Raw genomic sequence first — 57,671 nt, 5'->3', positions numbered from 1 at the left:
GAGCGCAACAGCTACACCATTCTGCCGCGCGAGCACGTGCTGTGCCTGGCCGACACCGAAGCCGACCTGCTGGCGCAGCTGGCAGCGGTGATGGCCGTGGGCTCCAGAGCGGTAGTGCCCGACAACGAGCTGGGCAAGGCCGCGCGCGGGCGTTTGCCCAAGGAAGTGCAGGCGCGCATCCAGTTGGTGCCGGAGTGGAACAAGGACGAGGTGCACTTCGATGCCGTACTGCATCACGGCGACTCCGACCAGCTGCGCGCGGTGTGCGAGCAGATCGCCAAGCGCAGCGGCGCCATCGTTGGTGTGCATGGCCTGTCGCAGGGTGAAACCGGGATCTGCCTCGAGCGCCTGGTGATCGAGCGCGCGTTGAGCGTGAACACCGCCGCCGCGGGTGGTAACGCGAGCTTGATGAGCATCGGCTAACGCCGTCACGAAGGAAAACGCCACCCCGGCCTGCGCCGCGGTGGCGTTTTTTTTGCCTCTGCATCAGGCGCATCGGTCGGTATTCAGGGCTGCACGAGGCTCAGATTCTGCTCGGCCATGGCCGCCAGCAGGCCCTGCAGTGTCCAGAACCTGCGTCCATGGACCTTGTCCCAACTGGGCCGCGACAACCAGTAGCGGCCCAGCGTCTTCTCGACGGGCGTGTGGTAGATGTTGCCGTCGCGACTCAGGTGCACCACCTGGCGCTTGCCTTCTACCTTCTGCAGGTAGAAGGAGCCGGGATGAATCAACCGCGGCGGCGCCGGTTGCAGACCGACGGGCGTGTGGGTCAGCAAGGCTTCCATCTCGGTGGCCAAAGCTAGCTGCGACGCAGTGAGCTCGCCAGTGCCAGCCGACGGACGCAGATGCTGGGTGGGTACTTCCAGCTCCAGCAGAAAGTCGGCTTTGACCATGCCCTGATTGAAATGGGTCTCGAAGCCCGGATCCGAACGCAGGCCAGGTCTGCCGCCGGCATCCGGCGTACTGACCCGTACCCCGATGGCCTTGTTGAGTTCGGCCAGGCCTGGCGTGCCCTTGAAGGTGTTGGCGTGGCTGTTGCCCACCAGCGCCACCCACTTGTGCTCGCCCGTGGCGTGCTGATGGTCGGCAATGACCCGGGTTGCCAGGTAGCTGAACATGCGCTGACGCGCCGTGCTGCGCGCATCCATCACGCCCTTGGCATACCAGCTGGCAGCGCAATCGAGGCTGACCACCTGCAGACCGGCGTCGTGGGCCTTGACCACCACCTGCTCGAAGGTGAAAGGCTGCCCCGCGTCCACTCTGTGGCCGGTGTCAAGCGACTGCAACCGGGCTTTCAACGCCGGCGTCATGACGCCGCTGCCATTGAAGGCTTTGAGGTCGTCGGCCAGGAAATCCATTGGCAGATGCTCGAAGTACAAGGTCTTCACGCCAGTGGCTGCAAGCGTCGCGAAGTTGTCGATCAGAAACCGCTTGGAGGCTGCCGAGGAATGGGCTTCCCCCACCACCAGGCCATTGGCGTTTTCATACACGGCGGCAATCAAGGCAGCAGGTTGAACGTCGCTGGCCAGCACCGGCAGCGGCACGCGCGGTTCGCGCGGTGTGTGCTCGAGGTAGGCATCGGCGTCCTGCAACAACTGCCGGCGCTGGGCGAAGAACCGACTGCGGGCTGCATCCCCCGGCATGGCCTGCAGCGACGCAGCCATTTCATCGAGGTTGTAGCGCCCCCCTCGGGCCAGTACCTGGCTCATGACCGGACGATCATCCGGTACGATTAGGTAGTCGCCCATGGCGCTGGGGCCGGCAGTGGCCCCGGTGCTGCTTCCTGCACGCGAGCGGCCGCCGGCGCGTAAACCGGTATCCAGATGAGTGACGAAGCGTCCATCGGGGCCTGGTCGAACCGGATGTTCGTGGTTGTTGGCTGCGGTTCGACGCAGGCGCAAAGTGAGTTCGCCGCGGCGACGAAACACTTCGTAGGCCTGGCCATCCTGCCAGAGATAGAGCTTGCCGCCCTGTTTCCAGGTACCGGCGTCGGGTCCGCGCTGGAGCCTGGCGCCGACCAGGCTGACCGACGTCTCGTGGCCTGCGAAACCGTCGAGCCGCGTTCGCTGCGAGCTTACCTGCAGCGCAGCCGGGCGCAGGCCCTGGCGCGGCTTCAAACTGCCGCGCGCGACTTTGGCAGCCGCCATCCCCGGCAGAAATGACAGCAGGGCGAAACCGAAGTTGAGTTCGGCCGATGCCAGGCGGCGCAAGCCCAGCGCGGGGTCACTGCCCGCAAAGGCCTGCACCGCCTGCCTGGCGTCATGCCAGCCGTCGCTGAGCTGCATCAGCGTACCGATACCCGGCAGGTAGGCAAGCCCGGACATCAATAACTGTTGACCACCCTCGCGCAGTTGCCGCGCGAAAGCCGCACGCACATCCTCGCGGCTGCGAGAGATGAGGCTGGCATCATCGAGCAGCTTCGATCGGTGATCGCGCAGCAGTTTGGTCGCCAGCGGCCAGACAGGATCGGCCAACGGGGAAAACTTGATGAAGCGGCCATAGCTGCGTTGATAAGCCTGCTCGATGTAGCTTTCGCGCGCGGCCGTGGGTTGGCCGACGCCCGCTTGCCCCGCCAACCACCGGCGCACCGATGCGCTGCGCAGGCGCAACAACAGGCTGTCGCGCAGGCCTTGAACACTGGTTGCCTGGATGAAGTGAGCGCCGTGCGGCACATCGGGCAGGTACAGGCAGTGAAGGTCTTGGGCGGGTGCCTGGATCAGCAGCAGGCCGCTGGGCAAGTCAGCCTGGCCGGGGCCAAGGCTCAGGGTGACCGCGCCGAGTGACACCCCCAGCGCCGCTTGCGCGGCGGCGGACCTGCACTGCGCCGCCCTTTCCAGCATCTGCCAGACCTGCTCGGTCAGCCAACCCTGACACCAGGCGCCAAACGCCTGCAGCCTGAATGCCGCGCTGTAGGGCAGCGCCATGATCTGCCCGTGCAGCGCGGGCCTGGCCGACGCACCCGCAGCGATGGTGAACAGCGCCTGGACGCTTTCCCGATAACGCCGGGCCACATCGAGTTCAAGCACCAACCTGCGCAAGTAGGGGATGTCCAGGCCGGCCATGCTCACCTCGGCACCGGTGTCTCGATGCACCCATTGCGCATACCCCAGGCGCAAGGTCATCTGCCGGTCGATATTGAGCAAGGCCAATTCGACGATGCTGATCGTGGAATGCGCAGCGCTGGGCACCTGAATCTGCGAGGGCACATTGGGCACCGCCTTGACCTCGACACTGTCGGGCAGCCTCAGCAGCAGTCGCTCGGGGTCGATGCTCTGCTTCAGGTCGGCCCTGAGCCGTGTTTCGAGCAGATCGGCCGCGAAGGCCCGGATCGTGGTCGGCCGACCTTGCAGATACGCCTCCTGGCCCGCCGCCAGCCGGTTGTAGTCATCGAGCAGGCCGGCATAGTGGTTTCGCTGGGTCTGCCCCGCTGTCGCCAGCCAGCGAGGCAACGCCTGCAACACGGCCTGCAGACGGCGCTGCTCAGCGATATGGCCGATGGCTGTTTCTCGTATGCCGTGCGCCGGTTGCCGCAATGCGCTCGCCAGCTCCTCTCGCAGACGCTGCCGGCCTTGGTCATCGGGCATCCGCGCTGCTGCCTGATCGTACCGATCGATGGTCGCGCGAAGGTGGCTGTCGATCCAGTCTCCTTCGACCGGCGTGGTCACCAGTGGCAGTTTTTCCAGCGCCAGCAGCGGTGCCAGGCGTTTCTGCGTATCAGCAGGGAAGCGCGCCCAGAGCGCGGTGAAGGTGGGGTCACGCAGACTGGCCGTGACGCACTGCAACAGTTGCTCGAGCGAAGCGAAGCGACGCACGCCACCGCTCTCTCCTGTCTGGAACAGCAGCGCAGGCACGACCTGTTCGGTGTTCACCCACACGCTGGCCGCAGCGATGATGTAGGCTCCAGGCAGCGTGCAGGCATAGGTCGCCTCGCCCACCGCCAATTCGGCGACCACCGTACCCTCCGCGCCCCGCAGGTGAGCGTCCGGCTGATTCATGACCTCCAGTATCCGCTCAAGGTCGGCCTGCGCAAGCGTGCCCTCGCAGACTTGCAGCCCGGCGTCATGGCGCAGGGCGTTGCTCAGTTCCAGCGCCAGCGAATGCTGGCGCGACAGGCCCTGCCCCCTGTCGTGGGCCCAGAATGCACGGGTAGGCCAGGACGCCTCTGTGGTCAGTGCCTCGAGCAGCTGTCGAGTCTTGCCTTGCGCCGCTTGCCAGGCACCGTGGAGCTGACGGTAATGCCTGTGTTCAGGGCTGTCCAGGGCATCACCTGCATACCCTTGGACACCTCCTTCGCAGGCATCCAGCTTCTGCTTGAGCAACGCCGTGGCGATATCCGGCGTGATGCCGCCAAAGGTCAGCAGCGCCCGCTGGCGCTCGCCATCCGCCCTGATGGCAGCAGCCACCACGGCACTGATGGCCTTGGGCAGAGGAAGCCAGAAGTGTGCCGATCGCTGCCCTGACTCACTGTATTCAGGCGGTGATCCAGCTTCGGCCTGGGCCACCACTTGGCTGGCGATACTGGTCCGCAAACCATGTTCGAGTACGCGCGCTGTGTGTGGAACGAAACGCACCCTGGCGCCCAGGCTTGTGGAAAGGCCCGATAGGCCGTTTGCCGAGAACTGCAAGGCCAGGCGCTGCCGCAGCACGTGGCCCTGGGCGGAAAACAGATACTCGATCAGGCCACGTCCAGCCTCGGTGGCGCAGCCGAACTCGAACAACTGCTGCTCCAGCCCAGGGCACACCAGCAAACAGCGTCCTCCACCCCGGCGCTCGATCAACTCGGCGCCGGGCAGCATGGCGTGTGTGCCGTCGCTGGCCAGCAGCGTTACCGTGCTGCACACCAGCAGTACGGCGTCCTCGCCTGGCTGCAGAGCGTCCAGCAACAGCCTGCGCCCGGCCTCGGTCACTTCGCCCAACGCTGCCAGCAGCTGAGCGCGATGCATCAGGTCTTCGGCGCGCAGCGCCTCTGCGTGTTGTAACCGCGATAACACGGTGCCAGGGGCCAGGTCACTCCAATAAAGGTCGGTGTCCGTTTGCAGCTGCGCCCGGGCTTGGTGATCGAGAGACTGGAGCAGCGGTGCCCCTGCCGCCAGGTTCTGCTGCGCGAGCGTTGTCTGGGCAACGGCATCGACCAGGCTCTGCAGGCGATTGAGCAAAGGGGTGCGCAGGTGGTCTTGCCCGATATGGGTATTGAGCAGGCTGTTCAGTTGTTCATCGAGTGAGGTGTCCATGGGTTCGCTCTTGCACATTGGGCGACCACTCTGGACAGCACGGCTCACAACAGCGCGCTACATAAGCGCTACCACCAGACGACGCTCTGTTGGTTGGTGGATACGAAGCCCGGCACTGCTTGCATGATTGGCCCAACTAGCAGGAGGCTTCCTTCTCTTGCCGATGAATCCTCCTACAGCGCAAACAGGCCGGTCCGAAAGAGGCTTCCCAAACATCCACGCGATACTTCCTACGCCGAAACAAAAACCTATGCACTCCCCTTGGAAAGGAGAAAGGGTGCTGATTCTTACAAACGCCCTCCTCCACATATGCAAGGCGCATCCGTAAGTCCTGTAGGACTTTTCCTGCCCGTAACACCACAGCATGGCTGCTGGTGGCCGTCTGCAACACCGCCGACGTGTGATGATTCCACGCAAGGCTTTGACAGTTATGCATTTACACAGGTTATTATCCCTTGGCACGCAGCCTGCATAAGCGACTGCCTTTTCACCTCGTTTTCAGAAACCGGAGTACCGCCCTTGGATGCCACCTTCATCAACAGCCTGTTCTTGATCGGCGCGTTGCTGGTAGGTGCGAGCATTCTGGTCAGCTCGCTTTCCTCCCGCCTGGGCATTCCCATTCTGGTGATCATCCTGGCCGTAGGCATGGCCGCCGGGGTGGACGGCGGCGGTATCATCTTCAATAACTACCCCACGGCCTATCTGGTCGGTAACCTGGCGCTGGCGGTAATCCTGCTCGATGGCGGCCTGCGCACGCGGGTATCGAGCTTTCGCGTGGCGTTGTGGCCTGCCCTGTCGCTGGCCACAGTGGGGGTGCTGATCACCACCGCGCTGACTGGCGCAGTCGCCGCCTGGCTGTTCGACCTGAGCATGATCCAGGGGCTGTTGATCGGAGCCATCGTCGGCTCCACCGATGCGGCGGCGGTGTTCTCGCTGCTGGGCGGCAAGGGCCTGAACGAACGGGTGACCGCCACGCTCGAGATCGAATCGGGCAGCAACGATCCCATGGCGGTGTTCCTCACCGTGACCCTGATCGACATGATCGCCAGCGGCCAGACCGGCCTGCATTGGGGCCTGCTGGGGCACCTGCTGCGCGAGTTCGGCATTGGCGGCGTCATTGGCCTGGGCGGCGGCTGGGTCATGCTGCAACTGGTCAACCGCATCAACCTGGCCGCCGGCCTGTATCCGATCCTGGTGGTAGCCGGTGGCCTGCTGGTGTTCGCTCTGACCAACGCGCTGCACGGCAGCGGCTTCCTGGCTGTCTACCTGTGCGGCCTGGTGATGGGCAACAAGCCGATCCGCAGCCGCCATGGCATTCTGCACATGCTCGATGGCATGGCCTGGCTGGCGCAGATCGGCATGTTCCTGGTGCTGGGGCTGCTGGTCACGCCCCACGACCTGCTGCCCATCGCCCTGCCCGCGCTCGCACTGGCCCTGTGGATGATCCTGGTCGCGCGGCCGCTGTCGGTGATGGTCGGCCTGCTGCCATTCAAGGCGTTCCATGGCCGCGAAAAAGCCTTCATTTCGTGGGTCGGCCTGCGCGGCGCGGTACCGATCATTCTTGCGGTGTTCCCGCTGATGGCCGGGCTGCCGGACGCGCAGCTGTTCTTCAACCTGGCGTTCTTCATCGTACTGGTGTCGCTACTGGTACAAGGCACCAGCCTGCCGTGGGTAGCCAAACTGCTCAAGGTCACCGTGCCGCCGGATCCCGCGCCGATCTCGCGTTCGGCCCTCGAGGTGCACATCACCAGCGAGTGGGAGCTGTTCGTGTATCGCCTGGGTGCGGAAAAGTGGTGCATCGGAGCAGCCCTGCGCGAGCTGAAAATGCCCGAAGGCACACGTATTGCCGCACTGTTCCGCGGCCAGCAATTGCTCCACCCATCCGGCAGTACGGTGCTGGAAGTGGACGACCTGCTGTGCGTGATCGGTCACGAGCACAACCTGCCGGCCTTGGGCAAACTGTTCAGCCAGGCACCGCAGCGCGGTCTGGACCTGCGTTTCTTCGGCGACTTCGTCCTCGAAGGCGACGCGCAATTGGGCGCAGTGTCGGCGCTCTACGGCCTCAAGCTCGATGGGCTCGACCCGCAGATGCCGCTCAGCCGCTTCATCATTCAGCGGGTTGGCGGCGCGCCGATCGTTGGCGACCACGTAGAATGGAACGGCACCGTCTGGACGGTCGCGGTCATGGACGGAAACCGGATCATGAAAGTGGGCGTCAGATTCCCCGAAGGAAGTCGTCCAGGGCCTGGGCTCTTCCTTTGAATTCCTGGCGAATGAATTCAAGCCCGCTGATGAATGAACGGTCTGCGTACTCAACAACGCTAATACGACCGTTCATCCTGTAAAAAAACATTCAGTTCCCCAACTTTGTACAGACTTTAACTACTGAAGCGGAATACCTTTTTTACTCAGCAAGTTGCGAACAGTGTGCAACATTGCAAAGCCCCTCCCCTTTGATTTCTGCCGTTTCCGCTGGCGCGACCATTACATTGACCCTGCTAGCCTGATTGTGTCTCAACTTCCATCAGGCCAAGCCCATGCTCCCGGATACCGTACTTTCTTTTCAAGACGCAGCGGTAAATGCGCGACTGTACAACGGCTCCCAGTCACAAAGTTTCCTGTTGACCGGGAACGCTGGTGAAGATCAATTCGTGCAAAACCGCTACACCCGTTACCGCTTGAGTTGCGAAGGCACCCGACTGTGGGCGCAGCCGGAAGAAGACGTTCGCACACAACGCTTCCGAATCAGGCGCTACTCGGATGACACCGTATCGATCCAGTCAGTACTGACAGGGTACGTGCTGACCTTCAATCATCAGACACCGACCATGGAGATCCTGGTGGCCGGCAACTTGAACCAGCGCTTCCGGCTGGTCACCCAGGGCGATGGCTCCATAGGCATCCGAAGGCACCGCTGGGCGACGTTCGAGGCCACCGTGGACCGTTTCGCGGCCGTGTATCGACTGGGTACGCGCTTTCCCCTGATGAACCGGCAACCAACAGGTTTCTACGCCCCCAAGAATAGCGCTTTCAAAGTGATCGTCGTACACACGGACACCCCGCCCATCGCGATGAACCTGTTCATTGGCGCCCCTTACGCCGACACGGACACGCAATACTCCCAGCAACGAACTTATCCCCTTCAACTTGGCACCAATACCATTACCGATCCTGGTGGAGGGGTCATCTACTTCCAACTGGCCAATGAAATAAACGCCGCCAATGTCATCATTCTGGGTGCACAGGAACTTCCCTACTTCGAGCACGGCAATACCTCAACAGCGGTCTATCACGCCATGCTCGATGCGCGGCCAACCCCGTACGTGGAGTTGTACAGTGCCCGGGTCGTTCTGACCGTCGATCGGGCGTCGGCGCAGGCTTACAAGAACAGTGACATACCGCTGCTGATGGCAACTTACGAGCGCATCATTGACGTGCAAGAGACGTTACTGGGTCTGGACAAGGCAGAAGAACTTCATGCACCGGCTCCGCTGAAATATCATCTTGTACTGGGTAACCACGGTGGCGCTGGATCGGCCCATGCCACCACCGGGTACACGGCATACAACATGGCGTATGCACGAGGGCTGCTTGAACCCGAGCGCCTCAAGGCGGAGTGGGCAGTGCCTCACGAAATAGGCCATCAGAACCAGATGCGCGCCTACCTGCCCAATGATTTCAGCGAAGTGACCAACAACCTTTCCGCCATGGCGACCCAGCGGGTATTCGGTGTGCGGTCGAATCTGACTCACCCCGGCGCGAACGGCAAGGACACCTGGGACAATGCGCTGGAAAAGCAGGCCGCGTCTGATCTGGACATAACCCAGCTATCTGCGTTCGAGCGTCTTGCAGCCCTGGAGCAACTACGCCTCGGGTTCGGCGACACTTTTTGGCCACGGTTGAACCGGATTGCCCGTGAGCATGGCCCTTGGAGCACAACGCCCTCGCGAGCCCAATCGTTCGATAACTTAGCACTGTTTGGGAGCATGGCCGCTTGGGCTGATCTGCGAGCCTTCGTGCGCGCCTGGGGGATGCCTCTTTCAACGGCAGCCGATCAGCAAATTGCCGAGATGCGCCTGCCTGCGCCGCCTGCAGATCTGCTGACGCTCAGGGAGCCTCGGGCTGGAGTGAGTGCGAGCTCCGGCCCTGAGAAAGAGCCGGAATGTGGCACCGAGCCGCCCGGCGACACGTCTCTGCTCAAAGGTACCTAGACTGGCTCGAAGGGCTCTGGCTCCAGCGATTTGGTCGGGGCCGCAGTCCGGGCCCGCCCAAGACTGTGCGACGGACCGAAGGGGCATGAACCGGACTGTTCACGTGACATAGCCTGGCCTGCGTCAGGCAATGCGGTCATGCACGGGAACCGGATCATGAAAGTGGGCGTCAAACTGCGCGAAGGAAGTGGTCCAGGGCCTGGACTCTTCCTTTAAACTGCCCATCTCTCTTCGAGCTGTACGACGTCTAACCTATGCGCAATTTTCTTTCCGCAGCCCTGCTGGGGCTGTGCATGGCTGTCGCCGGCGTTCAGGCTGCCGACCCCCTCAACCGTGAAACGGTGCAACAGAACCTCGACAAGATCGCCGAGCGCAAGCTGCCAGAAGCCGACCAGAAGGCGCTGCAGCAGGTGTTCGAGCAGACCCTGGGGCTGCTTGGCAACCAGGCCGACAATGAACGCAAGCTGGCCGAGCTCAAGCAGCAACTGGCCGATGCGCCGAAGCAGACCCTGGAGGCGCAGCGCGAGCTGAGCCGTCTCAAGGGCATGCCGATCATCCCTGTGAGCCAGCGCTATGCCACCTTGAGCGTGCCGCAGCTGGAGCAGATCTTCAGCGAGCGCACCACCGAGCAGGGCGAATTGCAAAAGGCCTTGTCCGATGCCAACAGCCTGATCATCACCGCGCAGACCCGCCCGGAACGCGCGCAGACCGAAATCAGCGCCAGCCAGAACCGTATCCAGCAGATCAGCGGCATTCTCAAGTTGGGCAAGAACGACGGCAAGGCGCTGACCCCCGACACGCGCAACCAGTTGGCGGCCGAACAGGCGTCGATCAATGCCTTGATCAACCTGCGCCGCCAGGAGCTGGCCGGCAACAGTACCCTGCAGGACCTGGGCAATGCCCGTCACGACCTGGTGCTGGAGAAGACCACCCGTTTGGAGCAGGAAATCCAGGACCTGCAGACGCTGATCAACCAGAAGCGCCTGGCGCAGTCCCAGGAAACCGTCACCAAGCAGTCGCTGGAAGCACAGAAAGCCGGCGGCAGCAGCGTGCTGGCCACGGAGAGTGCAACCAACGTCAAGCTGTCCGACTACCTGCTGCGCAGCACCGACCGGCTCAACGAGCTGACCCAGCAGAACCTCAAGACCCGCCAGCAGCTGGACAGCGTGACGCAGAGCGACCAGGCCCTGGACGAGCAGATCAGCGTGCTCAAGGGCAGCCTGCTGTTGTCCAAGATTCTCTACAAACAGAAGCAGGCGTTGCCGCACTTGAAGGTCGATCGCGACCTGGCCGATGAGATCGCCGACATCCGCCTGTATCAGTTCGAAGTCAACCAGCAGCGCGAAGCCATCGGCAACCCGGCGGCGTACGTGGACAACCTGATGGTCAATCAGCCACAGGACCAGAACGCGCCGCAATTGCGCAAAAGCCTGTTGGAGTTGGCGGTCACCCGCAGCGACCTGCTCGAACGCCTGAACCGGGAACTGAGCGCACTGCTCAACGAGTCGATCACCCTGCAGCTCAATCAGAAGCAACTGCTCAGCACCGCGCAAGGCCTGCGTGCCACGCTGGACGAGCAGATGTTCTGGATCCCCAGCAACAAACCGCTGGATGACGAGTGGTTCAAAGCCGTGCCACGACGCCTGGAAAACCAGGTCACCACCCTGCCCTGGGCATCGAGCGTAAGCGAACTGACCGATGGCCTGGTGCAGCGGCCGTTGCTGTTCCTGCCCCTGCTGCTGGTGATCGGCCTGCTGCAGTGGAAGCGCAAGTTTCTCTACCAGAAGCTCAATGCGGTGCATCAGGACATCGGTCACTTCAAGCGCGACCGGCAATGGCACACACCGGCGGCGATTCTGATCAACATTCTGCTGGCCATGCCCATGGCCCTGGGCCTGGCCCTGTGCGGCTACGCCCTGCTGATCGATGCTCGCGGGCAGAATGCCGGTCTTGGCGCGGCCATGTTGCAGATCGCCCAAGCCTGGCTGGTGTTCTACACCGCCTATCGCATCCTCGCCCCCGGCGGCGTGGCCGAGCTGCATTTTCGCTGGGAGCGTGCGCAGGTGGCCTTCCTCCAGGGCTGGGTGCGCCGGCTGGGCTTCGTCGTGCTGGCGCTGGTGTCGGTGGTGGCGGTGGCCGAACTGCAACCCTCGGCGCTGGCGGATGACGTACTCGGCATTGCCGTGGTGCTGACCTGCTACGCGTTGATGGCTTGGCTGCTGGGACGCTTGTTGGTCAGCAGCCCGACCCACAAGAGCGCTTCGCTGTTCCGCCGTACCATCGGCCTGCTGTTCACCGCGCTGCCGATCGCGCTGTTCGTGGCTGTGTGTTTTGGCTACTACTACACGGCGCTCAAGCTCACCGACCGGCTGATCGACACCCTGTATCTGCTGATGATCTGGCTGGTCATCGAAGCCGCATTCGTGCGTGGCCTGAGCGTCGCCGCCCGGCGCCTGGCCTACCAACGGGCACTGGCCAAGCGGCAGACGGCGAAGGACAGCGGCGAAGGCGAAGCAGTCGCCGAAGAGCCGACCCTGGACATCGAGCAGGTCAACCAGCAGTCCCTGCGCCTGGTGCGCCTGGCCTTGCTGGCCGGCTTCATCGGGGCGCTGTACTGGGTCTGGAGCGATTTGATCAGCGTGTTCGCCTATCTGGACAACATCACTCTGTACGAGTACACCAGCGGCACCGGCGCGGCCATGAGCATGGTGCCGATCAGCCTCAGCGACTTCATCGGTGCGGCGGTGATCATCGGTATCACCTTCGTGCTGGCCGGCAACCTGCCGGGGCTGCTGGAGGTGCTGGTGCTGTCCAAGCTCAACCTGGCCCAGGGCAGCGCCTACGCCACCACGACGCTGTTGTCGTACGTGATCGCCGGGGTGGGTTTCGTGTCCACGCTGTCGACCCTGGGGGTGAGCTGGGACAAGCTGCAGTGGCTGGTCGCGGCGCTCTCGGTAGGGCTGGGTTTCGGCATGCAGGAGATCTTCGCCAATTTCATTTCCGGCATCATGATTCTGTTCGAGCGCCCGGTGCGCATCGGCGACACCATCACCATCGGCAACCTGTCGGGAACGGTGAGCAAGATCCGCATTCGCGCCACCACCATCACCGACTTCGATCGCAAGGACATCATCGTCCCCAACAAGACCTTCATCACCGGGCAACTGATCAACTGGTCGCTGACCGACACCATCACCCGGGTGACGTTGAAGCTGGGCGTGGACTACGGCTCGGACCTGGACCTGGTGCGCACCCTGCTGCTCAAGGCTGCGCGGGACAACCCGCGGGTGCTCAAGGACCCGGAGCCACTGGTGTATTTCCTCAACTTCGGCGAAAGCACCCTAGACCACGAATTGCGCATGCACGTGCGTGACCTGGGTGACCGCAACCCGGTCCTGGACGAGATCAACCGCTTCATCAACAAGGAATTCAAGCGCCAGAACATCAACATTTCGTTCCGGCAAATGGAGATCTACCTGAAGAACACCACCGGCCGCGAGTACAAGCTGGTGCCCGCCGAGCCTGGAGAAAGTGCCGGCACCCTGCAGCCGGCGGCGACGCCTGCGCCGGCCGAGCCACCGAGCGCACCCCAGGCCGTGGAAGCACCCAAGCCACCGCCCTCGAAACTTGACTGAGCGCACCGCGCCAACGGAGAACGCACATGAAAGGCCTCGATGAACTGATCTTCGACAACCGCTTCGCCCGCCTGGGCGACGTTTTCTCCACCCACGTGCTGCCCGAGCCGATCGACAACCCACGGCTGGTAGTAGCCAGCGATGCGGCGATGAGCCTGCTGGACCTGGACCCGGCATGCGCCCGGACGCCACTGTTCGCCGAGCTGTTCAGCGGGCACAAACTGTGGAGCGAGACCGAACCACGGGCGATGATCTACTCGGGCCATCAGTTCGGCGGTTACACGCCACAGCTGGGCGATGGCCGCGGGGTGCTGCTGGGCGAGGTGTACAACGAGGCCGGCGAGCACTGGGACCTGCATCTCAAGGGTGCCGGGCAGACGCCCTACTCGCGGATGGGCGATGGCCGGGCGGTGCTGCGCTCCTCGATCCGCGAGTTCCTTGCTTCCGAAGCCTTGCATGCCTTGGGCATTCCCAGCAGTCGCGCACTGTGCGTGATTGCATCGGACACCCCGGTGTGGCGCGAGAAACAGGAACGCGCTGCCATGCTCCTGCGCCTTTCCCCCAGCCATGTGCGTTTCGGGCACTTCGAGTACTTCTACTACACCCGCCAACCTGAACTGCAGAAACAGCTGGTCGACCATGTGCTGGCAGCCCACTTCCCCGGCTGTGCAACCCAACCCGAACCCTACCTCGACATGTTCCGCGAAGTCGTCGAGCGCAACGCCGAACTGATCGCCCAGTGGCAGGCCTACGGGTTCTGTCATGGGGTGATGAACACCGACAACATGTCGATTCTGGGCATTACCTTCGACTTCGGGCCGTACGCCTTCCTCGACGATTTCGATGCGAATTTCATCTGCAACCACTCCGACCATCAAGGCCGCTACAGCTTCAGCAACCAGGTGCCCGTGGCGCACTGGAACCTCAGTGCCCTGGCTCAGTCGTTGACGCCGCTGATCAGCGTGGAGGCGCTGCAGGAAGCGTTAGCGTTGTTCTTGCCACTGTACGAGGCGGCCTGGCTGGACATCATGCGGCGGCGGCTGGGTTTCACCCTGGCCGAAGAGGGCGACAAGGTGTTGCTCGAACGTCTGCTGGGGCTGATGCAGAACAGCGGTGTGGACTACAACCTGTTCTTCCGCCGCCTGGGTGAGGATGGCTCGCTGGCCGTGCTGCGCGACGATTTCGTCGATATCCAGGGCTTCGATGCCTGGGCAGGCGATTACCAGGCGCGCATGGAGCGCGATGTGGTGGAAGGCCGCACGGAACGCATGAACCAGGTCAACCCGTTGTATATCCTGCGCAATTACCTGGCGCAAAAAGCCATCGATGCGGCCGAAGACGGTGACTATTCGGAGGTGCGCCGCCTGCACCAGGTGCTTTGCAATCCATTCGAAGCGCAGCCGGGCATGGAAGGTTACGCCGAACGGCCACCGGAGTGGGGCAAGCATCTGGAGATTAGTTGTTCGTCGTGAGCAACACTGGCCGCGAACGCTGCACCGCAGTGCATCAGGCAGACCGCATCCTGCCCTTCGCGGCCGATGACCGCTCCTACGGAGTAGGCTGTGGCGCTTGGGTTGATAACCGATCTTTCTGCCTCCAGATACGCACGGGCCATCTTTCAAATCGGAGCCGGACATGAGCGACTCACTGGTAATCCCCTGCCCGCAGTGCAACGGGCTCAATCGCATTCCTGCTTTGCGCCTGACCGACCAGCCCAAATGCGGGCGGTGCAAGGCGGCGGTGTTGCTCGATACACCCTTCGAGCTGACTCAAGGCGACTATGCCAGCCAGATCAAGGGCGATCTGCCGCTGCTGGTGGACGTCTGGGCCGACTGGTGCGGGCCATGCAAATCCTTTGCGCCGGTGTTTGAGCGGGCGGCGGGGCAACTGCAGGGGCGATGCCGACTGGCCAAGCTGGACAGCCAGGCCAACCCGCAGCTGTCCACGCAACTTGGCATCCGCTCGATACCGAGTTTGATCCTGTTCAAGAATGGTCGAGAAGTGGCGCGGCAGAGCGGCGCGATGCCGCTGCCGCAGTTGCTGGCCTGGCTTGCTGCCCAGGGTATCGCCAACCTGTAGCAACCTGATGCACCGCATCGAGGCCGGACGCGGCTTGCGCCGCTGCTACAGGGAATTGAGCAAGGCCCGCCATTGGGTTGATCGCGGTGCGTGCACCAGCGGCGCAAGCCGCGTCAGCGAACGGCGCAGCGGGTCAGGCGAATCACCGTGCCCGTAGCAGCGGCGCAAGCCGCGTCGGCGAACGCCTCGGTGGATCAGGCAGATCGCGATGTAGCAGCGGCGCAAGCCGCGTCGGCGAACGGCGCGGTGGATCAGGCAGATCGCGGTGCCTGATTCGCGGCCGCAGACCGTTCCCTCAGCGATCACAGGTTTGCGAGGTCAGGCTTGTTCGAGCAGGTCATGCAGCTCGACGAACTGCTGGGTCAGCTTGTGTCGCGGGTCCAGGTAGATCAGCGGGATATTCAGCTCATGGGACTCGCGCATCTTGACCGAGCTGTTCAAATACACCGGCAGCACGGGCAAGCCCTCGGCGATCAGTTCGTCGAGCATCTGCTGAGGCAGGCTGGCCCGAGGCTGGAACTGGTTGACGACGATACCTTCGACTTCAAGACCCTCGTTGTGGTCCTCTTTCAACTCTGCGATTTCGCTCAGCAGCCCATAGAGCGCATGCCGGGAAAAGCTGTCGCAATCGAAGGGAATCAGCACCCGATCCGCAGCGATCAGCGCCGACACCGCATAGAAATTCAACGCCGGCGGCGTGTCGATATAGATCCGATCATAATCTTCACTGAGCTCGTCGAGCAGTTTGCGCAGCTTGTTGATCTTGTGCTTGGCTTCCAGCTTGGGCTGCAGATCAGCCAACTCCGCCGAAGCCGTGACTACATGCAGGTTGTCATAGGGCGTTTGATGGATATCCACCTTGCCTTTCTTGCTGGCCGGACCCGACGACAGGATCTGCTTGAAGAAGTCCGCGATGCCCATCGGAATATCGTTACCCGTCAGCCCGGTGAGGTACTGGGTAGAGTTGGCCTGGGCATCGAGGTCGATCAATAACGTGCGAAAGCCCTCGTTGGCACTGACGGCCGCCAGGTTGCAGGCAATGCTGGATTTGCCTACGCCGCCCTTCTGATTGAACACCACGCGCCGCATCTATATCCCTCCATGACAGGCAAAGCCTCGAGTGTAGCGGCCAGAATATTACAGTTGCTAGCACGCCGGGACGTTCATTCTCGGATTTTTCCTACAATTTCCTGCAGTCTCGGTGCTAGTGTTGGCAGAAATCATTAGCCAGCTATATAGTTTTTCAACTCCTGCCGCCCCCCTCCCGAGGTCACCGTGAAAACTGCTGTCGCGCCTGCTGCGCAAGCTGTTGATACCTCCCATCAAAACGCCGCTCAGTTCAACGAGCAGTACATCGAAAAAGGCACCCCGCAGTTCCTGCGCACGGTACTCGCCCTGTTCAGCGGCGGCTTCGCCACCTTTGCCCTGCTGTATTGCGTGCAACCCATGATGCCGATCCTGTCCCACGAGTTCGGCATCAACGCCGCCCAGAGCAGCCTGGTGCTGTCGGTGGCTACCGGGATGCTGGCCATCGGATTGCTGATCACCGGGCCGATTTCCGACAGTGTAGGACGCAAGCCGGTGATGGTGGCAGCCTTGTTCAGCGCAGCGCTGTGCACCCTCGGCAGTGCCTTGATGCCCACCTGGGACGGCGTGCTGTTGCTGCGCGCCTTGACCGGATTGAGCCTGAGCGGCCTGGCTGCGGTAGCCATGACCTACCTGAGCGAGGAAATTCATCCGCAACACATCGGTCTGGCAATGGGTTTGTACATTGGCGGCAACGCCATCGGCGGCATGAGCGGACGCCTGATCACCGGCGTGCTGATCGACTTCGTCAGTTGGCACACTGCACTGTTGGTGGTCGGCGGCCTGGCCCTGGTCGCAGCGGCGGTGTTCGTCAGGATCCTCCCGGAATCGCGTAACTTCCGCCCCCGCAAGATGAACCCACGTGGCTTGCTGGAAGGCTTCACCATGCACTTCAAGGATGCCGGCCTGCCGTGGCTGTTTCTCGAAGCGTTCCTGCTGATGGGCAGCTTCGTGACGCTGTTCAACTACATTGGCTACCGCCTGTTGGCCGAGCCCTACCACATGAGCCAGGCGCTGGTGGGGCTGCTGTCGGTGGTGTACCTGGCCGGCATCTACAGCTCGGCGCAGGTGGGCTCGCTGGCCGACAAGCATGGCCGACGCAGGGTGTTCTGGATGAGCATCGTGCTGATGTTCGCAGGCCTGCTGGTGACCCTGTTCAATCCGGTACCAGTGATCCTGCTGGGGATGCTGATGTTCACCTTTGGCTTTTTCGGTGCGCACTCGGTGGCCAGCAGCTGGATCGGACGGCGTGCGTTGACGGCCAAGGGGCAGGCGTCTTCGTTGTACCTGTTCAGTTATTACGCGGGGTCAAGCGTGGCCGGGACGGCGGGAGGGATGGCCTGGCACTACGGTGGCTGGACGGGTGTGGGCGGGTTCATTGCGGGGCTGTTGACGGTGGCGTTGGTGGTGGCGGCGAGGCTGGCGAAGTTGCAGCCGGTGGGGTCGCCCAAGTAAACCGCATACACCGCCGACGCGGCTTGCGCCGCTGCTACAGGGGTGAGGTGTTTCTGTAGCAGCGGTGCAAGCCGCGTCAGGTTTCAGCGCGAGCGTCCAGATGTACCGCGTACGCCGCCGACGCGGCTTGCGCCGCTGCTACAGGGGTGGGTGTTTCTGTAGCAGCGGTGCAAGCCGCGTCAGGTTTCAACGCGAGCGTCCAGATGTACCGCGTACGCCGCCGACGCGGCTTGCGCCGCTGCTACAGGGGCGGGTGTTTCTGTAGCAGCGGTGCAAGCCGCGTCAAGATTCAACACGGCAGGATGTCAGCCGTGATATTGCCCTGAAAACTCATGCACGGCGTTGATGAACGCGCCGGCATGCTCGGGATCGACTTCCGGGGTGATGCCGTGGCCGAGGTTGAACACATGGCCTGTGCCCTGCCCGTAGCTGGCGAGGATCCGCGCCACTTCGGTGCGAATCGCTTCGGGCTTGGCGTACAGCACGGTAGGGTCCATGTTGCCCTGCAGGGCGACCTTGTGGCCAACGCGGCGACGGGCTTCGCCGATGTCGCAGGTCCAGTCCAGGCCCAGCGCGTCGGCGCCGGCGTCGGCGATGCTTTCCAGCCACAGGCCGCCGTTCTTGGTGAACAGGATCACCGGCACCTTGCGCCCTTCGTGTTCGCGGATCAGGCCGCTGACGATCTTGCGCATGTAGGCCAGGGAGAATTCCTGATACGCCGCGGCCGACAGGTTGCCGCCCCAGGTATCGAAGATCTGCACCGCCTGGGCCCCGGCCATGATCTGGCCATTAAGGTAGCTGGTGACCGACTGCGCCAGCTTGTCCAGCAGCAGGTGCATGGCCTGGGGCTGGTCGTAGAGCATGGCTTTGGTCTTGCGAAAATCCTTCGACGAACCGCCTTCGACCATATAGGTGGCCAGCGTCCAGGGGCTGCCGGAAAAGCCGATCAGCGGCACCCGGCCGTTGAGTTCGCGGCGGATGGTGCTGACCGCGTCCATGACGTAGCCCAGATCCTGATGCGCATCGGGGATCGGCAGCGCTTCGATGTCGGCCAGGGTACTGACGACCTTCTTGAAGCGCGGGCCTTCGCCGGTTTCGAAGTACAGGCCCTGGCCCATGGCATCGGGAATGGTGAGGATGTCGGAGAACAGGATGGCCGCATCCAGCGGGTAGCGTTCCAACGGCTGCATGGTGACTTCGCAGGCGAACGACGGGTTCTTGCACAGGCTCATGAAGTCACCGGCCTTGGCGCGGCTGGCGCGGTACTCGGGCAGGTAGCGTCCGGCCTGGCGCATCATCCACACCGGGGTGACGTCAACGGGCTGCTTGAGCAGGGCACGCAGGAAGCGGTCGTTCTTGAGGGGAGTCATGTCAACATCCGGCAGAAAAGTATGAGGATTTTCGCAGAGCAAAGAACAACAAGCCACCGGCGAGGGCTGGACGGTGGTCTGCGCAGCAGCACCACCCGGCCGCCTGGCTGAATCAGTCCTGCGTATCGCTGCAGCGACTCACCAGGGCGTCGATCCTGCTTTTGCACTGGTCCATGGCATGGGCGTGGCCCTGGCTCAGCTCGACCTGGCGCTGGCATAGATTCAGCGCGGCCAGCACCAGCAGGCGGTCGCCGATCAATGTCGGATGGCTGCGCTTGGTCTGCGCCAGCGTGCGCTCGAGCATGCCGAACGCCTGACGCAGCGCCTGCTGTTCGCCGGGCGGCGCTTTCACTGAATATTCGTTGCCCAGGATCGAGAAGACCTCGACCCCGTCGTCAAGGTTCATACCGCCGCCGCGGTAGCACGCTCGACCAGTGCTTGAATACGCGCGGTGGTCGCGCCCTGCTGCTCTTCCTGTTCCAGCAGACTGAGCTGCAGCGTGTCGTTGTCATCCTTGGCCTGGGCCAGCTCGCCGGCCAGCTGGGCATTGCGTTCGGCCAGTTCCCGGTTGTGCTTGACCAGGTCGTTTACCAGGCTTTCCAATTGATTCAGGGATGCTTCCAACATTTGCTATTTCCAACACTTTGTCAGGGGCGCGAACGATAAAGAAAAAACCTCGCCCGGGCCAGCTTTGATAGGACCCCGATGGACCCCCAAATCGCTGTTCGGTTCGTCCCGTTCATCGGTCTTCATCGCTTGAGCGTTCGCGATGACGCGCATCGCCTGCGGCAATTTGTCCCCTTCAGACTTTTTACATTCGACCGATAAGCCGTGCAGCCCTTTCTTGTGTCGCACGGACGCGCCCTACCTTTCGGTAACCTCACATGTCTTTACGCAACATGAACATCGCCCCGCGCGCGCTGCTCGGTTTCTCCCTCATCGGCGTGCTGATGATCGTGCTCGGGGTGTTTTCCCTGGTCCAGATGAGCCACATCCGCGCCGCCGGCCAGAACATCGAGAACAACACCGTACCCAGCATCACCAGCCTGGACGAGCTGACCCAGCTGACGCTGCGCCTGCGTGTGCTGTCGTACCGCTTGTTACTCAATCGCGAAGCCGACATCCAGCAGAAAACCGTGCAGCTGTTCGACCAGCGCAACGAGCAGATCAACCAGGCCCAGGCCCGTTACGAGAAAATGATCTCCAATGACGAAGAGCAGGCGGCCTACGATGACTACAAGCGTTTGCTGGGCCAGTATCGCCAGCTCGAAGCTCGCATGAAGAGCTTTTCGGCCAACGGCCAGGTGGAAGAGCTGCGGACCATGCTCAACAGCGACATGCTGAGCAATTCCGAGCAGGTCAATGCCGTGCTCGAGAAACTGGTCAAGATCAACAATGTGCAAACCCGCGAGATCAATCAGCAAGCCGAGGATGAATACCGCTCGGCGTTCACCTGGGTGGTGGGCATGCTGATCGTGGCGACCCTGCTGACGTTCCTGTTTGCCTGGCTGTTGACCCGCAGCATCGTCAGGCCGATCGACCAGGCACTGGTGGCGGCCGAGGCAATTGCCGAAGGCAACCTGACCCGGCCGATCCATGCCGAGGGGCGCGACGAAGCCGCGCGGTTGCTGCTGGCCATGCAGAAGATGCAGGGCAAGCTGCGCGATACCCTGCAGCGTATTTCCGGTTCGGCGACCCAATTGGCATCGGCTGCCGAGGAACTCAACAGCGTCACCGACGAAGGTGCTCGCGGCCTGACTCAGCAGAACAACGAGATCGAACAGGCCGCCACTGCGGTCAACGAGATGACCAGTGCGGTCGAAGAAGTGGCACGCAACGCCGTGAGCACCTCCGAGGCGTCCAAGGACGCGACCACGTCGGCCAGCGATGGCCGTGACCTGGTCATGGAAACCGTCAGCGCCATCGAACGCATGAGCGGCGACGTGCAGAGCACCGCCGAGCTGATTGGCAACCTGGCAACCGAGTCGCGTGACATCGGCAAGGTGCTGGACGTGATTCGTGGCCTGGCCGACCAGACCAACCTGCTGGCGCTCAACGCTGCCATCGAGGCGGCACGTGCCGGCGAGGCAGGCCGCGGGTTTGCCGTGGTGGCCGACGAGGTCCGCGCGCTGGCGCACCGTACCCAGCAGTCGACCAGCGAGATCGAACGCATGATCGGCAGCATCCAGGGCGGCACCGAGCAGGCCGTGGACTCGATGCGCAACAGCACCGAGCGCGCCGAGTCGACCCTCAACATAGCCAAAGGCGCCGGCATGGCGCTGGAGACGATCAATGGCGCGATCGTGCAGATCAACGAACGCAACCTGGTGATCGCCAGCGCCGCCGAAGAGCAGGCCCAGGTGGCACGCGAAGTGGACCGCAATCTGGTGAACATTCGCGACCTGTCGGTGCAGACCGCTGCAGGTTCGGCGCAGACCACGGCAGCCAGCGGCGAACTGGCGCGCCTGGCAGTGGATCTGAACGGGCTGGTGGCACGCTTCAAGGTGTAAGCACCGGGCGCCTTCACGCGTTCACTCATAGACACCGCGCGCACCGCCGACGCGGCTCGCGCCGCTGCTACAGAAACACCGCGTTCCCCAGTAGCAGCGGCGCAAGCCGCGTCCGGCTTCGACGCAGGCGTTCAGATGCACCGCAATGCCTTGTAGCAGCGGCGCAAGCCGCGTCCGGCCGCGACGCAGTCGTTCAGAAACACCGCGCCCCCCTGTAGCAGCGGCGCAAGCCGCGTCCGGCCGCGACGCAGTCGTTCAGAAACACCGCGCCCCCCTGTAGCAGCGGCGCAAGCCGCGTCCGGCTTCGATGCAGTCTTTCAGATGCACCGCAATACCTTGTAGCAGCGGCGCAAGCCGCGTCCGGCCTCGACGCAGTCGTTCAGATGCACCGCAATACCTCGTAGCAGCGGCGCAAGCCGCGTCCGGCTTCGACGCAGTCGTTCAGAAACACCGCGCCCCCCTGTAGCAGCGGCGCAAGCCGCGTCTGGCCTCGATGCAGTCGTCCGAAACCACGACTGACACCGCAATCGCACATCAGAACTCGATGCGCACATCTCCCTTCGGCACGCTGCAGCAGGACAGGATGTAGCCCTCGGCTTCGTCATCCTCGGTGATGCCGCCGTTGTGCTCCATCTCCACCTCGCCTCCCAGCTTGAGCACCTTGCAGGTGCCACAGATGCCCATGCCGCAGGCCTTGGGAATCATCATTCCCAGCTTGGAAGCCGCTGCATGCACGGTTTCGCCCGGCGCCACGCGGATGCTCTTGCCGCTGGCGGTGAACTCCACCAGGTGCAGTTCCGAGACGTCCACTTCCGGCGCATCGGCCGCCTGCTCGGCCTGTTCCACGGCGTCGGCGCGCGCCTCGGGCGGCGTGGCGCCGAACGATTCCTCGTGGTAACGGGTCATGTCGAAGCCGGCGGCTTCCAGCAGGCGCTTGACCGCAGTCATGTACGGGGTCGGCCCGCAGCAATACACCTCGCGCTCCATGAAGTCGGGCGCGATCAATTCCAGCAGCTTGTGGTTCAGGTAGCCACGGTAGCCCGACCACGGCTCACCCAGCCCATGCTTCTCGCAGATGATGTGCAGGCTGAAGTTGTCGACCCGCGAGGCCATGTGCTCCAGTTCGCGGTGGTAGATGATGTCCTTGGGCGAACGCGCACTGTGCACGAAAACCATGTCGACGTTGGCGTTGGTGTCGTAGAACCAGCGCGCCATCGACATCACCGGCGTGATACCGACCCCGCCGCTGAGATAGAGAATCTTCGGTGCCGGAAAGTCGATGGCATTGAACAGCCCGACCGGCCCGTGCACCGCCAGCTCCTGGCCTTCGTGGAGGGTGTCGTGCAACCAGTTCGAAACGCGCCCGCCCGGCACCCGCTTGATGGTGATGGAAAAGCTGTACGGCACCGACGGCGCGCTGGAGATGGTGTATGAGCGCATCACCGGCTGACCTTCGATTTCCAGCTCCAAAGTCACGAACTGGCCCGGCTTGAAGAAGAACAGAATGGGCTGGTCGGCCATGAAGCAGAAGGTGCGCACGTCCCAGGTTTCCTGGATCACCTTGACGCAACGAACGATGTGGCGCCCATTGGCCCAGGTCTGGGTATTGACGGGCATCAGGAAGGGGTTGGACATGCTGGTCTCCAAGGTCGACTGCCGACTGTGCGTGCAGCGATTCTGCGGGTGCACCGCTACCGCCACATTCCCATCCGCGACATCCACATGCTCATGGCGACCAGCCCCATGCCGCCTAGCCTGCAGCGTCGGGAATGGATTTGGCCATGTCGCCCATGGATAAGGTTCATGGCGCGCCGAGTCGCACACTCCACCGCATCTGAACGCAGTTTCAGCCGCCTTGCGTCGACAACCGTAACAGCCACTTTTTTCGCGGCCACACTGCCTGGCCATGAGGATGAACACGATGGATGCCACCACTACCCTGAGTCTGGGCGATCCGCTGGAACCCGCACGCAAGGCAACCGCCCAGATGCTGCAGGAACGCGAGCGTACCTTCTCGCTGCCGCAGCCGTTCTACAACGACGAACGCCTGTTCCAGATCGACATGCAGGAGATCTTCAACAAGGAATGGCTGATCGCCGGCATGACATGCGAGATCCCGGCCAAGGGCAACTACCTCACCCTGCAGATCGGCAGCAATCCGATCCTCGTGGTGCGCGGGGCCGAAGGAGTGGTGCATGCCTTTCACAACGTCTGCCGCCATCGCGGTTCGCGACTGTGCACCAAGGAAAAAGGCAAGGTGGCCAAGCTGGTCTGCCATTACCACCAATGGACCTACGAGCTGGATGGCCGCCTGCTGTTCGCCGGCACCGAGATGGGCGCCGACTTCGACATGAAGCAGTACGGCCTCAAGCTCGTGCATGTGAAAACGTCAGGCGGCTACATTTTCATCAGCCTGGCGGAGAACCCGCCTGCGATCGACAATTTCCTCAGTACGCTGAACCATTACATGGAACCGTACGACATGGAAAACACCAAGGTCGCGGTGCAGACCGATCTGCTGGAAAAGGCCAACTGGAAACTGGTGCTGGAGAACAACCGCGAGTGCTACCACTGCGGCGGCGCCCACCCCGAATTGCTCAAGACCCTGCTGGAATGGGACGACGTCACCGACCCCCGCGCCGACCAGGCCTTCAAGGACCATGTGGCCGCCTCGGCTGCCGCCTGGGATGCCGAGAAGATCCCCTACGCCCACGCCAGCCACGGCCTGCGCAACCGCATCGTGCGCATGCCGCTGCTCAAGGGCACGCTGTCGATGACGCTGGACGGCCAGGTCGGCTGCAAGAAACTGATGGGGCGCATCAAGAATCCGGACCTGGGTTCGATGCGCATCCTGCACCTGCCGCATTCCTGGAACCACTGCATGGGTGACCACATCATCGTGTTCACGGTGTGGCCGATCAGCGCGCAGGAAACGGTGGTCACCACCAAGTGGCTGGTGCACAAGGACGCCGTGGAAGGCGTGGACTACGACGTCGCGCGGATGCGCCAGGTGTGGGACGCGACCAACGACCAGGACCGCCGCCTGGCCGAGGAAAACCAGCGCGGCATCAACTCCACCGCCTACCAGCCGGGGCCGTACTCGAAGACCTACGAATTCGGCGTGGTGAACTTCATCGACTGGTACAGCGAGCGGCTGCTGAGCAACCTGGGGGCGGAGCCTGCGGCGTATCTCAAGGGCGTGGCAGTGCACGAGTAACAGGCGAGCTCGTCGGCGGCGAAGGCTTGGTGCGGTAAACCTGACAGTGCGCGGCGCGCGTTTCGCAGCCGCGGACCGCTTCTGCGGAGCTGTGAGCACCAGTCGCCCAGCTCGGGATACATCCTGAAAAGATGCAATCTGGCGTTTGCCTGCCCAGGCATCCTATGGTCGCTGCCCAACAATAAAAGGGCGGCACCATGTCCTCCACTCCCGGCTTGCCATACGTTGCGGGCATCGATGGCCTGCGCGCGATCGCGGTACTTGCAGTCATCGTTTTCCATGTCGATTTCCTGCGCTTTCTGCCAGGAGGCTTCACCGGCGTAGACATGTTCTTCGTCATTTCCGGCTACGTGATCAGCCGCTCCCTGGCGCAAACGAGTGGCCTGCCGCTGCGCGCCTTCCTGCTGGAGTTCTACCAACGACGCCTGCTGCGCATTCTTCCGGCGTTATTGCTTGTGCTCACCGCCAGTGTCCTGATGTCGGCGTTGATCATTCCCCCGGTATGGCTCAGCAGCCAGAACGAAGACACCGGCCTGGCCGCATTCGTGGGGCTGAGCAACCTGGTTCTGGCCTGGCAGACCGACACCTATTTCTCACCGAAAGCTGAGTTCAACCCGTACCTGCACACCTGGTCGCTGGGCGTGGAAGAACAGTTCTATCTGCTATTGCCCACGGTCATCCTGCTCTGGCTGCGCTACCGCGAAAACAGCGTGATCGCGCGCTGCCTGCTGCCTGCCTTGACCCTTGCCTCGCTGGCCTGGTGCGCGGTGCAGACCCACGCCGCACCCTTGTCGGCGTTCTATCTGCTGCCCAGCCGTTTCTGGGAACTGGCCGCTGGTGCATTGCTGTTCCAGGCCATTGGCCAAGGCCGCCTGACTCGCCTGCAACCGTGGCATAGACAGGCGATGCTGGTGGCCGGGCTGGCGTTGCTGGCGGCAGGCTTCATCCTGACGCCGGCTGCACGCTTCCCGTACCCATGGGCGCTGGTCCCGGTGCTGGGCACGGTGTTGCTGATCGCCGCCGTGGTGCTCGGCAGCGATCGACCCGCTGGCCCGTTGCTGACGGTCTTGCAATGGCCAGCCCTGACGTACGTGGGGCGCCTGTCATATTCGCTGTACCTGTGGCACTGGCCCGTGGCGGTATTCCTGCGCTGGACCATTGGCCTGGAAGCATTGTGGATCCAGCTGGCCTACCCGTTGCTGGTGTTCGGCCTGGCAGCGGCGTCCTACCACTGGGTTGAAATGCCAGTGCGCCGTGGCGGCACGCGGTGGCATCGCCGTGCGGGGCTGTCGATGTGCGGTGGGCTGACTGCCATGGGGCTGTGCGCCGGAATTGCGGCGTGGACAATCCACTCCACCGAGCGTTTATCGCTGAGTACCGTGGCCGATAGCTACACCTGGCATGCCTACAGACACTACCCTCGGGAGCCGATCGAAAAGATCGACCAGCCGGGCCTGCAAGGGCGCCAGCTTTTCGTGCTGGGCGACTCACACACCGCCGCCTACCGCACGATGCTCAACATCGTCTCGCTGCGACTGGGCATCGACGTGGTGGAATACGAACGCGGCGGCTGCGCGGTGGTCAGCCTGCTGGATGCCGATCCGTCCGCCTGCGCGACTTGGCAGAGCAGTGCGTTGGCCGATATTCAGGCACGCGCCAAGCCGGGCGATGTGGTGTTCCTGGCGTCCCTGCGCATGCCGGAGCTGGCGGGCCGCGATTGGCAGCAGGGCGAGGACTCAATCTTCGAACAAGCACGCGGCGAGCGCACTGTGCAACACGCCCAAGCGGCCCGCCAGGCCGCCGACGCCGTGCTCGAACCGCTGCAGGCGGCGGGCTTGACCGTACTGATCGACGCACCGTCGCCGGTCTTCAAGGCCCCGGCGAACCGTTGCTCGGATCCATTCAACCGAATGAATCCGATCTGCACGCCCGGACTGAGCGTGGAACACGACCGGATAGTGCAGCTACGTGCGCCGCAGATGCATCTGCTGACGATACTGACCCGCGAATACCCGGCGCTGAACGTCTGGGATCCGTTGCCGATCCTTTGCCCGGGCAACACCTGCTCGGCCTACGACTCGAACGAAACACCACTCTTCGCCGATGCCGACCACCTGAGCGGCCACGGCAACCGTGTGCTCGAACCCTCTTTCACAGCGCTTTTGATACACCTCTACGCACCCCTGCGAACGCGATGACGCACCCGGCACGGCAAGCCGAACGCGGCCTGCATCGCCGCTACAGTTGTGCGCAGCGTTGATACCGTGGGTGTTCATGGCTGGCTGCCGGTCGATCAGAGATAAAGAGGGAAATCTATCCGAGCAAGGCAGGACAGCATGTCGCCCCTTCGAAGCATCTCCGATCAACTCGCCATCCATGCCCGCACGCCGGCGCTGGTGGTGTCCGACCCCCGTGGCCTGGCCGTACGTACCATCGGTTATTACCGACGCGAAGCCGACGTCCCTGCCGAGCCCCGGGTCAGTGCCCAATGGCATGACCACGCAGGCCGTCCTGTCAGCCAGTGGGATCCGCGTCAGTTCGAGCATTTCCAGAGCGGTGTGAGCGAGACGCCGAATCAAGCAACGGTGTTCAGCTTCTCGGGTACACCGTTGTTGCAGCGCAATGCGGATTCTGGCTGGAAAGCGATGTTGCTCGACGCCCAAGGCTCCAACCGGGAAAGCTGGGACAGCAAAGGCATCCACACCACGCTGAATTATGACCGGCACGCCAGGTTGATATCGGTTGCCAAACGCGATGCCGAGGGCCGGCAACGCGTCACGCAGCGCGTCGATTACGCAGCGGTCGACAGCGAGCACGCTGCTCGCAATCTGTGCGGCACGAGCTATCGGCATGACGATGACGCGGGCAGCAGAATCGCCCATGGGTTTGACATCAATGGCGAAGCGATCAGCTATACGCAGCGTTTTCTGGACGCAGAGGTGCTACCCGACTGGCCCGTTTCCCTGGCGGAACGCGATGCCCTGCTGGAGCCTGGGCCGGGTTATCGCACCTCCTATACCCACGATGCCACCGGCATGCTTGTCACTCACAGAGACGCCTTGGGTAATGCGCAACATTTTGGCCATGACATCAGTGGTCTGGAGGCTACCAGCCGGCTGGTGACCGCCGAAGGGCTGAACTGTGAACTGCTGTCGGCGTTGACTCATGATGCAGGCGGGCGGATCGTTTCGCAAACGATAGGCAATGGCGTGACAAGCCGCGCCGAGTACGACCCCATCGACCAACAGCTACTCAGGGCAACGTCCGTAAGCGCCGACGCGGTCGTGCTTCAGGATTTGCACTACCTGTATGACCCAGTCGGCAACATCATCAAAGTCAGCGATCAATCTCAACCCACCAGGTACCACGCCAATCGTCGCATCGAAGCGGTCAACGAATATCGCTATGACTCGTTTTGCCAACTGATCGAATCTACCGGTCGCGAAGCCGCAAATGCGGGCGGCGAAGGCCCATCACTGCCGCCGTTGCTGGCAATGCCTCAGGATCCTTCCTTGCTGCTCAACTACAGGCAGAACATGGAGTATGACCGGGCGGGCAACCTGACAGAGCTTCGCCACGTCAATGGGCAACGAAACCGAACACTCAGAATGGCGGTGGCAAGTGCCAGCAACAGATCGCTGCCCGAGCGCAATGGGCAACTCCCCGATGAAAGCCAGTTGACCGATGGCTTCGATGCCAATGGAAACTCCCGCGAACTGCTGCCCGGGCAGGTAATGACATGGGATGAATACAACCAGCTGCAGCGCGTGGCACCGGTGCAGCGCGACGATGAAGAAGACGACTATGAGCGCTACATCTACGACGCTGCGGGAAGTCGTTTGCGCAAGATATCCCATGCCCAACAGCGCAGCGGTGCACGTCGATGTGAGGTCCGCTACCTGCCGGGGCTGGAAATTCGGACGGACAGCCGCAGCGGTGAGCGCTTGCATGTCATCGTTGCGCAAGCGGGTAAGAACGGCGTCCGTCTGCTGCATTGGGCACATGGCAAACCCGAGGGTTTGCCTAATGATCAACTGCGTTTCACGCTGAGCAACCATTTGCGCTCAGCCACATTGGAGTTGGGCAGCGACGGCCAGTTATTGAGCCGGGAAGAATACTATCCGTTCGGAGGCACCGCCTGCTGGGCTGGTCGCAGTGCACTGCAAGCCAAGTACAAAACCATCCGCTACTCCGGCAAGGAACGTGACGCCACCGGTCTTTACTATTACGGCTTGCGCTACTACGCACCCTGGCTGATGCGATGGATCAATCCGGATCCGGCGGGCGATATCGACGGTCTGAACCTTTATGCGATGGTAGGCAATAATCCGATCACCATGGTGGACGGTGATGGGCGCGCCAAAACAAAGCATGACACCCTTGAAAGCATGATTGAAGCGGGCCCTACAGACGAATACCTGGCGGGGCAGCCGTATTGGGGAGCCGGTTCCGAGAGCGAGCGACGCCGTAAATACGAGAACTGGAAAGGCCATTGCAAGACCTGGTTCAATCGCACCAGGCAGAGCCGCGCGCAGGTACTGCTTTCGGCCTACGAAATTTCTGTAACCAATAGCAAGGGTGTGATCCAGGCACTGAAAAATATGGAAAGCAATACCGAGCTGGCGAAGTCGGTCGGACTTCGAGGGGCGACCATCGTCGTTTCCAACTTGAGTTCTACAGCCACGGGAACAGCCATTGGCACAGCCGTCGGGGCGATGGCATTGGGCCCGGCGGGTGCTCTGGCCGGTGCTGGCATAGGCATGGTGCTCGGCAAGCTGGCCAGTGTCGCCTCGGAAAAGGCAATGGAGAAAGCCGGTAATACCGCCACTCTGCATCTGCGTACTGGAACTCTGAGTGCTTCATCAATCATTCATGACGCGAAGATTCGCAAGAACGGCCTGGTGGGTAAGCTCTACTACAAGTCTCGCACTTACGTACCCGACAATCCCAAGAATGCCCTGAACCTCGGCACTGAAGCCGCCAAAACCGCAGGCTCCAAAGCCGCGGGGCCAGCGGGCGTCGCCGTCAAGATCGGCGTCGATGCAATCAAGGCTGGCTATGAACTGTATAAAACCCAACAAGACAAAGACCCGGCGAAACTCGAACTTTTGGAAACCAGCGCGGACGGTGCGTTCGCCGAGCTTTATCGGCGGACGCTACAGATAGCAAAGATGTACAACGCGACCGAGGCCGACGATAAACTCACCGGGCTGACCAATAGCACGCTTACTGGAAAAAGCATGACGTTGGGCGGCCTGGCCGCGCAATTCAGTACGGCTGTTGACCATCTGCAAACGGCTGCCGGTGCCACCAGCGCATTCCGCCAGCGGCATCAAGTCGACGTACTTGCCTTGTAGCGACGCGCGCATCAGAGCCGCACCACCCCCTCCTCGATCAACGCCTTGAGCACCGCCTGAGCGCCCTCTTCGGCGCTCAGGCCCTTGAGCACCTGCCCTCCTCCGCCACTGGCCTTGGCCGTGGCGGCCTTCATGCGATCCGCGCCGCTCTTGGCCTTGATCACCTTCAGGCGTTTGGGCCGGGGCTTGGCCGGTTGCAGCTCGGCGCTGTCGAACAGTTCGTCGTTGATCACCTCCACCGCATCCACCGGCAGCCGTCCGCGCTGCGCCGGGCCGTAGGCGCTCTGCCGGGGCTTGGGCGCGGCGTTGTCGACGGTGGCCAGCAACGGCAGTCGCACCTTGAGGCGCCGTCTTTGGCCTCGGGGCAAGGCCTGCAGCACCTGAGCCACGCCGTTGTCGATGGACTCGACCTCGGCCAGGCCAACGATCAACGGCCAGCCGAGTTTTTCCGCCAGCAGAAAGGGCAACATGCCCGAGCCTTCGCCGGTTTCGGCCTGGGTACCGGTGAGCACCACGTGCGCACCGGCCGCTTGCAGGTAGTCGCACAGGGCCGGCAAGGCATCGGCGCCTTGTGGCTGTTCGAGCACGTGCAGCTGTTGCAGGCCCATGCCCAGGTACGCGCGCAACGCAGGCTCGGCGACATCGCCGGCGTGCAGTACCTGCAGGTCATCTCCGGCCAGTTGCAGCCCCAGCTCCACGGCGCGTGAATCCTGGTCTGCGCGCCGGGGGCGGCCGGACGTCGGGTGGGCGCCGATGGAAACGAGGGTGATGACCTTGGTGTTCATGGCTGTGTCTCTCTCATCGTGGCGCCCATCAGGCGGCATCGCGCTTGGCTTGGTTGCGATAGGCCTGGATGGCGTCGATCAAGGCGTGCATGATCGCCTGCCCGTCGCCGATCACCGACAGGTCGGCGCGCTTGACCATGTCGCAGTTGGCGTCGAGGTTGATGGCGATGACCTTGTCGCAACCACCAATGCCCTGCAAGTGCTGGATGGCACCGGAAATGCCCACCGCCACGTAGACCCGCGCGGTCACCCAGGTACCACTGGCGCCGACCTGACGATCGCGCAGCATGAAACCATCGTCCACCGCCACCCGCGAGGCACCTTCGGTCGCACCCAAGGCCTGGGCCGTACGGTGGAACAGTTCCCAGTCCTTGACCCCATTACCCCCCGAGAATATGAATTCCGATTCGGCCATGGGCACGGCCGCCGGGTCGACTGCTACCGCACCGAGGTCTTCGATGCGCGGCAGGCTGCGCGCCGTGGCTGTGGACAACGCCACCGGCAGCGCTTCGTGACGAGTCTCGTCAACCGGTTCGGCGCATTCGGCGGCCGCCAGGATCAAGCGCGGCAGCGGTCGGGCAATGTCCTGCTGGCCGGCACCGGCACGGCTGATGCACTGGCCGTCCTTGACCTGCCACACACGTGTGGCGGGACGTTCACCCTGGCAAGCGGCAAAACGCCGACCCAGCTCGCCACCGCCGGTACGGCTGTCGGGCAGCAGCCAATGGCGTGGGCTGAACTGATTATCCACCGCGCGCAGGCCGTGGATTCGCTGTTCCGGCGCATAACCTTCGAATTCGCCGCCCTGCAGAATCAACAGCCGGTCGACGCCTGCGCTATCGAAAGCGTTTTCCTTGTATTCGCCGAAGACGATAGCCAATACCGCGCCACCCCCTGCTGCCAGGCGATGGGCCAGGCCCAGCACGTCGCGGTCGTGGCTGCTCAGGCGGCCGCCGACCATGTCCGGTACCACGGCGATGTAAAATTGGGGCACCGCCACCTGGTGCAAGGGCAGCTTGACTTCCACGGCTGCCGAACGCTTGCTCGCGCCGCCCTGCTGGGCGCCGCTGCGGTCGATGCGCTTGATCCCGTTGGCGCCGATGAAACCGATGCCGTGGGGGTTCTTGCGCATGACGCCATTGGGCCCCATCCACGCACTGGCCTGAGGCTGCAGGGCACTGTGCAAGGGATGCAGGCGGTTGCGGGCGATCCACTCGGCCCGCGGATCACGACGGATGAGGTCACTCATCAATGCACCTCCTCGACAACTTCACGTTTGGCCGGTGCGGGCCTGGCGGGGGCAACACTGTCCTCGACCAGCGCCTCGGCGACCAGTTCGGCGATGTCCTTGACCAACGGCCGCGGTTCCACCACGCCTTCGAGCATGGCGGTGCACTGCGGGCAGCCCACGGCCACGACTTCGGCCTGGGTTTCGCGGATGTCTTCCATGCGCATGTCGGGAATGCGCTGCTTGCCGGGTATGTCGGTGATCGGCGCGCCGCCACCGCCACCGCAACAGCGGGAACGGAAACCCGAGCGCTGCATTTCCTTGACCTCGATACCCAGCGCCTTGAGCACATCGCGCGGGGCCTGGTACTCGCCGTTGTAGCGGCCCAGGTAGCACGGGTCGTGGTAGGTCACGCTGCCGCCCTTGTGCTGCCCCAGGTGGAGCTGGCCGGCGGAGACCAGTTCGCCCATGAAGGTGCTGTGATGCAGCACCTGATAGTTGCCGCCCAGCGCACCGTACTCGTTCTTCAACACATGGAAGCTGTGGGGGTCGCAGGTGACGATGCGCTTGAAACCGTACTTGGCGAGGGTGCCGATATTGCGCTTGGCCAGCAGTTGGAAGGTGGCCTCGTCGCCCAGTCGCCGCGCCACGTCTCCGCTGTCGCGCTCTTCCAGGCCGAGCACGGCGAAATCGACCTTGGCCGCTTTCAGCACTTTGACGAAGGCGCGCAAGGTGCGTTGGTTGCGCATGTCGAAGGCACCGTCACCGACCCAGAACAGCACGTCGGCAGTCTTCCGGTCACCGAACAGGTCGAGGTTGAGGTCGGCGGCCCAGTTCATCCGGCCACCGGGATTGAAACCGCCGGGGTTGTCGGTGGCGATCAGGTTGTCCAGCACTTCGGCGCCCTTGTTGGGCGTGGCACCTTTTTCCAGGGTCAGGTGGCGGCGCATGTCGACGATGGCATCGACGTGCTCGATCATCATCGGACACTCTTCCACGCAGGCGCGGCAGGTGGTGCACGACCACAGGGTGTCGGCATCGACCAGGCCATTGACGATAGGCTGGTGCGGGTTGCCGGCGTGTTCGCCAATGGCCTTGCCAGGATAGGGGCTGCCGGCGAAGTTCGCATCGGTGCCACCGGCCAGGCCTACGACCATGTCCTGAATGAGCTTCTTCGGGTTCAACGGTTGACCGGCGGCGAACGCCGGGCACGCGGCTTCACATTTGCCGCACTGCACGCAGGCATCGAAGCCCAGCAGCTGGTTCCAGGTGAAGTCCTTGGGTTTTTCCACGCCCAGCGGCGCAGTGGGGTCGTTCAGGTCCAACGGCTTCAGGCCGGTGGAGCGACCACCGCCAAAGCGTTCGGCGCGGCGGTGCCAGGCCAGGTGCAAGGCGCCAGCGAAAGCGTGCTTCATCGGCCCGCCCCAGGTCAGTCCGAGAAACAGTTCCGACACGCCCCACAGCACGCCGATGCCCAGCACCGCAGCCAGTACCCAACCGCCGAAATTCATCGGCAAGATACCGGCCACCGGCAAGGTGGCGATGAAGAAGGTGGCCGAGAACATCAGCAGGCTTTTCGGCAGGCGCATCCACGGGCCCTTGGACAGGCGCGCGGGCGGGTTGCGGCGGCGGGCATAGACGAAGCAGGCACCGACGAACATCAGCGCGGTGGCGAACAGCAGCGCATAGCCAAGCATGCGATCGTGCAGGCCGAAGCCATGGACCAGCACCGCCAGCACCGCCGCCAGCACAGCGCCACCGGCCGTGGCGACGTGGGTGTTGGCGATGTACTTGTCGCGCGCGACCACATGGTGCAGGTCGACCATGTAGCGCTTGGGCATGGCCAGCAGGCCGCCCAGCAGGTCGACCTGGGATGGCCGACCGCGGCGCCACATATTGACTCGCCGCACGGCGCCCAGAACAGCCAAGGCGAGGGCGGCGAACAGCAGGATGGGAAGCAGTGTATTGAGCATGGTGAAGCCTCTGTGGACCCTCGTAGGAGCGGTCATCGGCCGCGAAACGGTCACTGCGCTGTATCAGGTACACCGCAGTGATCCCTTCGCGGCCGATGACCGCTCCTACGGGAGCAGGGTCAAAAATCCTTGCACAGGCGCAGCGCGTCGTAGATCGCCGCGTGGGTGTTGCGCTGGGCCACGCAGTCGCCGATACGAAACAGCAGATAGTCGTCGCCCGAGGTACTCAACGACGGCTGCGGCTGGATCGCGAACAAGGCGTCGATGTCCATCTGGCCCTTGTTACGCGACCCCTGCTTGAGCGCGTAGTAGAGCTGTTCGTCGGGACGCACGCCGTTCTCTACCACCACCTGGTCGACCACGCGTTCTTCCTTGGCGCCGGTGTATTCGTTCTCCAGCACGGCCACCAGCTTGTCGCCCTCGCGGTAGACCTTGTCCAGCATCATGTCGCCGGTCATGATCACTTCCTTGGGGTACATGCTGCGGTAGTAGGTGGGGAACGACGTACCGCCGATGGCCACGCCCGGCTTGATGTCGTCGGTGACGATCTCCACCTGGCTGCCCTTGTCGGCGAGGAAGTCGGCCACCGACATGCCGGTGAACTCGCAGATGGTGTCGTACACCAGCACGTTCTTGCCCGGTGCGACCTTGCCGTCGAGCACGTCCCAGCTGCTGACCACCAGGCCCTCTTCGGCGCCCCAGTGCTCGTTCTGTTCCAGAAACGGGTGGCCACCCACCGCCAGCACGACGATGTCCGGGCGCAGGTCCATGATGGTATCGGCATCGGCGGCCGTGCCCAGGCGCAGGTCGACCTTCAGGCGCGCCAGTTCCAGCTGGAACCAGCGGGTGATGCCGGCGATCTGGTCACGCTGCGGCGCCTTGGACGCAGTGGTGATCTGCCCACCGATGAAGTCCTTCTTCTCGAACAATGTCACGTCGTGGCCACGCTCGGCCGCCACGCGCGCGGCCTCCATGCCGGCAGGCCCTGCGCCGACCACCACCACCTTGCGCTTCACGCCGGTGGACTTTTCGATGATGTGCGGCACGCCCATGTATTCGCGCGACGTGGCCGCGTTCTGAATGCATAGCACGTCCAGCCCCTGGTACTGCCGGTCGATGCAGTAGTTGGCGCCCACGCATTGCTTGATCTGGTCGATCTGGCCCATCTTGATCTTGGCGATCAGGTGCGGGTCGGCGATGTGCGCCCGGGTCATGCCGACCATGTCGACGTAGCCGCCTTCCAGAATACGCGTCGCCTGGTTCGGATCCTTGATGTTCTGCGCGTGCAGCACCGGAATGTTCACCACCTCCTTGATCCCGGCCGCCAGGTGCAGGAACGGCTCGGGCGGGTAGCTCATGTTGGGAATGACGTTGGCCAGGGTGTTGTGGGTGTCGCAACCCGAGCCCACCACGCCGAGGAAATCGAGCATGCCGGTGTCGCAGTAGTACTTGGCGATTTCCTTCATGTCCTCGTGGCTGAGGCCATCGGGATGGAATTCGTCGCCGCAGATGCGCAGCCCCACGCAGAAGTCGTCGCCGACTTCCTTGCGCACGGCCTTGATTACCTCCATGCCGAAGCGCATGCGGTTCTCGAAGCTGCCGCCCCACTCATCGGTGCGCTTGTTGACCCGCGGGCTCCAGAACTGGTCGATCATGTGCTGGTGCACCGCCGACAGCTCGACGCCGTCCAGGCCGCCGGCCTTGGCGCGGGCCGCAGCGCTGGCGTAGTTGCCGATCACGCGCCAGATCTCTTCAGGCTCGATGGTCTTGCAGGTGGCGCGGTGCACCGGCTCGCGGATACCCGAGGGCGACATCAGGGTCGGCCAGTGCTCGCCGTCCCACCGCGAGCGACGGCCCATGTGGGTGATCTGGATCATGATCTTGGCCCCATGCTTGTGCATGGCGTCGGCCAGGTTCTGGAAATGCGGAATGATCTTGTCGGTGGCCAGGTTGACCGATTTCCACCAGCCCTGGGGGCTGTCGATGGCCACGCTGGAGGAACCGCCGCAGATGGCCAGGCCTATTCCACCCTTGGCTTTCTCTTCGTAGTATTTCACGTAACGATCGGTGGTCATGCCGCCGTCGGTGGCGTAGACCTCGGCGTGCGCGGTGCTGAGCACGCGGTTGCGGATCGTCAGCTTGCCGATCTGGATCGGCTGGAACATCGCTTCGAAAGCCATGACGGTTGATTCCTCGACTTACAACGGTTTCACGGTGAAGAGGCCATCTTCGTGGCCTTCTTCGGAGCCGCCGTACACTTGCTCGGCGACGGTACGAATGCTGCTGCCGCGAGCGGCGAGAATCTGGTCCATGGCGCCGGCGAACCAGCCGGTGAACATGTAGTCGACCTTGCGTCCGACCTTGCCGTACACGTAGACGAAGGCGGAATGTTCCAGCTTGACGCTACAGGTGCCCTGGTCCAGGTCGATGTCCCGGATCTTGAACAGGCCCCAGCCGCGCTGCGACAGACGCTTCATGTAGTGCTCGAACACCGCGACGCCTTCCAGGCCATGGCACTCGGCTTCTTTCTCGCACCAATGCCAGGCGGATTTGTAGCCCGCCTTGTAGAGAATCTCGGCGTAGGCGTCGGCGCCCAGCACCTCTTCGATGCCCATGTGGTTGTTGACGAAGAAGTGACGCGGCACGTACAGCATGGGCAGGGCGTCGGAGGTCCAGATACCGGTTTCGCTGTCGACTTCGATGGGCAGTTGCGGGGCGATCTTGGCCATGGTGAGTGATCTCCGATAAACATGATTCGAGCAAGCAACGCACAATCGCTTTGCTCGTAGATAGACAGTTGTGTGAATGCCTTTGGAGCCGTAGCGAGCACGTCGAGAGCAAGGAAGGACCGGAGCGAAAGGCGAGACAGTACCGAGATACGGCGAGCTTTTCGCGAGGACCTGACGCAGCTATCGGCGAGCGCAGTAGGCTCCAGAGGTATTCACTCGCCCCAGACGTCCTTGAGGACATTGACCCAGTTCTCGCCCATGATCTTGCGCACCACGCGTTCGCTGTGGCCGCGCTTGAGCAGGGTTTCGGTCAGGTTGGGGAACTCGCCCACGGTGCGGATGCCCAGCGGATTGATGATCTTGCCGAAGCTGGTCAGGCGGCGGGCGTAGCCCTTGTCGTGGGTCAGGTATTCGAAGAAGTCCTGGCCGTGGCCCTGGGTGAAGTCGGTGCCGATGCCGATGGCGTCTTCACCGACGATGTTCATGGTGTATTCGATGGCTTCGGCGTAGTCGTCGATGGTCGAATCGATACCCTTGGCCAAGAAAGGCGCGAACATGGTCACGCCGACGAAGCCACCATGGTCGGCGATGAATTTCAGCTCTTCATCGGACTTGTTGCGCGGGTGCTCCTTGAGGCCCGACGGCAGGCAATGGGAGTAGCACACCGGCTTTTTCGACTCGAGGATGACTTCTTCGCTGGTCTTGGAGCCGACGTGGGACAGGTCGCACATCACGCCGACGCGGTTCATCTCGGCAACGATCTCGCGGCCGAATCCGGACAGGCCGCCGTCGCGCTCGTAGCAGCCGGTACCTACCAGGTTCTGGGTGTTGTAGCACATCTGCACGATGCCCACGCCCAGCTGCTTGAACACTTCCACGTAGCCGATCTGGTCTTCGTAGGCGTGGGCATTCTGGAAGCCGAAGAGGATGCCGGTCTTGCCGGTTTCCTTGGCCTTGCGGATGTCGGCGGTGCTGCGCACGGGCATCACCAGGTCGCTGTTCTCGCGCATCAGCTTCTGGCTCTTGCAGATGCTGTCGATGGTGGCCTGGAAACCTTCCCACACCGACACCGTGCAGTTGGCCATGGTCAGACCGCCCTTGCGCATGTCCTCGAACAGTTCGCGGTTCCATTTGGCAATGATCAGCCCGTCGATGACGATGCTGTCGGCGTGCAGTTCGGCTGGGCTCATCGGGCAGTCCCCATCAGGCAAGTCAGGCGCCGAATCGTATGTCGGCGCTTCATGGAGCCAGCATATGCCTGCGCGACAGGGCGACCGGATGCAAAAACGACAGGGGAATTGCCGAAAGCGTCAACGCACGATGCAAAAGATGACCACCCCCCTTGCAGGGGAGACCTGCTTGGTCGTGCCACTGCATGAAATAAACCGCCTGGCATCGCTGCGCCCCTATGCTTTCCAGCGCCCCTGAGACAGAATCAGCGGCAATTGTCCTGCTCAACGGGTTAGGTAGATCCTCATGAGACTCACGCTGCTGATGCTTGCCCTGCTGTCCTTCGCCGCCCAGGCAGAAGAGTCCGACGGCCCCACCCCGTGCGATAACGTCGAAACCGATCAGCAGAGCTACGATTGCTCGGCCTACAACCGCAAGACATCGGAAACCGAGATGAGCGAGTCGTACACCGACCTGCTCGACCGCATCAACTCCCAGTTCCCCAAAGGCTCGCCCGAACTCAAGGCGTTCACCGACAGGCTCAAGAGCGCCCAGGACCTGTGGGCCAAGTCGCGCGATGCCGATTGCGACGTGTACACGGTCAATGCCGGCAAAGGCACCAAGGCCTATGACATTGCCCAGAACGATTGTCGCGCGCAGAAAAGCGACGAGCGTTCCGAATTCCTGCAATCGGTGGGCCTGGAGTGAGCGTTAAAATAGTCGGGGTCGAGATCAAGGGCAGCGAAGCGATCTTTGCAGTGGTGGAATTCGACGGTGCCGACTTGGCGCATCTTCCCACTTCCCTCAAGAAGATCGCGCTGGAAGACGATGACATCGCGGCGAACGTGCGGCAGTTTCGCGAACAGGTGGCCGCTTTCGTCGGCGACAACGGGTTGAAGATGCTCGCCATCAAGAAGCGCGGCAAGAAAGGCGAGTTCGCCGGCGGGCCGACCACCTTCAAGATCGAAGGCGTGCTGCAGCTGCTCGAAGGCTGCGAGGCAGTGCTGGTGTCGCCGCAGACCATCAGCGCCCAGGCCAAGAAGCTGGTTGAGCTGCCAGGCAGCTTGAACAAATACCAGCACGAAGCCTACAAGGCTGCCTGCGCGGTATTGCTCAAGGCGCGCTGAAACGGTCAACAGTCGTCTTTCATTCCTCCTCGTTTACCCGGCAGTCCAGGCCGATGTCGGTCGGATTGCTGGGGTCCTGCGCCACGAACGCACGGGTCTTGTGCTCGGCATCCGCCAGGCTGTCGGCTTCTACCGGCAGATCCACCAGGGTGTTGTTCCAGGCGTCGTCGGCCTGGTTGTCGATGACCCGGCAGTCGTACCACGCCGCCGCTGCCGGCCCGGCCAATGCCAGAAGAGCCACTGCCAGAATTGGCGCACCCATGACTTGCTTGCTCATTTCGATGATTCCTTTATCGCTGAATGAGCGCGCAGGTTAGCGGCCGCCTGCCGTGCCAGAACGGTACATATGCATTGGCCCTACCGGCGCCTTCGCGGCCACAGACCGCTCCTACGACACGCACACATTCCATCCGCAGGAGCGGCCAGTGCCCCAGGCGGTAGAGGGATCACAGTCCTTCCGCAGGAGCGGCCAGTGGCCGCGAAGGCAGAGGGATAACAGTCTTCCGTAGGAGCGGCCAGTGGCCGCGAAGGCGTCGGTACAGCCGCTGCACGGGCAACGACCTACCCCGACTCGCGCCCGCGCCGATCTTCACGCGGGCAGCGGGCAAAGCGCGCCCGGTAGCTGCGGGTGAAATAAGACGGCGAGTCGAAACCGCAGGCAATGCTCACCTCCAGCACGCTCATCTGGGTCTGGCGCAGCAGCTGCCGGGCTTTTTCCAGGCGCAGGCGCAGGTAGAAGTTGCTCGGGGTGTCGTTCAGATGCAGGCGGAACAAGCGCTCCAGCTGGCGGCGAGTGACCTTGGCCAGTTCGGCCAGCTGCAAGGTGCTCAGCGGCGGCTCGGTGTGCTGTTCCATCTCGCCGATCACCTGCACCAGTTTTTTGTTGCTGAGGCCGTAGCGTGAAGCGATTTCCATGCGCTGGTGGTCCTTGCGCGGGCGAATGCGCCCCACCACGAACTGCTCGGACACCTGGATGGCCAGCGAGCTGCCATGGGCCTGGCCGATCAGATCGAGCATCAGATCGATGCAGGCAGTACCGCCGGCGCAGGTGATGCGCAGGCTGTCGGTCTCGAACAGCTCCTGGCTGGCGCTGAGCGCGGGGTAGGATTCGCGAAAAGCATCCAAGGCCTCCCAGTGCAGCGCCACGCGGTGGCGCTCGAGCAGGCCCGCCTCGGCCAGGACGAAACTGCCGGTGTCGATACCGCCCAGGGTCACGCCCTCGCGATCCAGCCGCCGCAGCCAATCGCGCAGCGTTGCATCAAAGGCTGCCAGCGGCTCGAAGCCCGCCACCACCAACAACGTCACGCCCTTGGTCAGCGGCCCGAGTCCCCCATCGGCATTCACCGACATGCCGTTGCTGGCCAGTACCGCGCCGCCGTCCAGGCTCAGCACCTGCCACCGGTACAGCTCGCCGCGAAAGCGGTTGGCCACGCGCAGAGGCTCGATCGCCGAGATGAAACCGATTGCGGAAAATCCGGGCAGCAACAGGAAATTGAAGTCTTGGGCCATGGTGTGCTCTGTGAGTTCTGCGGGCAGCGATCCCACAGCGCGATCCTGTGGAAGCGGGGCGGGCGGCGCGCCCTCTGCCCGCGAAGAGGGCCTCTGTGAAACACCACTAATACCCACCACGTCGCCACTGTGCAAGAGCCGGTCGCCGCAGTGCGTTTTTTCCGGCAATGGCCTGCGTACCTTATGCAAACGGCGCGCAGACGCCGCCCCCATAACAATTCGAACTGCCGCCTGAGGGAGCCATCATGAACAGATTGATCAGCTGCTGCCTGCTGATGCTTACCGGTACCGCGCTGTTGACCGGCACGGCCAGCGCCGCGGAACCGGCCAGTTGCAAGAACGTGCGCCTGGGCGTAGTCAACTGGACCGACGTGATCGCCACCAGCGCCATGACCCAGGTGCTGCTCGACGACCTGGGCTACAGCGTCAAACAGACCAGCGCGTCCCAGCAGATCATCTTCGCCGGTATCCGCGACCAGCGCCTGGACATGTTTCTGGGTTACTGGAACCCGTTGATGACCCAGACCATCACTCCCTTCGTGGAACAGAAGCAGGTCCGCGTGCTGGCCGAGCCCAGCTTGAAGGACGCCCGCGCCACGTTGGCCGTGCCGACCTACCTGGCCGACAAAGGCCTGAAAAGCTTCGCCGACATTGCCAAATTCAAGAAGGAACTGGGCGGCAAGATCTACGGTATCGAACCGGGGTCGGGCGCCAACACCCAGATCAAGGACATGATCGCCAAGAACCGCTTCGGCCTGGGCGACTTTCAACTGGTGGAGTCCAGTGAAGCCGGCATGCTCTCGGCGGTGACGCGCGCGGTGAAGCGCAACGAGGCCATCGTGTTCTTCGGGTGGGCACCGCACCCGATGAACGTCAATCAGGACATGACCTACCTGAGCGGCAGTGAAGATGCCCTGGGCCCGAACGAGGGCATGGCCACTGTGTGGACAGTGACCGCACCGGACTACGCCAGCCGCTGCCCGAACGTGGACAAGCTGCTAGGCAACCTGACTTTCACGGCCGCCGACGAAAGCCGAATGATGCAGCCGCTGCTGGAGCACAAGGACGCCTTCGACTCGGCACGGCAATGGCTCAAGGACCACCCTCAGGACCGCCAGCGCTGGCTGCAAGGCGTCACCACCTTCGACGGCAAACCCGCCGCTTGAACGCACCCCTGTAGCAGCGCCGCCTGTGGCATCAGGTTCTGTGGGAGCAGGTTTTGTGGCAGCAGGTTTTGTGGCAGCGGATTTTGTGGGAGCGGGTTCTACCCGCGAATGGTTCACCACGGTAGATGAACAAGACCGCGCTGCATCAGCCACACCGCAGATACCGCCAACGCGGCTCGCGCCGCTGCTACAGAACAGCGCGCCTGCCTTGTACGTCCGGGAACAACCGCGCTGCATCAGTTACACCGCAATACCGCCGACGCGGCTCGCGCCGCTGCTACAGAACACTGCGCCTGCCTTGTACGTGCGGGAACAACCGCGCTCTGCCGGACACACCGCGATCCCCTGTAGCAGCGGCGCAAGCCGCGTCCGGCGACAACCGCGTTACATCAGACACACTCCTCAAGGAACCCTGCAATGAACCACGACGTCATCATCACCTGCGCTTTGACCGGTGCTGGCGACACCACCGCGAAAAGCCCGCATGTTCCGGTCACGCCGAAACAGATCGCCGCCGCCGCCGTAGAGGCAGCCAAGGCGGGCGCCACGGTCGTGCACTGCCATGTCCGCGACCCACAGACCGGCCGCTTCAGCCGCGACGTGGCGCTGTACCGGGAAGTCATGGAGCGCATTCGCGAGGCCGACATCGACATCATCGTCAACCTCACCGCCGGCATGGGTGGCGACCTCGAGATCGGCCCTGGGGAAACGCCGATGGCGTTCGGCCCCGGCACCGACCTGATCGGCCCGCTGGCGCGCCTGGCTCACGTCGAAGCGTTGCTGCCGGAGATCTGCACCCTGGATTGCGGCACCCTCAATTTCGGCGACGGCAACAGCATCTACGTCTCCACCCCCGCACAATTGCGTGCCGGTGCCAAACGCATCACCGAGCTGGGCGTGAAGGCCGAGCTGGAAATCTTCGACACCGGCCACCTGTGGTTCGCCAAGCAGATGATCAAGGAAGGCTTGCTGCACGATCCGCTGTTCCAGTTGTGCCTGGGCATTCCATGGGGTGCGCCGGCCGATACCACCACCATGAAGGCCATGGTCGACAACTTGCCGGCAGACGCGGTGTGGGCCGGCTTCGGCATCGGTCGCATGCAGATGCCCATGGCCGCGCAGGCGGTGCTGCTGGGCGGCAACGTACGGGTCGGGCTGGAAGACAACATCTGGCTGGAGAAAGGCGTGCTGGCCACGAACGGTCAATTGGTCGAACGCGCCGGCGAGATCCTTACCCGGCTGGGCGCCCGGGTGCTGACACCGGCCGAAGGGCGGAAAAAGATGAACCTCGTCAGCCGCTGATTTTTTTGGTGCTCTCCAGGCCTCTTCGCGGGTAGCAGCTTCGCCGCCCGCCCCGCTCCCACAAAGATCCCATGTGGGAGCGGGCTCTGCCCGCGAAGAGGCCCGCATCCCCCACACACCTCTCCAGGAATGACCCATGACTTTCATCACCCACATAAAAACCTTCGCCGCCCTGGGCAGCGGTGTCATCGGCAGCGGCTGGGTCGCCCGCGCCCTGGCCCATGGCCTAGACGTAGTGGCCTGGGACCCTGCGCCCGGCGCCGAAGCCGCCTTGCGCCAACGCGTCGCCAACGCCTGGCCGGCCCTGGTCAAGCAAGGCCTGGCGGCGGGTGCAGCGCAGTCGCGGCTGCGCTTTGTCACCACCGTCGAGGACTGTGTGCGCGACGCCGACTTCATCCAGGAAAGCGCGCCAGAACGGCTGGAACTGAAACTGGACCTGCACGCCCGAATCAGCGCCGCCGCCAAGCCCGACGCCTTGATTGGTTCCAGCACGTCAGGGCTGCTGCCCAGCGAATTCTATGAAGGCGCCACACACCCGGAACGCTGCGTGGTCGGCCATCCGTTCAATCCGGTCTACCTGCTGCCGCTGGTGGAAGTGGTTGGCGGCCGGCACACCGCTCCCGAGGCGATCCAGGCGGCCATCGCCGTGTACGAGAGCCTGGGCATGCGCCCGTTGCACGTGCGCAAGGAGGTGCCCGGTTTCATCGCCGATCGCCTGCTTGAGGCGTTATGGCGCGAAGCCTTGCACCTAGTCAACGACGGCGTGGCCACCACGGGCGAGATCGACGACGCCATTCGCTTCGGCGCCGGTTTGCGCTGGTCGTTCATGGGCACGTTTCTGACCTACACCCTGGCGGGCGGCGACGCCGGCATGCGGCACTTCATGAACCAGTTCGGCCCGGCGCTGAAGCTGCCCTGGACCTACCTGCCGGCGCCGGAGCTGACCGACTCGCTGATCGACGAGGTGGTTGCGGGTACCTCGGCGCAGCTGGGCGAACACAGCATCGGCGCCCTGGAGCGCTATCGCGATGATTGCCTGCTGGCGGTGCTGGACGCGGTACGGGTGACCAAGGCCCGGCACGGCATGAGCTTCGCCGAATGATCACCTACCAGACGCCGGTGCTCGCGGAGTGGGTGGACTACAACGGGCATCTGCGCGATGCGTTCTATCTGCTGATCTTCAGCTACGCCACCGATGCGTTCATGCTGCGGATCGGAGTGGATCCGCAGCGTGACGGGCGCTCGCTGTTCACGCTGGAATGTCACCTCAACTATCTGCATGAAGTGAAACAAGGGGCGCAGGTTCAGGTGCGTACGCGGGTGCTGGCCCATGACCACAAACGGGTGCAGGTGTACCACACGCTGCACCTGCAAGGCGCGGACGAGGTGCTGGCCGCCAGCGAGCAGATGCTCTTGCATGTGGATCTGAAGGGGCCGAAGTCGGCGCTGTTCGGGGTGCCTTCATTGGCCGTGCTGGCCGAGGCTTTCGAGGCACAGCGACAACAGCCCGAGGCGGAGTACGCAGGGCGACGGATTGCGTTGCCTGGCTGAATACCACATCGCGCCCTTCGCGGCCACGGACCGCTCCTACGGGGTTTGAGGCGCCTCGTAGGAGCGGTCATCGGCCGCGAAAGCCGCACTGCGCTCTGCCTGATACATCGCATCGCGCCCTTCGCGGCCACGGACCGCTCCTACGGGGTTTGAGGCGCCTCGTAGGAGCGGTCATCGGCCGCGAAAGCCGCACTGCGCTCTGCCTGGCGCTCCACCGCCGCCGCAATCAGCGGCGCCATCTCGCGCAGCCCTTCCAGCCCGACTTTGCCCTCTTCGAACAAGCGCAACCATTGCCGCCGCACGCGCATCACCCGCTCGTCATCGCGCAGCGGCAGGTGCTTGAGGGTGTACTCGGCCCGCGCCCGCACCGCTTCGGGCACCTGGTCGGTCAACACCAGTTGCAGCGACGGCAGCAACACCTCGAACCAGCCCTCGCGCACCTCGAACGGATCGAGAAAATCCTCGGCTTTCTTGTTGCCCTTGGCGCTGTTCATCCAGGCGTCGACATAACGGTAGTTGCTCCACTCATAGGCCATGCCACGGTCCTGGTCACAGCTGATGAAATGTTCCACGGTGCCGCTGGGAATGTACATGGCGCCGAACGCGCAGCGGTTGGTGAAGCCCTCGCCCAGTTCCGGGCGAAACGGCGACCAGTAGTCGCGTGGCCTGGCAGCGTCGGGATTGTCCTGCAACCAGGCATTGCCGCGTTGGCGGCAGCGCTCGTCGAAGCCGTGAGGTTCGGGCAGCGGATTGACGAGCTCGATCATGCTCCTGCTCCAGCCTTGGTCACCACCCAGGCGGGCCAGAAATGGTCCCCTGGGGGCAGGCTACGCAGCAACTGCGACTCGATCGCCGCTTCACTGTCCAGCCCCTCGGGCAACCCCGATCGCTCGCCGCGCATCCAGACCTGAGCAGCATCGATCGCCGCTTCCGCTTCCACCGAGCGCGCCTGGCGCAGGCCAAAGCTCTCGGACACCAGCCAGTTCACGGCATCGCCCTGGGGCGCCCAGACTTGTCGGTGCAGCTGTACTTCACCGGCCTGCACGCCCAAGGTGAAGAGTGCATCGCGCGCTTCGACGAACTGCGTCTCCATGGAGGCCAGCACCAGCGGCGAGTGCGTGGCCACGATCATCTGCACCGCCAGGCGTTGACGGGTCAGCGCCCCGACCACGGCCATCAGCGCCGGGACGATACGGCGCTGCCACTGAGCGTGCAGATGGCATTCGACCTCATCCACCAGGAACACCAGTTCATCGCTCGGCCGCACACCGGCCAGGCGGCAGGCGCGGCGGTGGCCTTCCCAGGTCCAGACCAGCATGTAGGCCAGGGCCACCACGCGGCGGATGGCACTGGAGGTTTCGGGCAGGGGCACCTGCCCCTGGGGCCGCTGCAAGGTCGGGTACTGGGTTTCATCCAGCAGGCCGATGTGACACGGGCGACCGGGCAGCAACAGCTCCTCGCGCGAGGGCGACAGGGCATGCAGTACTTGCTTCAAGGCGGCGAACGCCTTGCAGCCATGATTGCGCTGCCAACGCACCCAGTCGCTGATCAAACCGTTGCACAAGCGACCCTGGCCAGCCATCGAGGCGCCCTGCCACAGCTGGGTTTCATCGAAGTGATAGGCTGCCAGCTCGCCCGCGTTGCGCAGCGGATCCCAGACGCTGAAGGTGCCGTTGGCGTGGGCATACACCACCAGCGAACGGCTCGGCGTGCTGTCGCCCAGCGCCGCCCAGCGGCCTTGCTGCCAGGCCCACTGCCCGGCGCTGCGGTCCGCACCCGTGAACCGATAGTCGATCACCGGCAATGCCGTCTGGTCGCGCGCCTTGATGGGTTTGCCCGCAGCCCAGGTACGGGTCAGCACCCACCAGGCGGCATCGAGCACGAAGCTCTTGCCCAGGCCGTTGTCACCGGTGATGAAGTTCAGCCGTGGCGCCAGCCCGATGGGCCCCAGCGCGGGAGAAGGGCCGACGCCCTTGAAGGAGAGAAAGTCGAGCATGTCCATTGCCGTCCATAGGAAGTGAACGGCAAGGGTATTCAGGGTTGCGTCGCACGGTGCCATACCCCGGTGCTACAAGGGCCGAACGCAGGCATGCGAAAAACGACCTGCCTGTGTGCAATCCGGCCATGGCGACCGTCGACGCTTGCCGAGCGCGTGCAGGGCTACCAGAATCGGCACACCGTCACGCCATTTGAAGAAGGATCAGCATCATGATGCATGCAGACTTGATTGATCAGGATGACCTGCTGGGCCAATTACGCGCATTGGGTTTCGACATGCCCGCAGGCGCCACGGCCGAGCAGGCCTGTGAATGCGCAGTGCGCGGCCTGGACAGCGGACGGGCCCAGGCCCTGCGCAAGATGGTGGAACAGATGCTGATGGGCAGCGCGACCATCCTGCCGGCAGTGCGCCAGGCGATCGACCGCACGCTGTTGCCAGCGTTGGCCCAGCATTCGAAACGGGCCTGAATTTCAGCGGCGGCCCTTTCGCGGCCGCTGACCGCTCCTACGGAAGGTCGCGATGCCTGAACTACCGTAGGAGCGGTCAGTGGCCGCGAAGGGTGCGCCGTAGTATCAGATCCTTACACTGGCAAAGGTCGATTCATTGCGTGCCTGGCTCAAAGCCGACAACGGACCTGCCAGCACCATGGCCTGCGGAATCGGCAGCATCGCCACCTGCTGGGTGGTATTGGAACCAACCCGCTCGTCGCGCGGCGGAATGCCGAAATACTCGCGGTAGCACTTGGAGAAATGCGGCGTGGAAACGAAGCCGCACACCGACGCCACTTCGATGATCGACATGGGCGTCTGCTTGAGCAGCTGCCTCGCCCGAATCAGGCGCAACTTGAGGTAATAGCGCGACGGCGAACAATGCAGGTACTTCTGGAACAACCTTTCCAGCTGGCGCCGTGACACCGCCACGTACACCGCCAGTTCGTCCAGATCGATCGGCTCTTCCAGGTTGGCTTCCATCAGCGCGACGATTTCCTGCAGCTTCGGCTGGTTGGTGCCCAGCATGTGCTTGAGCGGCACGCGCTGATGATCCTGCTCGTTGCGAATGCGCTCGTAGACGAACATCTCGGAGATCGCCGCCGACAGCTCGCGGCCATGATCGCGGCTGATCAGGTGCAGCATCATGTCCAGCGGCGCGGTACCGCCCGAACTGGTAAAGCGATTGCGGTCGAGGGTGAACAGCCGCGTGCTCATGGCCACCCGAGGAAAGGCTTCCTGCATCGCGGCCAGGCATTCCCAGTGCACGCTGCATTCGAAGCCGTCGAGCAGTCCGGCGCAGGCCAGTGCCCAGCTACCGGTACAGACCGCACCCAGGCGCTTGGACTGCCGCGCCTGGCTCTGCAACCAGCTGACATGGTCACGGCCCACGGCACGCTGGATACCAACACCGCCACAGACGATGACCGCGTCCAGCGGCGCAGCCTTGTGCATGGCCGCATCCGGGGTGATCTGCAGTCCGTCACTGGCCCATACCTGGCCACCGTCGGCGCTGAGGGTGGTCCACCGATACAGCTCGCGCCCGGACAACTGGTTGGCCATGCGCAGCGGTTCGACCGCCGAGGCCAGGGAGATGAGCGTGAAGTTGTCGAGCAGCAGGAAGCCGATGGACTGAGGGCTGCGAGTCTGCGGTTGAGCGCCGGGGGTGAAGGACGTCATTGCGGTATCTCCTTACGCGAAGCGGATGGTGGCCTCAGGCAGGCTCTTGTTATTGCCCTCTGTTTGACAGGGGCTTTACTTTGCTACGCAAACGCCATGCCGACAATTGGTCGGGAACTCCACGGCGCCTGAAAACGACGTCGCGCAGGGCTATGCAGAGCCGTGCGCCGGGCGTTCCCCTGCGGCGTGCGATTCTTGCCAAAAGCATAGCCGCCGTGGGGTCTGAGCACTTCGGTAGCAGCCGTTGGGGCATTGCGCCGCCAAGTGTCACCGCAAGCACGTTGCCCACCGTCGCCAGGCCCTGCGCGCGTGGATCGAAGGATCTCGGGAACAGCGCGCGAAAAAGAGGCGTGGCGCTCACGCCTGCACGCTCGTGTGGCAACCTCATAGAGGTGGATGTGCGTCGATGTCGCGGGTAAGGTCGCTGCTGCAAGCCTCATGAGCTGTAAGCGACGTCACCGACACTGGATACGACTCTGTCCGCACTGGATACGACGCACCCTGTAGGCGGTTGATTTGCGCTGGTACATGATCACTCACGGCTCATCGCTGGCACCGTGTCGGCGCACCCGCCGCATGCGCGGCGATCGAGCATCCAGACAAGCGTGGCGCGCCGTCAGGCCCACGCCGAGAAAAACCGGGAGCACACCATGAAAGGTCCATCATCGATTCTGCTGGCTACTCTGCTGGGCCTGCCTGCACTGGCTCAAGCAGCGGAACCGGCGCGATGCGCCACTGTGAATTTCTCCGATGTCGGCTGGACCGACATCACCGTTACCACCGCGGTTACCAGTGCGGTGCTGCAGTCACTGGGCTACAAGACCAAGACCACCATGATTTCCGTGCCGGTGACCTACAAGTCCCTGGCCGATGGCAAGAACATGGACGTCTTCCTCGGCAACTGGATGCCGACCATGGAAAACGACATCAAGCCCTACCGCGACGCCGGCACCGTGGAAACGGTACGGGCCAACCTGGAAAACGCCAAGTACACCCTGGCCGTGCCTCAGGGACTGTACGACAAGGGCCTCAAGGATTTCGCCGACATCGTCAAGTTCAAGAAGGAACTGGACGGCAAGATCTACGGCATCGAGCCGGGCAACGACGGCAATCGCCTGATCCAGAGCATGATCGACAAGAACGCGTTCGGCCTCAAGGACGCCGGCTTCAAGGTGGTCGAATCCAGCGAGGCCGGCATGCTGTCGCAGGTCGACCGTGCTCAGCGGCGCAACACCGACGTGGTGTTCCTGGGCTGGGAACCGCACCCGATGAACACCCGCTTCAAGGTGCAGTACCTGACCGGCGGCGATGACTTCTTCGGCCCCAACTTCGGCCAGGCCACCATCTACACCAACACCCGCAAGGGCTACACCCAAGAATGCAGCAACGTTGGCCAGTTGCTGAAAAACCTGCAGTTCAGCCTGGCCATGGAGAGCACGCTGATGGGCAATGTCCTGGACGACAAGCAGAAACCCGACGCGGCCGCACGGGCCTGGCTGAAAAACAACCCACAGGTGCTCGATACCTGGCTGGCTGGCGTCACCACCATTGATGGCAAGCCGGGTCTTGAAGCCGTCAAGGCCAAGCTCGCGCAATAACGCAGGCAAGCGGGCCGGCGGTTGCCGGCCTCACCGGCCGGCACTTTGTTCCCTCGCATGCGGACACTCACTACCATGCTGACAGACCACAAGATCCCCCTGGGCGAGTACATCGCGGCGTTCGTCGATTGGCTCACTCAACACGGGGCCTCGACGTTCGATGCCATCGCATCCACGCTCGAAGCGATCATTCATGGTTTCACCGCCGGCCTCACCTGGTTCAACCCCTACGTACTCACCGCACTGATCGCCGCGCTGGCGCACTTCATCCAGCGCAAATGGGGACTCACGCTGTTCGTGGCGCTGTCCTTCCTGCTGATCCTCAACCTGGGGTACTGGCAGGAAACCATGGAGACCCTGGCGCAGGTGCTGTTCGCCACCCTGGTCTGCGTGATCATCGGCGTGCCGCTGGGCATCGTGGCCGCGCACAAACCCATGTTCTACACGATGATGCGCCCGGTCCTCGACCTGATGCAGACGGTACCGACCTTCGTCTACCTGATTCCCACGCTCACCCTGTTCGGGCTGGGCGTCGTGCCAGGCCTGATTTCCACGGTGGTGTTCGCCATCGCCGCGCCGATTCGCCTCACCTACCTGGGCATCCGCGACGTGCCGCAAGAGCTGATGGACGCCGGCAAGGCCTTCGGCTGCTCGCGACGCCAACTGCTGTCGCGCATCGAACTGCCGCACGCCATGCCGAGCATCGCCGCCGGTATCACTCAATGCATCATGCTGTCGCTGTCGATGGTGGTGATCGCCGCCCTGGTAGGCGCCGATGGCCTGGGCAAGCCGGTGGTCAACGCGCTGAACACCGCCGACATCGCCCTGGGCTTCGAAGCCGGTCTGGCCATCGTGTTGCTGGCGATCATGCTGGACCGAATCTGCAAACAACCTGACGTGAAGATAGGGGGTGATGCATGAGCATTATTCGATTCGACAACGTCGATGTGATCTTCGCCAAGGATCCACGCGAAGCGCTGAAGCTGCTCGACCAGGGCCTGACCCGCAACGAGATCCTGAAAAAGACCGGGCAGATCGTGGGCGTGGAAAAAGCCAGCCTGGACGTCAACAAGGGCGAGATCTGCGTGTTGATGGGGCTGTCCGGGTCGGGCAAGTCAAGCCTGCTGCGCTGCATCAACGGGTTGAACACCGTGAGCCGCGGCAAGCTGTTCGTCGAGCATGAAGATCGCCAGATCGACATCGCCGCCTGCACACCTGCGGAACTGAAGATGATGCGCACCCAGCGCATCGCCATGGTGTTCCAGAAGTTCGCCCTGATGCCTTGGCTGACGGTGCGCGAGAACATCAGCTTTGGCCTGGAGATGCAGGGCCGTCCGGAAAAGGAACGGCGCAAGCTGGTCGACGAGAAGCTGGAGCTGGTGGGCCTGACCCAGTGGCGCAACAAGAAACCCGACGAGCTGTCCGGCGGCATGCAGCAGCGTGTGGGCCTGGCCCGGGCGCTGGCCATGGATGCCGACATCCTGCTGATGGACGAACCCTTTTCGGCGCTCGACCCGTTGATTCGCCAAGGCCTGCAGGACGAGCTGCTGGAGCTGCAACGCAAGCTGAACAAGACCATCGTGTTCGTCAGCCATGACCTGGACGAAGCGCTCAAACTGGGCAGCCGCATCGCCATCATGAAAGACGGGCGGATCATTCAGTACAGCGTGCCCGAGGACATCGTGCTCAACCCGGCCGACGACTACGTGCGAACCTTCGTGGCTCACACCAATCCACTCAATGTGCTGTGCGGGCGCAGCCTGATGCGCACGCTGGACAAGTGCACGCGCGTCAATGGTTCGGTGTGCCTGGACCCAGGCGTGGATTCATGGCTGAACCTGGGCGCCGGCAACTCGCTGACCAGCGCACGTCAGGGCGATGCCGTGCTCGACCTGCAAGGCTGGGCACCGGGGCAAGCCATGGAAGGCCTGGGGCGGCGCCCGACGTTGGTCCATGCCGACATCGGCATGCGCGACGCCTTGCAGATCCGCTACCAGACCGGGCACAAACTGGTGCTGCAGGACAGCGACAAGCAGGTGGTAGGCATTCTCGGGGACACCGAGCTGTACCACGCCCTGCTGGGCAAGAACCTGGGCTGAGCCTTCCCTCTGCTGGCCACACCCTGTGGGTGCCATCCCATGTAGGAGCGGTCAGCGGCCGCGAAGGCCTTGCCGCATTCCCCCTGATCCACCGCGCCGCCCTTTTCGCGGCCACGGACCGCTCCTACACGACTGTGCGATTCCCTGTAGGAGCGGTCAGCGGCTGCGAAGGCCTCGCCGCATTCCCCCTGATCCACCGCGCCGCCCTTTTCGCGGCCACGGACCGCTCCTACACGACTGTACGATTCCCTGTAGGAGCGGTCAGCGGCCGCGAAGGCCTTGCCGCATTCCCCCTGATCCACCGCGCCGCCCTTTTCGCGGCCACGGACCGCTCCTACACGACTGTGCGATTCCCTGTAGGAGCGGTCAGCGGCCGCGAATGCATCACCGCAACCTACCTGACACCCCCCTCTCGAAGCCCATTGCCTTCCCCTTCCCAATCCTCTAAAACCACGCGCACACTCACCTGTCCTTTTTTATTGATTGATCGTTCAATAAAAATAAACTAGACTGGCTTCAGTCGGCTGTCACTCACTGCCCGTACTGCAGGCCCAAGGAGATTTACCCAATGCCCAAGGTCGGTATGCAACCCATCCGCCGCCAACAGTTGATCGAAGCCACGCTCCAGGCGGTCGATCAGGTCGGCATGAGTGACGCCAGCATCGCTTTGATTGCCCGTCTGGCCGGTGTGTCGAACGGCATCATCAGTCACTACTTTCAGGACAAGAACGGCCTGATCGCGGCGACCATGCGCCACTTGATGAACGTTCTGATCGACAACGTCGCCACACGGCGACAAGCCTTGAACGACGACAGCGCCAGGGCGCACCTGCAGGTGATCATCGAAGGCAACTTCGACGCCAGCCAGGTCAACGCTCCGGCCATGAAGACTTGGCTGGCCTTCTGGGCCACCAGCATGCATCAGCCGTCTCTGCACAGGTTGCAGCGGATCAACGATCACCGCCTGTATTCCAACCTGTGCTGCCAGTTTCGCCGTGAATTGCCGGTGGAACAGGCACGCAACGCCGCACGCGGCCTGGCCGCCCTGATCGACGGTCTGTGGTTGCGCGGCGCGCTGTCGGGCGATGCCTTCGACACCGCCCAGGCTCACCGTATCGCCTGCGAATACATGGACATGCAACTGGCAAAACAGCAGCGCTGAAGCTTCGCGCCTCGCCTGCTGCCACCTTAACTGCACCGCGAGGATCTTATGGCCCGTTTCCCAACGCAAAAACTCTACATCGATGGCGGCTACGTGGACGCCAGCGGCAGCGGCACCTTCGATGCCGTCAACCCGGCCACCGGTGAGGTGCTGGCGCAGGTCCAGCGCGCCACTGCCCAGGACGTCGAGAAAGCCGTCGCCAGCGCCGAGAAAGGCCAGAAAGTCTGGGCCGCGATGACCGCCATGGAGCGCTCGCGAGTGCTGCGCAAAGCCGTCGACCTGCTGCGCGAACGCAACGACGAACTGGCCCTGCTGGAAACCCTGGACACCGGCAAGTCCTATTCGGAAACCCGCTACGTCGACATCGTGACCGGTGCCGACGTGCTGGAATACTACGCCGGCCTGGTGCCCGCCATCGAAGGCGAACAGATCCCGCTGCGCGACACTTCCTTCGTCTACACCCGCCGCGAGCCCCTGGGCGTGACCGCCGGCATCGGCGCCTGGAACTACCCGATCCAGATCGCTTTGTGGAAGTCCGCACCGGCGCTGGCCGCCGGTAACGCGATGATCTTCAAGCCCAGCGAAGTCACCTCGCTGACCACGCTCAAGCTGGCCGAGATCTACACCGAAGCCGGTCTGCCCGATGGCGTGTTCAACGTGCTCACCGGCAGCGGCAGCGAAGTCGGTGCGTGGCTCACCGAGCATCCGCGTATCGAGAAGATCTCGTTCACCGGCGGCGTCAGCACCGGCAAGAAGGTCATGGCCAGCGCCTCGAGCTCTTCGCTCAAGGAAGTGACCATGGAACTGGGCGGCAAGTCGCCGCTGATCATTTTCGACGATGCCGACCTCGACAAGGCCGCCGACATCGCCATGATGGCCAACTTCTACAGCTCCGGCCAGGTGTGCACCAACGGCACCCGAGTGTTCGTGCCCAACGCGCTGAAGGCCCAGCTGGAAGCGAAGATCCTGGAACGTGTGCAGCGTATCCGCATTGGCAACCCCGAGGACGAGAACACCAATTTCGGTCCGCTGGTGAGCTTTGCCCACATGGAAAACGTGCTGGGCCACATCGCCAAGGGCAAGGCCGAAGGCGCGCGCCTGCTGTGCGGCGGCGAGCGGCTGAGCGACGGTGAACTGGGCAAGGGTGCGTTCGTCGCCCCGACCGTGTTCACCGACTGCAGCGACGAGATGACCATCGTGCGTGAAGAAATCTTCGGCCCGGTGATGAGCATCCTCGGCTACGACAGCGAAGAGGAAGTAATCCGCCGCGCCAACGCCACCGAGATGGGCCTGGCTGCCGGTGTGGTCACCCGCGATCTGAACCGTGCGCACCGTGTGATCCATCAGCTCGAAGCAGGCATTTGCTGGATCAACGCCTGGGGCGAGTCCGACGCGAAGATGCCGGTGGGTGGCTACAAGCAATCCGGTGTGGGCCGCGAAAACGGCATCAGTTCGCTGGCGCAGTACACCCGGATCAAATCGGTACAGGTAGAACTGGGCGATTACGTTTCGGTGTTCTGACCCGGGACCGCAGCGCGCCGTTCGCGGCCGATGACCGCTCCTACAGGGTCATCAGCCCCACCGACCCATTTTTTCAAAGAGGGAACCTCCATGTCCCAGGAATTCGACTACATCATCATCGGCGCTGGTTCGGCCGGTAACACCCTGGCCACGCGCCTGACCGAAGACCCGGGCGTGACGGTTCTGCTGCTCGAAGCCGGCGGGCCGGACTACCGCCTGGACTTCCGTACACAGATGCCCGCCGCCCTCGCCTTTCCGCTGCAGGGCCGTCGCTACAACTGGGCCTACGAGACCGAGCCCGAGCCGCACATGGACAACCGTCGCATGGAATGTGGCCGCGGCAAGGGCCTGGGCGGCTCTTCGCTGATCAATGGCATGTGCTACATCCGCGGCAACGCCATGGACTACGACGGCTGGGCCAAGCTGCCGGGCCTGGAAGACTGGAGCTACCTGGATTGCCTGCCGTATTTCCGCAAGGCCGAAACCCGTGACATCGGCCCCAACGACTACCATGGCGGCGAAGGCCCGGTCAGCGTCACCACGCCCAAGGCCGGCAACAATCCACTGTTCGCCGCCATGGTCGAAGCCGGCGTGCAGGCAGGCTTCCCGCGCACCGACGACCTCAATGGCTACCAGCAGGAAGGCTTCGGTCCCATGGACCGCACCGTGACGCCCAAGGGCCGACGCGCCAGCACCGCACGCGGCTACCTGGACCAGGCCAAGCAACGCGACACCCTGACCATCGTCACCCACGCCCTGACCGACAAGATCGTCTTCGACGGCAAGCGCGCGGTCGGCGTCAGCTACCTGGTCGGTGACAGCGACGAGCGTATTCAGGCCCGCGCCCGCAAGGAAGTGCTGCTGTGCGGCGGCGCCATCGCCTCGCCACAGATTCTGCAGCGCTCCGGCGTCGGCCCGGCCGAGGTGCTCCAGCCCCTGGGCATCGACGTCGTGCATGACTTGCCAGGCGTGGGTCAGAACCTGCAGGACCACCTGGAAATGTACCTGCAATACAGCTGCACCCAGCCAGTCTCGCTGTACCCGTCGCTGAAGTGGTGGAACCAGCCGCAGATCGGCGCCGAATGGATGTTCCTGGGCACCGGCATCGGCGCCAGCAACCAGTTCGAGGCCGGTGGTTTCATCCGCTCGCGCCCTGAGTTCGAATGGCCGAACATCCAGTACCACTTCCTCCCGGTGGCGATCAATTACAACGGCACCAAGGGCGTTCAGGAACACGGCTTCCAGGCTCACGTGGGCTCGATGCGCTCGCCGAGTCGCGGCCGAGTCAATGTCAAGTCGAAGAACCCGCGCGACTACCCGAGCATCCTGTTCAACTACATGGCCAGCGAGCAGGACTGGCAGGAGTTCCGCGACGGCATCCGCCTGACCCGCGAGATCATGCAGCAGCCGGCGCTGGACCAGTACCGCGGGCGTGAAATCAGCCCAGGCATCGAAGTGCAGACGGACGAGCAGCTGGACCAGTTCATCCGCGAGCATGCCGAAACGGCTTATCACCCGTCGTGCTCGTGCAAGATGGGCACCGACGACATGGCCGTGGTCGATGGTCAGGGTCGCGTGCATGGCCTGCAAGGCCTGCGTGTGGTCGATGCCTCGATCATGCCGATCATCACCACCGGCAACCTGAACGCGCCGACCATCATGATCGCCGAGAAGATCGCCGACCGCATTCGTGGCCGCAAGCCCGAAGCGCGTTCGACCGCGGCCTACTATGTCGCCGGCGATGCGCCGGTGCGCGGCAAGCCGATGCGCGAAGTGGGCGCGACCACCCGCGGCTGATCCAGATTTGCTCCGTGCCGGTGGCAGGCCTAAGCTGTGGGCCTGCCAGATTCCGGTTCGGTTTGCAGACTTTTTCACGGCCGCTGTCCGTGCCTACAGGACACTGTAATCCCCTGTAGGAACGGTCAGCGGCCGCGAATAGGCCGAGCACCGACGCCCCCCAGAGGCCCGTCCATGTTCGATTTCACCGCCACCTTGCAACAACGCTTCGCTGCTCTGCGCACCCGCGCCGAATTCTTCTCCCTGCGCCACGTGCGCCAATCCAGCCAGCACCTGGCCGTGCGCAAGAACATTGCCGAACCGCCGAGCCTGAGCCTCGACGAAGGCGTGATGATCACCGTTCGAGTGCATGGCGTGGAAGCCTATGCCGCCACCGGCGACCTTTCCCTGCAAGGGTTGCAGCAGGCCCTGGCGCGTGCCGAACAGCAGGCCAGCGCGATCGCCGCGCATGCCCTGCTCGACCTGCAGCAACAACCGGTCAGCAGTGCGCGCAGCGACTACCTCTCCCCCGACGTGCAGGCAGCCTTCCCGACTCTGGCCCAGTGCTACCAATTGCTCAAGGAAGAGTCGGCCAGCGTGCCCGACGACTCCCGCCTGGTCAGCTGGTATGCCGGCCTGGGCGTCACCGATGTCGAACAGATCTACCTGAACAGTGCCGGCGCGCAGATCCGCCAGGCGCAGCGCTTCGTGTTTCCTGGCTTGAGCGTCACCGCTTTCGATGGCAACGACAGCCAGACCCGCAGCCTGGGCCGCGACAATTTCGGCCAGCAAGGCGGTGTCGACGTGATAGAGCGCTGCGGCATCGTCGGCGCGGCTCGCCAGGTCGCCGACCAGGCCCTGCAGTTGCTGCTGGCGCCCAACGCCCCACACGGCCCGCGCGACCTGCTGCTGACGCCCGACCAGATGATGCTGCAGATTCACGAATCCATCGGCCACCCGTTGGAGCTGGACCGCATCCTGGGCGATGAGCGCAACTACGCGGGCACCAGCTTCGTCAAGGTCGAAGACTTCGGTCACCTGCAGTATGGCTCGCCGCTGCTCAATGTGACCTTCGACCCGGACATTCCCCACGAGCTGGCCAGTTATGCCCATGACGACGACGGCACTGCAGCGAGCAAGCAGTGGCTGATTCGCGAT

General features: G+C 63.2%; 42 protein-coding genes and 1 pseudogene (2 of these 43 running past the window's edge). 26 read left to right on the top strand and 17 right to left on the bottom strand.

The genetic code is table 11. From position 1 onward, the window contains the following. On the top strand, positions 1-423 hold the 3' portion of the coding sequence (gene putA / locus H7993_RS14430; protein WP_185794782.1) for a trifunctional transcriptional regulator/proline dehydrogenase/L-glutamate gamma-semialdehyde dehydrogenase. Its footprint begins 3,531 nt before the window's first position; only the last 423 of its 3,954 coding nucleotides appear in the window; its start codon lies off the left edge, out of view; its stop codon occupies positions 421-423. A gap of 83 nt (positions 424-506) precedes the next feature. Here putA and H7993_RS14425 read toward each other — a convergent pair whose 3' ends face one another. After that, positions 507-5,231 (bottom strand): membrane-targeted effector domain-containing toxin, encoded by a 4,725-nt coding sequence (locus H7993_RS14425; protein ID WP_185794781.1) that lies wholly within the window; start codon positions 5,229-5,231, stop codon positions 507-509. A 519-nt stretch (positions 5,232-5,750) separates the two neighbouring features. On the opposite strand from H7993_RS14425, the gene H7993_RS14420 reads away from it, so the two are divergent. From H7993_RS14420 to trxC, 5 genes are all read left to right on the top strand, one after another. Further along, positions 5,751-7,493, top strand: coding sequence for a potassium/proton antiporter (locus H7993_RS14420; RefSeq protein WP_122479769.1), 1,743 nt, complete (start codon positions 5,751-5,753; stop codon positions 7,491-7,493). Positions 7,494-7,768: 275 nt separating this feature from the next. Continuing rightward, a complete protein-coding gene (locus H7993_RS14415) occupies positions 7,769-9,442 on the top strand; it encodes a M60 family metallopeptidase (protein ID WP_185794780.1) in 1,674 nt (557 codons plus the stop codon). A 254-nt stretch (positions 9,443-9,696) separates the two neighbouring features. After that, complete coding sequence (gene mscK / locus H7993_RS14410) at positions 9,697-13,077, top strand: mechanosensitive channel MscK (protein ID WP_122479771.1); 3,381 nt, start codon at positions 9,697-9,699, stop codon at positions 13,075-13,077. 26 nt (positions 13,078-13,103) lie between these two features. Further along, positions 13,104-14,549: a protein adenylyltransferase SelO gene (selO, locus tag H7993_RS14405; protein ID WP_185794779.1), complete on the top strand. Its 1,446-nt coding sequence runs from the start codon at positions 13,104-13,106 to the stop codon at positions 14,547-14,549. 163 nt (positions 14,550-14,712) lie between these two features. After that, positions 14,713-15,156 carry a thioredoxin TrxC gene (gene trxC, locus H7993_RS14400; RefSeq protein ID WP_185794778.1) on the top strand — a complete coding sequence of 148 codons (444 nt, stop codon included), beginning with the start codon at positions 14,713-14,715 and terminating at the stop codon, positions 15,154-15,156. 318 nt (positions 15,157-15,474) lie between these two features. Here the strand turns inward: trxC and H7993_RS14395 are convergent, their stop codons facing one another. Then, on the bottom strand, positions 15,475-16,245 hold the full coding sequence (locus H7993_RS14395; protein WP_122479774.1) for a ParA family protein: 771 nt from the start codon (positions 16,243-16,245) through the stop codon (positions 15,475-15,477). A 186-nt stretch (positions 16,246-16,431) separates the two neighbouring features. On the opposite strand from H7993_RS14395, the gene H7993_RS14390 reads away from it, so the two are divergent. Further along, positions 16,432-17,697, top strand: a complete 1,266-nt coding sequence (locus H7993_RS14390; RefSeq protein WP_185794777.1) for an MFS transporter — start codon at positions 16,432-16,434, stop codon at positions 17,695-17,697. 305 nt (positions 17,698-18,002) lie between these two features. On the opposite strand, the gene hemE is transcribed toward H7993_RS14390, so the two are convergent. The 3 genes from hemE to H7993_RS14375 form a co-directional block, all read right to left on the bottom strand. Continuing rightward, positions 18,003-19,067 (bottom strand): uroporphyrinogen decarboxylase, encoded by a 1,065-nt coding sequence (hemE, locus tag H7993_RS14385; RefSeq protein ID WP_185794776.1) that lies wholly within the window; start codon positions 19,065-19,067, stop codon positions 18,003-18,005. Between the two features lie 112 nt (positions 19,068-19,179). Beyond that, entirely contained in the window at positions 19,180-19,473 is a 294-nt protein-coding gene (locus H7993_RS14380; protein WP_122479777.1) for a cell division protein ZapA, read from the bottom strand. After that, positions 19,470-19,694: a hypothetical protein gene (locus H7993_RS14375; RefSeq protein WP_185794775.1), complete on the bottom strand. Its 225-nt coding sequence runs from the start codon at positions 19,692-19,694 to the stop codon at positions 19,470-19,472. The genes H7993_RS14380 and H7993_RS14375 overlap by 4 nt, the downstream gene beginning before the upstream one ends. 257 nt (positions 19,695-19,951) lie before the next feature. Here H7993_RS14375 and H7993_RS20960 point away from each other — a divergent pair. Further along, positions 19,952-20,722 (top strand): annotated as a pseudogene (locus H7993_RS20960) (MCP four helix bundle domain-containing protein); the annotation flags it as partial. Further along, entirely contained in the window at positions 20,705-21,577 is an 873-nt protein-coding gene (locus tag H7993_RS20955; protein ID WP_425312018.1) for a methyl-accepting chemotaxis protein, read from the top strand. The pseudogene H7993_RS20960 and the gene H7993_RS20955, both read left to right, overlap by 18 nt. Before the next feature lie 534 nt (positions 21,578-22,111). Here the strand turns inward: H7993_RS20955 and gbcB are convergent. Beyond that, positions 22,112-23,212, bottom strand: a complete 1,101-nt coding sequence (gbcB, locus tag H7993_RS14365) for a glycine-betaine demethylase subunit GbcB (RefSeq protein ID WP_122480122.1) — start codon at positions 23,210-23,212, stop codon at positions 22,112-22,114. A 286-nt stretch (positions 23,213-23,498) separates the two neighbouring features. Here gbcB and gbcA point away from each other — a divergent pair, with 286 nt between their 5' ends. The 3 genes from gbcA (at position 23,499) to H7993_RS14350 (ending at position 30,151) form a co-directional block, all read left to right on the top strand. Further along, on the top strand, positions 23,499-24,794 hold the full coding sequence (gene gbcA, locus H7993_RS14360) for a glycine-betaine demethylase subunit GbcA (RefSeq protein WP_185794773.1): 1,296 nt from the start codon (positions 23,499-23,501) through the stop codon (positions 24,792-24,794). A gap of 197 nt (positions 24,795-24,991) precedes the next feature. Then, entirely contained in the window at positions 24,992-26,992 is a 2,001-nt protein-coding gene (locus H7993_RS14355) for an acyltransferase family protein (RefSeq protein WP_185794772.1), read from the top strand. A 138-nt stretch (positions 26,993-27,130) separates the two neighbouring features. Beyond that, entirely contained in the window at positions 27,131-30,151 is a 3,021-nt protein-coding gene (locus H7993_RS14350; protein WP_185794771.1) for an RHS repeat domain-containing protein, read from the top strand. Positions 30,152-30,162: 11 nt separating this feature from the next. Here the strand turns inward: H7993_RS14350 and etfB are convergent, their stop codons facing one another. The 6 genes from etfB to H7993_RS14320 form a co-directional block, all read right to left on the bottom strand. Further along, positions 30,163-30,936 (bottom strand): electron transfer flavoprotein subunit beta, encoded by a 774-nt coding sequence (gene etfB, locus H7993_RS14345; protein WP_122479782.1) that lies wholly within the window; start codon positions 30,934-30,936, stop codon positions 30,163-30,165. Between the two features lie 28 nt (positions 30,937-30,964). Further along, positions 30,965-32,185 (bottom strand): electron transfer flavoprotein subunit alpha, encoded by a 1,221-nt coding sequence (gene etfA / locus H7993_RS14340; RefSeq protein ID WP_185794770.1) that lies wholly within the window; start codon positions 32,183-32,185, stop codon positions 30,965-30,967. Continuing rightward, positions 32,185-34,137, bottom strand: a complete 1,953-nt coding sequence (gene dgcB, locus H7993_RS14335) for a dimethylglycine demethylation protein DgcB (protein WP_185794769.1) — start codon at positions 34,135-34,137, stop codon at positions 32,185-32,187. The genes etfA and dgcB overlap by 1 nt, the downstream gene beginning before the upstream one ends. Before the next feature lie 119 nt (positions 34,138-34,256). Beyond that, positions 34,257-36,317: a dimethylglycine demethylation protein DgcA gene (gene dgcA / locus H7993_RS14330; RefSeq protein WP_185794768.1), complete on the bottom strand. Its 2,061-nt coding sequence runs from the start codon at positions 36,315-36,317 to the stop codon at positions 34,257-34,259. An 18-nt stretch (positions 36,318-36,335) separates the two neighbouring features. Next, the gene (locus tag H7993_RS14325; RefSeq protein WP_185794767.1) at positions 36,336-36,866 is read right to left on the bottom strand and encodes a DUF5943 domain-containing protein; all 531 of its coding nucleotides are present in this window, start codon (positions 36,864-36,866) and stop codon (positions 36,336-36,338) included. Positions 36,867-37,078: 212 nt separating this feature from the next. After that, on the bottom strand, positions 37,079-38,056 hold the full coding sequence (locus H7993_RS14320; protein ID WP_122479787.1) for a dipeptidase: 978 nt from the start codon (positions 38,054-38,056) through the stop codon (positions 37,079-37,081). Positions 38,057-38,342: 286 nt separating this feature from the next. Between H7993_RS14320 and H7993_RS14315 the strand changes: the two genes are divergently transcribed. Further along, the gene (locus H7993_RS14315) at positions 38,343-38,744 is read left to right on the top strand and encodes a lysozyme inhibitor LprI family protein (protein WP_185794766.1); all 402 of its coding nucleotides are present in this window, start codon (positions 38,343-38,345) and stop codon (positions 38,742-38,744) included. Beyond that, positions 38,741-39,163, top strand: coding sequence for a DUF3010 family protein (locus H7993_RS14310; protein WP_185794765.1), 423 nt, complete (start codon positions 38,741-38,743; stop codon positions 39,161-39,163). The genes H7993_RS14315 and H7993_RS14310 overlap by 4 nt, the downstream gene beginning before the upstream one ends. Before the next feature lie 19 nt (positions 39,164-39,182). On the opposite strand, the gene H7993_RS14305 is transcribed toward H7993_RS14310, so the two are convergent. Both H7993_RS14305 and H7993_RS14300 read right to left on the bottom strand, forming a co-directional pair. Continuing rightward, positions 39,183-39,440 (bottom strand): hypothetical protein, encoded by a 258-nt coding sequence (locus H7993_RS14305; RefSeq protein WP_122479790.1) that lies wholly within the window; start codon positions 39,438-39,440, stop codon positions 39,183-39,185. Positions 39,441-39,724: 284 nt separating this feature from the next. Then, on the bottom strand, positions 39,725-40,672 hold the full coding sequence (locus H7993_RS14300; RefSeq protein ID WP_185794764.1) for a GlxA family transcriptional regulator: 948 nt from the start codon (positions 40,670-40,672) through the stop codon (positions 39,725-39,727). A gap of 245 nt (positions 40,673-40,917) precedes the next feature. Between H7993_RS14300 and choX the strand changes: the two genes are divergently transcribed. From choX to H7993_RS14280, 4 genes are all read left to right on the top strand, one after another. After that, on the top strand, positions 40,918-41,838 hold the full coding sequence (gene choX, locus H7993_RS14295) for a choline ABC transporter substrate-binding protein (protein WP_185794763.1): 921 nt from the start codon (positions 40,918-40,920) through the stop codon (positions 41,836-41,838). A 417-nt stretch (positions 41,839-42,255) separates the two neighbouring features. Then, the gene (cdhC, locus tag H7993_RS14290) at positions 42,256-43,140 is read left to right on the top strand and encodes a 3-dehydrocarnitine:acetyl-CoA trimethylamine transferase CdhC (RefSeq protein ID WP_122796258.1); all 885 of its coding nucleotides are present in this window, start codon (positions 42,256-42,258) and stop codon (positions 43,138-43,140) included. Positions 43,141-43,276: 136 nt separating this feature from the next. After that, complete coding sequence (locus H7993_RS14285) at positions 43,277-44,242, top strand: L-carnitine dehydrogenase (protein WP_185794762.1); 966 nt, start codon at positions 43,277-43,279, stop codon at positions 44,240-44,242. Further along, complete coding sequence (locus H7993_RS14280) at positions 44,239-44,691, top strand: thioesterase family protein (protein ID WP_185794761.1); 453 nt, start codon at positions 44,239-44,241, stop codon at positions 44,689-44,691. Before H7993_RS14285 ends, H7993_RS14280 begins: the two co-directional genes overlap by 4 nt. 140 nt (positions 44,692-44,831) lie before the next feature. On the opposite strand, the gene H7993_RS14275 is transcribed toward H7993_RS14280, so the two are convergent. After that, the gene (locus H7993_RS14275; protein WP_185794760.1) at positions 44,832-45,458 is read right to left on the bottom strand and encodes a hypothetical protein; all 627 of its coding nucleotides are present in this window, start codon (positions 45,456-45,458) and stop codon (positions 44,832-44,834) included. After that, complete coding sequence (locus H7993_RS14270) at positions 45,455-46,687, bottom strand: AAA family ATPase (protein ID WP_185794759.1); 1,233 nt, start codon at positions 46,685-46,687, stop codon at positions 45,455-45,457. The genes H7993_RS14275 and H7993_RS14270 overlap by 4 nt, the downstream gene beginning before the upstream one ends. 212 nt (positions 46,688-46,899) lie before the next feature. Here H7993_RS14270 and H7993_RS14265 point away from each other — a divergent pair, with 212 nt between their 5' ends. Further along, positions 46,900-47,157 (top strand): hypothetical protein, encoded by a 258-nt coding sequence (locus H7993_RS14265; RefSeq protein ID WP_185794758.1) that lies wholly within the window; start codon positions 46,900-46,902, stop codon positions 47,155-47,157. 105 nt (positions 47,158-47,262) lie between these two features. Here the strand turns inward: H7993_RS14265 and gbdR are convergent, their stop codons facing one another. Beyond that, positions 47,263-48,357, bottom strand: a complete 1,095-nt coding sequence (gbdR, locus tag H7993_RS14260; protein ID WP_185794757.1) for a choline metabolism transcriptional regulator GbdR — start codon at positions 48,355-48,357, stop codon at positions 47,263-47,265. A 650-nt stretch (positions 48,358-49,007) separates the two neighbouring features. Here gbdR and H7993_RS14255 point away from each other — a divergent pair. The 7 genes from H7993_RS14255 to H7993_RS14225 all read left to right on the top strand — a co-directional run. Further along, a complete protein-coding gene (locus tag H7993_RS14255) occupies positions 49,008-49,955 on the top strand; it encodes a choline ABC transporter substrate-binding protein (RefSeq protein WP_122479799.1) in 948 nt (315 codons plus the stop codon). A gap of 75 nt (positions 49,956-50,030) precedes the next feature. Continuing rightward, complete coding sequence (gene choW, locus H7993_RS14250) at positions 50,031-50,876, top strand: choline ABC transporter permease subunit (protein WP_043192362.1); 846 nt, start codon at positions 50,031-50,033, stop codon at positions 50,874-50,876. After that, complete coding sequence (gene choV / locus H7993_RS14245; protein WP_122715900.1) at positions 50,873-52,054, top strand: choline ABC transporter ATP-binding protein; 1,182 nt, start codon at positions 50,873-50,875, stop codon at positions 52,052-52,054. The genes choW and choV overlap by 4 nt, the downstream gene beginning before the upstream one ends. Before the next feature lie 568 nt (positions 52,055-52,622). Beyond that, positions 52,623-53,216, top strand: a complete 594-nt coding sequence (gene betI / locus H7993_RS14240) for a transcriptional regulator BetI (RefSeq protein ID WP_122479801.1) — start codon at positions 52,623-52,625, stop codon at positions 53,214-53,216. 48 nt (positions 53,217-53,264) lie between these two features. Further along, on the top strand, positions 53,265-54,737 hold the full coding sequence (gene betB, locus H7993_RS14235) for a betaine-aldehyde dehydrogenase (protein WP_185794756.1): 1,473 nt from the start codon (positions 53,265-53,267) through the stop codon (positions 54,735-54,737). Positions 54,738-54,827: 90 nt separating this feature from the next. Further along, positions 54,828-56,534 (top strand): choline dehydrogenase, encoded by a 1,707-nt coding sequence (gene betA / locus H7993_RS14230; protein WP_185794755.1) that lies wholly within the window; start codon positions 54,828-54,830, stop codon positions 56,532-56,534. Positions 56,535-56,708: 174 nt separating this feature from the next. Beyond that, positions 56,709-57,671, top strand: partial view of a TldD/PmbA family protein gene (locus tag H7993_RS14225; RefSeq protein ID WP_185794754.1) — the 5' portion only. 480 nt of this gene lie beyond the right edge of the window; the window shows 963 of its 1,443 coding nt (coding positions 1-963); the start codon lies at positions 56,709-56,711; its stop codon lies beyond the right edge, outside the window.

It is taken from the genome of Pseudomonas baltica (assembly GCF_014235765.1).
GTDB lineage: Bacteria > Pseudomonadota > Gammaproteobacteria > Pseudomonadales > Pseudomonadaceae > Aquipseudomonas > Aquipseudomonas baltica.
The sequence above is the reverse complement of the archived record's forward strand: the minus strand, read 5'-3'. Positions and strand labels throughout refer to the sequence as shown.

What these genes read in the sequence shown, in the direction of transcription:
- H7993_RS14425 (WP_185794781.1), bottom strand. Translation starts at nt 5,231, where the DNA reads ATGGACACCTCACTCGATGAACAACTGAACAGCCTGCTCAATACCCAT.
- H7993_RS14415 (WP_185794780.1), top strand. Translation starts at nt 7,769, where the DNA reads ATGCTCCCGGATACCGTACTTTCTTTTCAAGACGCAGCGGTAAATGCG.
- mscK (WP_122479771.1), top strand. Translation starts at nt 9,697, where the DNA reads ATGCGCAATTTTCTTTCCGCAGCCCTGCTGGGGCTGTGCATGGCTGTC.
- selO (WP_185794779.1), top strand. Translation starts at nt 13,104, where the DNA reads ATGAAAGGCCTCGATGAACTGATCTTCGACAACCGCTTCGCCCGCCTG.
- trxC (WP_185794778.1), top strand. Translation starts at nt 14,713, where the DNA reads ATGAGCGACTCACTGGTAATCCCCTGCCCGCAGTGCAACGGGCTCAAT.
- H7993_RS14395 (WP_122479774.1), bottom strand. Translation starts at nt 16,245, where the DNA reads ATGCGGCGCGTGGTGTTCAATCAGAAGGGCGGCGTAGGCAAATCCAGC.
- hemE (WP_185794776.1), bottom strand. Translation starts at nt 19,067, where the DNA reads ATGACTCCCCTCAAGAACGACCGCTTCCTGCGTGCCCTGCTCAAGCAG.
- H7993_RS14380 (WP_122479777.1), bottom strand. Translation starts at nt 19,473, where the DNA reads ATGAACCTTGACGACGGGGTCGAGGTCTTCTCGATCCTGGGCAACGAA.
- H7993_RS14375 (WP_185794775.1), bottom strand. Translation starts at nt 19,694, where the DNA reads ATGTTGGAAGCATCCCTGAATCAATTGGAAAGCCTGGTAAACGACCTG.
- H7993_RS20955 (WP_425312018.1), top strand. Translation starts at nt 20,705, where the DNA reads ATGCAGAAGATGCAGGGCAAGCTGCGCGATACCCTGCAGCGTATTTCC.
- gbcB (WP_122480122.1), bottom strand. Translation starts at nt 23,212, where the DNA reads ATGTCCAACCCCTTCCTGATGCCCGTCAATACCCAGACCTGGGCCAAT.
- gbcA (WP_185794773.1), top strand. Translation starts at nt 23,499, where the DNA reads ATGGATGCCACCACTACCCTGAGTCTGGGCGATCCGCTGGAACCCGCA.
- H7993_RS14355 (WP_185794772.1), top strand. Translation starts at nt 24,992, where the DNA reads ATGTCCTCCACTCCCGGCTTGCCATACGTTGCGGGCATCGATGGCCTG.
- H7993_RS14350 (WP_185794771.1), top strand. Translation starts at nt 27,131, where the DNA reads ATGTCGCCCCTTCGAAGCATCTCCGATCAACTCGCCATCCATGCCCGC.
- etfB (WP_122479782.1), bottom strand. Translation starts at nt 30,936, where the DNA reads ATGAACACCAAGGTCATCACCCTCGTTTCCATCGGCGCCCACCCGACG.
- etfA (WP_185794770.1), bottom strand. Translation starts at nt 32,185, where the DNA reads ATGAGTGACCTCATCCGTCGTGATCCGCGGGCCGAGTGGATCGCCCGC.
- dgcB (WP_185794769.1), bottom strand. Translation starts at nt 34,137, where the DNA reads ATGCTCAATACACTGCTTCCCATCCTGCTGTTCGCCGCCCTCGCCTTG.
- dgcA (WP_185794768.1), bottom strand. Translation starts at nt 36,317, where the DNA reads ATGGCTTTCGAAGCGATGTTCCAGCCGATCCAGATCGGCAAGCTGACG.
- H7993_RS14325 (WP_185794767.1), bottom strand. Translation starts at nt 36,866, where the DNA reads ATGGCCAAGATCGCCCCGCAACTGCCCATCGAAGTCGACAGCGAAACC.
- H7993_RS14320 (WP_122479787.1), bottom strand. Translation starts at nt 38,056, where the DNA reads ATGAGCCCAGCCGAACTGCACGCCGACAGCATCGTCATCGACGGGCTG.
- H7993_RS14315 (WP_185794766.1), top strand. Translation starts at nt 38,343, where the DNA reads ATGAGACTCACGCTGCTGATGCTTGCCCTGCTGTCCTTCGCCGCCCAG.
- H7993_RS14305 (WP_122479790.1), bottom strand. Translation starts at nt 39,440, where the DNA reads ATGAGCAAGCAAGTCATGGGTGCGCCAATTCTGGCAGTGGCTCTTCTG.
- H7993_RS14300 (WP_185794764.1), bottom strand. Translation starts at nt 40,672, where the DNA reads ATGGCCCAAGACTTCAATTTCCTGTTGCTGCCCGGATTTTCCGCAATC.
- choX (WP_185794763.1), top strand. Translation starts at nt 40,918, where the DNA reads ATGAACAGATTGATCAGCTGCTGCCTGCTGATGCTTACCGGTACCGCG.
- cdhC (WP_122796258.1), top strand. Translation starts at nt 42,256, where the DNA reads ATGAACCACGACGTCATCATCACCTGCGCTTTGACCGGTGCTGGCGAC.
- H7993_RS14285 (WP_185794762.1), top strand. Translation starts at nt 43,277, where the DNA reads ATGACTTTCATCACCCACATAAAAACCTTCGCCGCCCTGGGCAGCGGT.
- H7993_RS14280 (WP_185794761.1), top strand. Translation starts at nt 44,239, where the DNA reads ATGATCACCTACCAGACGCCGGTGCTCGCGGAGTGGGTGGACTACAAC.
- H7993_RS14275 (WP_185794760.1), bottom strand. Translation starts at nt 45,458, where the DNA reads ATGATCGAGCTCGTCAATCCGCTGCCCGAACCTCACGGCTTCGACGAG.
- H7993_RS14270 (WP_185794759.1), bottom strand. Translation starts at nt 46,687, where the DNA reads ATGCTCGACTTTCTCTCCTTCAAGGGCGTCGGCCCTTCTCCCGCGCTG.
- H7993_RS14265 (WP_185794758.1), top strand. Translation starts at nt 46,900, where the DNA reads ATGATGCATGCAGACTTGATTGATCAGGATGACCTGCTGGGCCAATTA.
- gbdR (WP_185794757.1), bottom strand. Translation starts at nt 48,357, where the DNA reads ATGACGTCCTTCACCCCCGGCGCTCAACCGCAGACTCGCAGCCCTCAG.
- H7993_RS14255 (WP_122479799.1), top strand. Translation starts at nt 49,008, where the DNA reads ATGAAAGGTCCATCATCGATTCTGCTGGCTACTCTGCTGGGCCTGCCT.
- choW (WP_043192362.1), top strand. Translation starts at nt 50,031, where the DNA reads ATGCTGACAGACCACAAGATCCCCCTGGGCGAGTACATCGCGGCGTTC.
- choV (WP_122715900.1), top strand. Translation starts at nt 50,873, where the DNA reads ATGAGCATTATTCGATTCGACAACGTCGATGTGATCTTCGCCAAGGAT.
- betI (WP_122479801.1), top strand. Translation starts at nt 52,623, where the DNA reads ATGCCCAAGGTCGGTATGCAACCCATCCGCCGCCAACAGTTGATCGAA.
- betB (WP_185794756.1), top strand. Translation starts at nt 53,265, where the DNA reads ATGGCCCGTTTCCCAACGCAAAAACTCTACATCGATGGCGGCTACGTG.
- betA (WP_185794755.1), top strand. Translation starts at nt 54,828, where the DNA reads ATGTCCCAGGAATTCGACTACATCATCATCGGCGCTGGTTCGGCCGGT.